47 protein-coding genes and 2 riboswitches (1 of these 49 cut by a window edge) are annotated in these 57,671 nt (G+C 44.4%); of the genes, 22 read left to right on the forward strand and 25 right to left on the reverse strand.

Going from position 1 to position 57,671, the window contains the following annotated elements:
• From IEE84_RS08360 to IEE84_RS08385, 6 genes are all read right to left on the reverse strand, one after another.
• Nucleotides 1-299 carry the 5' end (the start) of an AMP-binding protein gene (locus IEE84_RS08360; protein WP_191113844.1) on the reverse strand. The gene continues 1,417 nt to the left of window position 1, outside the view, so only the first 299 of its 1,716 coding nucleotides appear in the window; its start codon is at nucleotides 297-299; its stop codon lies beyond the left edge, outside the window.
• A gap of 308 nt (nucleotides 300-607) precedes the next feature.
• The gene (locus tag IEE84_RS08365) at nucleotides 608-1,738 is read right to left on the reverse strand and encodes a DNA topoisomerase IB (RefSeq protein ID WP_191113845.1); all 1,131 of its coding nucleotides are present in this window, start codon (nucleotides 1,736-1,738) and stop codon (nucleotides 608-610) included.
• 211 nt (nucleotides 1,739-1,949) lie between these two features.
• Entirely contained in the window at nucleotides 1,950-2,234 is a 285-nt protein-coding gene (gene ppnP, locus IEE84_RS08370) for a pyrimidine/purine nucleoside phosphorylase (RefSeq protein ID WP_191113846.1), read from the reverse strand.
• A 77-nt stretch (nucleotides 2,235-2,311) separates the two neighbouring features.
• A protein-coding gene (gene prfB, locus IEE84_RS08375; RefSeq protein WP_102078362.1) for a peptide chain release factor 2 occupies nucleotides 2,312-3,407 on the reverse strand; the annotation gives its coding sequence in 2 pieces (ribosomal slippage) (nucleotides 2,312-3,334 and nucleotides 3,336-3,407; 1,095 coding nt in all).
• A 124-nt stretch (nucleotides 3,408-3,531) separates the two neighbouring features.
• Nucleotides 3,532-4,233, reverse strand: coding sequence for an HAD family hydrolase (locus IEE84_RS08380; RefSeq protein ID WP_191113847.1), 702 nt, complete (start codon nucleotides 4,231-4,233; stop codon nucleotides 3,532-3,534).
• A gap of 83 nt (nucleotides 4,234-4,316) precedes the next feature.
• Complete coding sequence (locus IEE84_RS08385; protein WP_160021317.1) at nucleotides 4,317-4,853, reverse strand: gamma carbonic anhydrase family protein; 537 nt, start codon at nucleotides 4,851-4,853, stop codon at nucleotides 4,317-4,319.
• Nucleotides 4,854-5,355: 502 nt separating this feature from the next.
• Between IEE84_RS08385 and carA the strand changes: the two genes are divergently transcribed.
• The 4 genes from carA to IEE84_RS08405 all read left to right on the forward strand — a co-directional run bounded on the left by carA (nucleotide 5,356) and on the right by IEE84_RS08405 (nucleotide 12,186).
• Entirely contained in the window at nucleotides 5,356-6,597 is a 1,242-nt protein-coding gene (gene carA, locus IEE84_RS08390) for a glutamine-hydrolyzing carbamoyl-phosphate synthase small subunit (protein ID WP_191113848.1), read from the forward strand.
• 153 nt (nucleotides 6,598-6,750) lie between these two features.
• Complete coding sequence (carB, locus tag IEE84_RS08395) at nucleotides 6,751-10,014, forward strand: carbamoyl-phosphate synthase large subunit (RefSeq protein WP_102091162.1); 3,264 nt, start codon at nucleotides 6,751-6,753, stop codon at nucleotides 10,012-10,014.
• 330 nt (nucleotides 10,015-10,344) lie between these two features.
• Complete coding sequence (gene greA / locus IEE84_RS08400) at nucleotides 10,345-10,821, forward strand: transcription elongation factor GreA (RefSeq protein ID WP_057760725.1); 477 nt, start codon at nucleotides 10,345-10,347, stop codon at nucleotides 10,819-10,821.
• 471 nt (nucleotides 10,822-11,292) lie between these two features.
• Entirely contained in the window at nucleotides 11,293-12,186 is an 894-nt protein-coding gene (locus IEE84_RS08405; protein WP_224737715.1) for a hypothetical protein, read from the forward strand.
• A 185-nt stretch (nucleotides 12,187-12,371) separates the two neighbouring features.
• On the opposite strand, the gene IEE84_RS08410 is transcribed toward IEE84_RS08405, so the two are convergent.
• Entirely contained in the window at nucleotides 12,372-12,923 is a 552-nt protein-coding gene (locus IEE84_RS08410) for a hypothetical protein (protein ID WP_191113849.1), read from the reverse strand.
• A gap of 245 nt (nucleotides 12,924-13,168) precedes the next feature.
• Between IEE84_RS08410 and IEE84_RS08415 the strand changes: the two genes are divergently transcribed.
• The 3 genes from IEE84_RS08415 to IEE84_RS08425 all read left to right on the forward strand — a co-directional run bounded on the left by IEE84_RS08415 (nucleotide 13,169) and on the right by IEE84_RS08425 (nucleotide 16,867).
• The gene (locus IEE84_RS08415; RefSeq protein WP_191113850.1) at nucleotides 13,169-14,437 is read left to right on the forward strand and encodes a putative DNA modification/repair radical SAM protein; all 1,269 of its coding nucleotides are present in this window, start codon (nucleotides 13,169-13,171) and stop codon (nucleotides 14,435-14,437) included.
• A gap of 75 nt (nucleotides 14,438-14,512) precedes the next feature.
• Nucleotides 14,513-15,385: a TIGR03915 family putative DNA repair protein gene (locus tag IEE84_RS08420; RefSeq protein ID WP_191113851.1), complete on the forward strand. Its 873-nt coding sequence runs from the start codon at nucleotides 14,513-14,515 to the stop codon at nucleotides 15,383-15,385.
• A 150-nt stretch (nucleotides 15,386-15,535) separates the two neighbouring features.
• Complete coding sequence (locus IEE84_RS08425) at nucleotides 15,536-16,867, forward strand: glycosyltransferase family 4 protein (RefSeq protein WP_191113852.1); 1,332 nt, start codon at nucleotides 15,536-15,538, stop codon at nucleotides 16,865-16,867.
• Between the two features lie 122 nt (nucleotides 16,868-16,989).
• Here the strand turns inward: IEE84_RS08425 and IEE84_RS08430 are convergent, their stop codons facing one another.
• Complete coding sequence (locus tag IEE84_RS08430; RefSeq protein ID WP_191113853.1) at nucleotides 16,990-17,724, reverse strand: cupin domain-containing protein; 735 nt, start codon at nucleotides 17,722-17,724, stop codon at nucleotides 16,990-16,992.
• A complete protein-coding gene (locus IEE84_RS08435; protein ID WP_191113854.1) occupies nucleotides 17,699-18,439 on the reverse strand; it encodes a gamma-glutamyl-gamma-aminobutyrate hydrolase family protein in 741 nt (246 codons plus the stop codon). Before IEE84_RS08435 ends, IEE84_RS08430 begins: the two co-directional genes overlap by 26 nt.
• A gap of 465 nt (nucleotides 18,440-18,904) precedes the next feature.
• Between IEE84_RS08435 and IEE84_RS08440 the strand changes: the two genes are divergently transcribed.
• The 6 genes from IEE84_RS08440 to IEE84_RS08465 all read left to right on the forward strand — a co-directional run bounded on the left by IEE84_RS08440 (nucleotide 18,905) and on the right by IEE84_RS08465 (nucleotide 26,978).
• Nucleotides 18,905-20,248 carry a glutamine synthetase family protein gene (locus tag IEE84_RS08440; RefSeq protein ID WP_191113855.1) on the forward strand — a complete coding sequence of 448 codons (1,344 nt, stop codon included), beginning with the start codon at nucleotides 18,905-18,907 and terminating at the stop codon, nucleotides 20,246-20,248.
• A gap of 1 nt (nucleotide 20,249) precedes the next feature.
• Complete coding sequence (locus IEE84_RS08445) at nucleotides 20,250-21,626, forward strand: NAD(P)/FAD-dependent oxidoreductase (RefSeq protein WP_191113856.1); 1,377 nt, start codon at nucleotides 20,250-20,252, stop codon at nucleotides 21,624-21,626.
• Nucleotides 21,627-21,824: 198 nt separating this feature from the next.
• The gene (locus IEE84_RS08450; RefSeq protein WP_101205679.1) at nucleotides 21,825-23,318 is read left to right on the forward strand and encodes a Na+/H+ antiporter NhaC family protein; all 1,494 of its coding nucleotides are present in this window, start codon (nucleotides 21,825-21,827) and stop codon (nucleotides 23,316-23,318) included.
• Between the two features lie 135 nt (nucleotides 23,319-23,453).
• Nucleotides 23,454-24,323 carry an N-carbamoylputrescine amidase gene (gene aguB / locus IEE84_RS08455; protein WP_191113857.1) on the forward strand — a complete coding sequence of 290 codons (870 nt, stop codon included), beginning with the start codon at nucleotides 23,454-23,456 and terminating at the stop codon, nucleotides 24,321-24,323.
• A gap of 68 nt (nucleotides 24,324-24,391) precedes the next feature.
• The gene (gene aguA, locus IEE84_RS08460; protein ID WP_191113858.1) at nucleotides 24,392-25,507 is read left to right on the forward strand and encodes an agmatine deiminase; all 1,116 of its coding nucleotides are present in this window, start codon (nucleotides 24,392-24,394) and stop codon (nucleotides 25,505-25,507) included.
• Nucleotides 25,508-25,604: 97 nt separating this feature from the next.
• Complete coding sequence (locus IEE84_RS08465; RefSeq protein WP_191113859.1) at nucleotides 25,605-26,978, forward strand: NAD-dependent succinate-semialdehyde dehydrogenase; 1,374 nt, start codon at nucleotides 25,605-25,607, stop codon at nucleotides 26,976-26,978.
• Between the two features lie 73 nt (nucleotides 26,979-27,051).
• On the opposite strand, the gene IEE84_RS08470 is transcribed toward IEE84_RS08465, so the two are convergent.
• From IEE84_RS08470 to IEE84_RS08485, 4 genes are all read right to left on the reverse strand, one after another.
• Nucleotides 27,052-28,494, reverse strand: a complete 1,443-nt coding sequence (locus IEE84_RS08470; RefSeq protein WP_191113860.1) for an APC family permease — start codon at nucleotides 28,492-28,494, stop codon at nucleotides 27,052-27,054.
• Between the two features lie 60 nt (nucleotides 28,495-28,554).
• On the reverse strand, nucleotides 28,555-28,731 hold the full coding sequence (locus IEE84_RS08475; protein ID WP_179799233.1) for a hypothetical protein: 177 nt from the start codon (nucleotides 28,729-28,731) through the stop codon (nucleotides 28,555-28,557).
• Between the two features lie 87 nt (nucleotides 28,732-28,818).
• Nucleotides 28,819-30,081 carry a 4-aminobutyrate--2-oxoglutarate transaminase gene (gabT, locus tag IEE84_RS08480; protein WP_191113861.1) on the reverse strand — a complete coding sequence of 421 codons (1,263 nt, stop codon included), beginning with the start codon at nucleotides 30,079-30,081 and terminating at the stop codon, nucleotides 28,819-28,821.
• Nucleotides 30,082-30,282: 201 nt separating this feature from the next.
• A complete protein-coding gene (locus IEE84_RS08485) occupies nucleotides 30,283-31,746 on the reverse strand; it encodes an NAD-dependent succinate-semialdehyde dehydrogenase (protein ID WP_191113862.1) in 1,464 nt (487 codons plus the stop codon).
• A gap of 220 nt (nucleotides 31,747-31,966) precedes the next feature.
• Here IEE84_RS08485 and IEE84_RS08490 point away from each other — a divergent pair, with 220 nt between their 5' ends.
• Nucleotides 31,967-32,728 carry an IclR family transcriptional regulator gene (locus IEE84_RS08490; RefSeq protein ID WP_191113863.1) on the forward strand — a complete coding sequence of 254 codons (762 nt, stop codon included), beginning with the start codon at nucleotides 31,967-31,969 and terminating at the stop codon, nucleotides 32,726-32,728.
• Between the two features lie 64 nt (nucleotides 32,729-32,792).
• Here IEE84_RS08490 and IEE84_RS08495 read toward each other — a convergent pair whose 3' ends face one another.
• From IEE84_RS08495 to IEE84_RS08505, 3 genes are all read right to left on the reverse strand, one after another.
• Nucleotides 32,793-33,863, reverse strand: coding sequence for a histone deacetylase family protein (locus IEE84_RS08495; protein WP_191113864.1), 1,071 nt, complete (start codon nucleotides 33,861-33,863; stop codon nucleotides 32,793-32,795).
• A 117-nt stretch (nucleotides 33,864-33,980) separates the two neighbouring features.
• Nucleotides 33,981-35,189, reverse strand: a complete 1,209-nt coding sequence (locus IEE84_RS08500) for a CaiB/BaiF CoA transferase family protein (protein ID WP_191115433.1) — start codon at nucleotides 35,187-35,189, stop codon at nucleotides 33,981-33,983.
• A gap of 197 nt (nucleotides 35,190-35,386) precedes the next feature.
• The gene (locus IEE84_RS08505) at nucleotides 35,387-36,571 is read right to left on the reverse strand and encodes an acyl-CoA dehydrogenase (RefSeq protein ID WP_191113865.1); all 1,185 of its coding nucleotides are present in this window, start codon (nucleotides 36,569-36,571) and stop codon (nucleotides 35,387-35,389) included.
• A gap of 176 nt (nucleotides 36,572-36,747) precedes the next feature.
• Here IEE84_RS08505 and IEE84_RS08510 point away from each other — a divergent pair, with 176 nt between their 5' ends.
• The 3 genes from IEE84_RS08510 to IEE84_RS08520 all read left to right on the forward strand — a co-directional run bounded on the left by IEE84_RS08510 (nucleotide 36,748) and on the right by IEE84_RS08520 (nucleotide 40,470).
• Nucleotides 36,748-37,575 carry an IclR family transcriptional regulator gene (locus IEE84_RS08510; RefSeq protein ID WP_191113866.1) on the forward strand — a complete coding sequence of 276 codons (828 nt, stop codon included), beginning with the start codon at nucleotides 36,748-36,750 and terminating at the stop codon, nucleotides 37,573-37,575.
• Between the two features lie 163 nt (nucleotides 37,576-37,738).
• Nucleotides 37,739-39,553 carry an FMN-binding glutamate synthase family protein gene (locus IEE84_RS08515; protein WP_191113867.1) on the forward strand — a complete coding sequence of 605 codons (1,815 nt, stop codon included), beginning with the start codon at nucleotides 37,739-37,741 and terminating at the stop codon, nucleotides 39,551-39,553.
• A gap of 104 nt (nucleotides 39,554-39,657) precedes the next feature.
• The gene (locus IEE84_RS08520; protein WP_191113868.1) at nucleotides 39,658-40,470 is read left to right on the forward strand and encodes a phosphodiester glycosidase family protein; all 813 of its coding nucleotides are present in this window, start codon (nucleotides 39,658-39,660) and stop codon (nucleotides 40,468-40,470) included.
• A gap of 233 nt (nucleotides 40,471-40,703) precedes the next feature.
• Here the strand turns inward: IEE84_RS08520 and IEE84_RS08525 are convergent, their stop codons facing one another.
• From IEE84_RS08525 to IEE84_RS08545, 5 genes are all read right to left on the reverse strand, one after another.
• The gene (locus IEE84_RS08525) at nucleotides 40,704-41,921 is read right to left on the reverse strand and encodes a globin domain-containing protein (protein WP_191113869.1); all 1,218 of its coding nucleotides are present in this window, start codon (nucleotides 41,919-41,921) and stop codon (nucleotides 40,704-40,706) included.
• Nucleotides 41,922-42,224: 303 nt separating this feature from the next.
• A complete protein-coding gene (locus IEE84_RS08530; protein WP_191113870.1) occupies nucleotides 42,225-43,448 on the reverse strand; it encodes a vWA domain-containing protein in 1,224 nt (407 codons plus the stop codon).
• 153 nt (nucleotides 43,449-43,601) lie between these two features.
• Complete coding sequence (locus IEE84_RS08535; protein WP_101205695.1) at nucleotides 43,602-44,465, reverse strand: AAA family ATPase; 864 nt, start codon at nucleotides 44,463-44,465, stop codon at nucleotides 43,602-43,604.
• A gap of 299 nt (nucleotides 44,466-44,764) precedes the next feature.
• Complete coding sequence (locus tag IEE84_RS08540; protein ID WP_191113871.1) at nucleotides 44,765-45,361, reverse strand: hypothetical protein; 597 nt, start codon at nucleotides 45,359-45,361, stop codon at nucleotides 44,765-44,767.
• A gap of 261 nt (nucleotides 45,362-45,622) precedes the next feature.
• Entirely contained in the window at nucleotides 45,623-45,943 is a 321-nt protein-coding gene (locus tag IEE84_RS08545; protein WP_057760762.1) for a YcgL domain-containing protein, read from the reverse strand.
• Nucleotides 45,944-46,192: 249 nt separating this feature from the next.
• Nucleotides 46,193-46,332: riboswitch (glycine riboswitch) on the forward strand.
• Between the two features lie 69 nt (nucleotides 46,333-46,401).
• Nucleotides 46,402-46,550, forward strand: a riboswitch (glycine riboswitch).
• A 168-nt stretch (nucleotides 46,551-46,718) separates the two neighbouring features.
• Here IEE84_RS08545 and gcvT point away from each other — a divergent pair.
• The 5 genes from gcvT to IEE84_RS08570 all read left to right on the forward strand — a co-directional run bounded on the left by gcvT (nucleotide 46,719) and on the right by IEE84_RS08570 (nucleotide 53,471).
• Nucleotides 46,719-47,900, forward strand: coding sequence for a glycine cleavage system aminomethyltransferase GcvT (gene gcvT / locus IEE84_RS08550; protein ID WP_191113872.1), 1,182 nt, complete (start codon nucleotides 46,719-46,721; stop codon nucleotides 47,898-47,900).
• 117 nt (nucleotides 47,901-48,017) lie between these two features.
• Nucleotides 48,018-48,398: a glycine cleavage system protein GcvH gene (gcvH, locus tag IEE84_RS08555; RefSeq protein WP_057760766.1), complete on the forward strand. Its 381-nt coding sequence runs from the start codon at nucleotides 48,018-48,020 to the stop codon at nucleotides 48,396-48,398.
• Nucleotides 48,399-48,750: 352 nt separating this feature from the next.
• Nucleotides 48,751-49,509, forward strand: a complete 759-nt coding sequence (locus tag IEE84_RS08560) for a nitroreductase family protein (protein WP_191113873.1) — start codon at nucleotides 48,751-48,753, stop codon at nucleotides 49,507-49,509.
• Nucleotides 49,510-49,676: 167 nt separating this feature from the next.
• Entirely contained in the window at nucleotides 49,677-52,574 is a 2,898-nt protein-coding gene (gcvP, locus tag IEE84_RS08565) for an aminomethyl-transferring glycine dehydrogenase (protein ID WP_191113874.1), read from the forward strand.
• 207 nt (nucleotides 52,575-52,781) lie between these two features.
• Entirely contained in the window at nucleotides 52,782-53,471 is a 690-nt protein-coding gene (locus IEE84_RS08570) for an alpha/beta fold hydrolase (RefSeq protein WP_191113875.1), read from the forward strand.
• Between the two features lie 95 nt (nucleotides 53,472-53,566).
• Here the strand turns inward: IEE84_RS08570 and IEE84_RS08575 are convergent, their stop codons facing one another.
• The 4 genes from IEE84_RS08575 to IEE84_RS08590 form a co-directional block, all read right to left on the reverse strand.
• Nucleotides 53,567-54,937: a ribonuclease D gene (locus IEE84_RS08575; RefSeq protein ID WP_224737716.1), complete on the reverse strand. Its 1,371-nt coding sequence runs from the start codon at nucleotides 54,935-54,937 to the stop codon at nucleotides 53,567-53,569.
• Between the two features lie 135 nt (nucleotides 54,938-55,072).
• Nucleotides 55,073-55,666: a recombination mediator RecR gene (gene recR, locus IEE84_RS08580; protein WP_057760773.1), complete on the reverse strand. Its 594-nt coding sequence runs from the start codon at nucleotides 55,664-55,666 to the stop codon at nucleotides 55,073-55,075.
• A 117-nt stretch (nucleotides 55,667-55,783) separates the two neighbouring features.
• On the reverse strand, nucleotides 55,784-56,113 hold the full coding sequence (locus IEE84_RS08585) for a YbaB/EbfC family nucleoid-associated protein (protein WP_045445429.1): 330 nt from the start codon (nucleotides 56,111-56,113) through the stop codon (nucleotides 55,784-55,786).
• 111 nt (nucleotides 56,114-56,224) lie between these two features.
• Nucleotides 56,225-57,499, reverse strand: coding sequence for an O-succinylhomoserine sulfhydrylase (locus IEE84_RS08590; RefSeq protein ID WP_191113876.1), 1,275 nt, complete (start codon nucleotides 57,497-57,499; stop codon nucleotides 56,225-56,227).
• Nucleotides 57,500-57,671 lie beyond the last annotated feature (172 nt).

Here is a 57,671-nt window from a genome sequence, read left to right on the forward strand (position 1 = left end):
CCATACGACTGTAGCAGGTTAGCGATTTGAGCACTCGCTTTATCAAGCTCACCAAAACTCATGCGCGTTATATTGCCTGCCGTGTCTTCGTGTACTAGCGCAGCATTGTCAGCGCGGCCATCGCGTACATGGCGACCACAGCAAGCCATATAAGCATTTAGTCGATCACCTACCTGCTCGCCAAATATTTCTGACAGCAGTGTATCCATATTAAAATTATTATAATAATCGGTATAGTTTTTTGGCGTGATGGTAGTATCTGTATCTATATTCGTCGGAGTTTGAGAGGCGGTGTTCATAAGCTAATCCTTTAGCAATATCAAGTAACTGGTAAAATGGCATTTATGATTGAAGAACGGCCACATCCTATAGACCGTTTCATAGGTTCGTATTTATCATGCTCTATTAGTAACGCATTTTTACGTTTATTTCAATACATAACGTATCATTTTTATTTTATAGAAATAAAGATAATCTATAACTAATTATCATTAATTCGCTATAAGTCCGCGAAGACGCCTACAATCAATAGCCAAAGTACTGCCACATATTTTCAATTTCCTATTAAAGAATTAACACCTTAATATTATTATCTAAAACCTCACACTTAAACATCAGCTCTTAAAAACCCTAATAACGCTTTCTCTTCACAGCTTTGGTATTTTTTGGTTCGTCCACGGCGTGCTTGTTTGTAAGTCTCAAAGAACTGCCCTGTCAAAAAACGTTCAATGACAATGGGATGAATATAAGAGGCACGGCATACGGTTGGTGTGTTGCCTAGCTCTGCTGCCACGCTTTTTACCATATCAGTAACTAATTGCTGTCGCTCAGTGCTTTCTGGCGCACTGGTTAATATGTTAGCGCCTGCAGTCGTTTGTAGCTCATCATATAGGTAGCTTGCCGCGAGTACACTGGCCATCCATGTCCGAAAGTCCTTTGCGCTGTACAGCTTGCTTTCACAGTTCATGCCGCACGTATGCATTCGTAAGTAATCATTGATATCGCTACTGTCAACGACTTGCTTATGCCCATTATCATCTAAGTATTTGAATATCTGATAACCTGGCAGCTCAGAACAGGCTTGCACGATGTCAATCAATCGCTCGTCTTGTAGCTCAATGTGATGTTCTTTTGCGCTTTTTCCGACGAAATCAAACGCCAGTCCATTATCCGTTTCGCTAACATGTTTACTGCGTAGCGTACTCAGACCATAGCTTTTATTTTGCTTGGCGTAGCGGCTGTTACCGATACGAATCAAAGTGGTCTCTAGCAATTTAACAACGGCAGCGAGTACGTTGGTGCGCGATAAGGACTCTGCTTCCAAATCTACCTCCACCTGTGCGCGTAAATTAGGCAGCGCCTCTGCAAACCCTATCATCGCATCAAATTTTGCTTGGTCACGGATATTGTTCCATGACGGATGATACAGGTACTGTTTGCGAGATTTTTCGTCTCGCCCTGTTGATTGCAGATGGCCTCGTTCGTCTTGGCATATCCACACCTCTGACCACATAGGCGGTATCACCAATGCATCAAAACGCTGACGCAATGCTTTGTCTTTGACCGTGTTGCCCGTTGCATCACGATAAGTAAAGCCGCGACCCCAACGTCTACGCTCGTAGCCCGGTTCATCGTCACTCACATAACGCAAATTAGCACGGCGTGCGAGATGCTCGTAATCATGACGCACGTCTTTGGTCATTGTCTGCCGGCTTGTCTGTAATTTTACCTTTGTCATAAACCTGTATACCTTTGAGAATTCATGGTTTTAGCATAATTAATGACGGTAGTTTTTGCTGTTTATTTGGCACAGACAAAGTGTAATGCTGTGTAAAACATGGTTTTCAGGATAGTAGCTTAGAATTCATTTGAAATATGACACACAAAAAAACGCCAAGCATAAAATACTTGGCGTTTTTCGTTTTGATACTGCTATAACTTAGAAGTCATTATTTACCGTATACACATAGATAAGCGGTTTCGACGTCTACTTTTACTTGGAACTTTTGGTTGGCTTCAACCGTAAATTGCTCGCCAGCATTAAACATTTTCCACACTTCACTCTCTGGTAGCTTGACGGTCAATGCGCCGCTCACCACACTCATGGTTTCAAATTCACTGGTGCCAAACTCATACTCACCAATTTCCATGACGCCGACAGTCGCAGGCTTAGTAGCCGTTTGAAAGGCAATAGAAGTCACTTTATCATCAAAATAATTATTAACGCTTGGCATAATTTTCCTTAATTAAATATTGGTTACTATTTTAATTAGTTACTATTTTAAAACGGCTGCTTATTTAAAACGGCCTTTTACAATCCTGCTTTTAAACTCGCTTCGATGAACTGATCGAGGTCACCATCTAGCACGGCACCGGTGTTAAAGGTTTCAACACCTGTACGCAAATCCTTGATACGAGAGTCATCGAGCACGTACGAACGAATTTGACTGCCCCAGCCGACATCAGACTTACCGTCTTCGACTGCTTGCTGTGACTCCATACGTTTTTGCATTTCTAGCTCATAAAGCTTAGCACGTAGCATCTTCATCGCGGTGGCTTTGTTACCATGTTGACTACGCTCGTTCTGACAGGTCACTACCACGCCCGAAGGCTCATGGGTAATACGTACCGCAGAATCTGTTGTGTTTACGTGCTGACCACCCGCCCCAGATGAGCGATAGGTATCGATACGCAAGTCCGCTGGATTGATATCAATCTCGACGTTGTCGTCAATCTCAGGCGAGACAAACACCGCAGCAAACGACGTATGACGACCATTATTACTATCAAATGGTGACTTACGTACCAAACGGTGAACGCCAATTTCGGTACGTAACCAACCAAACGCATAATCGCCTTTGATCTCGATGGTTGCCGACTTGATACCAGCCACGCTACCTGAGGACACTTCAATCACATCTACTTTGAAGCCATGAGCTTCTGCCCAGCGTGTATACATGCGCAGCAGCATTTCAGCCCAATCTTGCGCTTCAGTACCGCCACTGCCTGACTGAATATCCAAGTAGCAGTTGTTTGGATCCATCTCACCGCTAAACATTCGGCGGAATTCTAAATCAGCAACACGTTTCTCGGCGCTATCTAGCTCGCTCTGCACATCAGCTAGCAAGGACTCATCTTCTGCTTCGACTGCCAACTCTAGCATAGCAGACGCGTCCTCTAGTGTGGTTTCAAGAGAAACCACCACATCGATGACACCGTCAAGGTGACTTTTTTCTTTATTAATTTTGGTCGCGCGCTCTGGATCGTTCCATAGCTCAGGGTTTTCTAACTCTAAATTGACTTCTTCTAAGCGTTCTTGCTTACCATCGAAGTCAAAGATACCTCCGCAAGTCCTGCCCACGCTCTGATAAATCTTTAATCTGCTCTTGATACGGATTGATTTCCATAAATATTCCTGTTTTTCTAATAAAATAAATAACGCATGTGGCGCTATTTTAAATGAGATTGATACTAAATGGTTCGCTAATTATCGCTGATGCCAATGTTGCTACTATTACTAGCTTAAATAATCTAGATCGACCAATCTTCTACTGCCCAGCGATGGGCCAAAGCATGCGCATGTAACGCATCATCAGGTGATACGCAAACGGCCACATCAGCCCATTCGAGTAACGGAATATCATTTTTGGAATCTGAATACGCATACGTTTTTTCAAACGTGATACCAGAGGCTTGCTGTTTATTTAGCCATTTATCCAAATGGTATATTTTGCCCGCTTGGAAATTTGGTCTGTCAGTTAGCTTACCTGTATAGCGATTATCTTTGATCTCTAATGGCGTTGCCAATACATTGGCTTCTTCTACACCAAAACGCTTGGCAATGGCGGATACTACAAAATCATTGGTCGCAGAAATAATCACTACATCGTGCCCTTGCTCAATGTGCTGACACAATGCTTCCATTGCTTTTGGGCGAATATGTGGCTCGATTTCGCTTTTGATATAGTCTTCTCTTAGCTCATCCAGTCTATCAAGCGGCAGACTGCTTAAAAACTGCGCGACAAACTCATTGTACTCTGTCGCGTCTAGCGTACCTTCAATATAGTCATTATAAAATTTCTGATTGGCCGTACGGTACTGCGCCTCATCGACAAGGTCATGCTTGACGATATACTCGCCCCAAAGATAATCGCTATCGACATCCAGTAAAGTATGATCTAAATCAAATAACGCCAGTTGTTTTTGTTGTGTTTGTGCTTGATTTGCCTGCATGGTGAGACCTTATCGTTGGTTGCGAAAAAATATGGAGTGTTGAATAAAAGAGTATAAAACGTAGGAGACAAGTCTATCTAACTTTAGTCAGGCATCGCTATTTCTGTTAAGCCTGTTTTAAACTTTTGACAACGCTCAGCATAATGTAGCGCTGACATTTTTAGCATCGCTGCTTGCTCATCTGTCAGCGTCTTGACTACTTTTGCAGGCGCGCCCATCACTAGCGAGTTATCAGGAATAACCTGACCTTCAGTAATCAAGGCTTTCGCCCCTATCAGACAGTTTTTACCGATTTTGACATTATTGAGTACCACTGCGCCAATGCCAATCAAGCTATTATCACCGACTTCACAGCCATGTAGCATAGCCAGATGACCGATAGTCACGTAATTACCAATAGTCACTTTGATACCTGCATCGGTGTGAATCACACTGTTTTCTTGCACATTACTATAGTCACCGATATGGATACGATCGTTGTCACCGCGTATCACTGCACCGAACCACACATTGGCTTGATGGCCTAAATACACATCGCCCATCACTTGCGCTGAGTCTGCTACCCAACCGTTAAATGGTGCGGCAAACTCAGGGGTTTTGTCTAAATACTGATAAATCATAACGACTCCTTGTCATCTTCATTATTGTCATAACAAACGATCATAAAAATTGGGTCTAGGGCTGCGCTGTCCATTGTGGCAAAGCCAACTGCGAAAATCCAGCGCTATTAATATACGCTGGATGTCGAATTCGATAAAAGAGAAAGGAGTTAATATCCGCTTAGGCTATTTTATAAAGTCAATATCTTTATGAAGTCCTCATTATTAGCTATGAAATGACTATTAATCCAGTAAATCGGCTAGCTATAACCGTCTATTTTGTATATAATACGCAAAATCTGTGCCTAAGCGAGCGGACATGATGCAAGTTACCTATTCACTATCTAGTGGGTTTTGTAGTTTTCATCAATAATGTCTTCTCGCTTTTTTGTGGAAAATTTTTGTGTATCGCCCTTTTTTTACTTTTATATGACAATAGTCAAATGCCGTAAATAAAAGGATACGGAGCAATTTTAGACCAACAAAACACGATGGCACTCACCAATAACAGCGGAGGCAATCCTTGAATTCATCGGCAGAAATACAAGCAATTTTGGCACTAGCAGACGGTACAATCTTTCGCGGTGTCAGTATCGGCAGCCTAGGTCATCGTATTGGTGAAGTGGTATTTAACACAGCCATGACAGGGTATCAAGAAATCCTAACCGATCCAAGTTATGCCCGCCAGCTGGTGACTTTGACTTACCCTCATATCGGTAATACAGGCACCAATAGCGAGGACACAGAATCCGGCAATGGCCACAAAGTATGGGCAGACGGTCTTATCATCCGTGATGCCACCATGGCAACTTCTAACTTCCGCAACTCAGAGTCACTCAGCGACTATTTACAGCGTAATGAGACAGTTGCTATCGCTGAGATTGATACGCGTCAGCTAACACGTCTATTACGTGATAAAGGTGCACAGAACGGCTGTATCATGACTGCCTCAAACGGCGAGACTATCAGCAGCGACGATGAGCAAAAAGCGATTGAGTTAGCAAAAGGCTTTGCAGGTCTAAAGGGCATGGACTTGGCAAAAGAATGCTGCACTAAAGAGAATTTCGAATGGACAGCAGGTACGTGGGATTTGTCAGACACCTTACTCAACCGTGATATCCCTGGCAGTCATGATAGCGGTACTGGCGGCTTCTTTAAGCAACTCGGCACTCACATCGATTCTAAATACAACGTCGTCGCTTATGACTTCGGTAGCAAAACCAACATCTTACGCATGCTCGTCGACCGCGGTTGTCACGTAACGGTTGTACCAGCACAGACCCCTATCGTTGATGTGCTAGCAATGAACCCAGATGGCATCTTCTTATCAAACGGCCCTGGTGATCCTGCAGCTTGTGATTACGCTATCGATGCGGTACGTCACATCATTGAGCAAACTGACGTGCCAACGTTTGGCATCTGCTTAGGCCATCAGCTGATTGGTCTGGCTAGCGGTGCAAATACCATCAAAATGAAAACAGGCCATCATGGTGCCAACCATCCAGTACAAGATCTAGCGACCGGTACGGTGATGATTACCAGTCAGAACCATGGCTTTGCGGTTGATGAAGACACGCTACCTGACAACGTTAAATCTACCCATCGCTCACTGTTTGATGGTACTAACCAAGGTATCGAGTTGACCAATAAGCCTGTATTTAGCTTCCAAGGTCACCCAGAAGCCAGCCCTGGTCCACATGACTGCGCGCCATTATTTGATAAGTTTGCGGATATGATGGAACAGTCTAAAACTGCCCAAGCGTAAACGGTTGATTATAACTACATAATAAGTAAACGCTTGAATCGTCCATAGCGGTTCAAGCGGCACTAAATAAAGCACTGCAAGTATAAAACGCCATAAGCGTTATCAAAAACAAAGATTACTCAAATTATCACCCAAACGAAGGTAGCTCTAACTATGCCAAAACGTACCGACATAAAAAGCATTCTTATCATTGGCGCAGGCCCTATCGTCATCGGCCAAGCATGTGAGTTTGACTATTCAGGCGCACAGGCGTGTAAAGCACTAAAAGAAGAAGGCTACCGCGTCATCTTGGTCAACTCAAACCCTGCGACCATCATGACTGACCCTGTCATGGCTGACGCAACCTATATCGAGCCGATTACTTGGCAAACCGTTGAGCAAATCATTGCCAAAGAACGTCCAGATGCAATCTTGCCAACGATGGGCGGACAGACAGCACTAAACTGTGCGCTAGAGCTAGACAAGCACGGCGTATTGACCAAGTATAACTGTGAATTGATTGGCGCGACCAAAGACTCAATCGAGATGGCAGAAGACCGCAACTTGTTTGATAAAGCCATGAAGCGTATTGGCCTTGAGTGCCCTCGCGCTGAAACGGCTGAAACCATGGAAGAGGCCTTTGCGACTCAAGAAAAAATGGGCTATCCATGTATCATTCGTCCATCATTCACGATGGGTGGTTCAGGCGGCGGTATCGCTTATAACCGCGATGAGTTCATTGAAATCTGTGAGCGCGGTTTTGACTTGTCTCCAAACCATCAACTGCTTATCGATGAGTCATTGATCGGTTGGAAAGAGTACGAGATGGAAGTGGTTCGTGACAAAAACGACAACTGCATCATCATCTGTGCCATCGAAAACTTTGATCCAATGGGTGTGCATACAGGCGACTCAATCACCGTCGCACCAGCACAGACCTTGACCGACAAAGAATACCAAATCATGCGTAATGCGTCATTAGCAGTACTACGTGAGATTGGTGTTGAAACAGGCGGTTCAAACGTACAGTTCGGTATTAACCCTGATACCGGTCGCATGGTCGTCATTGAGATGAACCCACGCGTATCACGCTCGTCTGCCCTCGCCTCAAAAGCCACTGGCTTCCCGATTGCCAAAATCGCAGCGAAACTGGCCATTGGTTACACGCTAGACGAATTGCAAAACGATATCACTGGTGGCAAAACGCCAGCCAGCTTTGAGCCTGCGCTTGATTATGTCGTGACCAAGATACCTCGTTTTAACTTCGAAAAATTCCCACAAGCGGACAATATCTTATCGACTCAGATGAAGTCAGTCGGTGAAGTGATGGCGATTGGTCGTAACTTCCAAGAGTCTATGCAAAAAGCATTGCGCGGCATGGAAACAGGTGCGGATGGTTTTGATGAGCAAATTGACTTATCAAAAGTAAGCGCCGAAAAAGCACGTAGCGAAATCATCAACCGCCTAACCATTCCAACACCTGAGCGTATCTACTACGTTGCTGATGCATTCCGCGTCGGTATGAGTGTCGATGAAGTGTTTAACTTTACCAAGATTGACCCATGGTTCTTGGTACAGATCGAAGACATCGTTAAAACAGAAGCTACCGTAAAATCACTTGGTTTTGGCGGATTGAACGAGAAAAATCTACGTAGCTTTAAACGTAAAGGTTTATCAGATTTGCGTTTGGCTAAATTGCTTGGTATCTCACAAAAGCAGCTACGCAAAAAGCGTTGGGATCTAAACGTCTATCCAGTCTATAAGCGTGTCGATACCTGTGCAGCAGAGTTTGCTACTAGCACGGCTTATATGTACTCGACGTACGATAGCGAATGTGAAGCCAACCCGACAGACAAAAAGAAAATCATGGTTATCGGTGGCGGTCCTAACCGTATCGGCCAAGGTATTGAGTTTGATTACTGCTGTGTACATGCAGCGCTTGCCATGCGTGAAGATGGTTACGAGACCATCATGGTCAACTGTAACCCTGAAACGGTTTCAACCGATTATGACACTTCTGACCGTCTATACTTTGAGCCAATCACATTAGAAGACGTGCTAGAGATTGTTCGTATTGAAAACCCTGATGGCGTGATTGTACAGTTCGGTGGTCAAACACCATTGAAACTTGCTCGTGCACTAGAGTCAGCAGGCGTTAAAATCATAGGTACTAGCCCAGATGCAATCGACCGTGCCGAAGACCGTGAGCGCTTCCAGCACATGATTCAGCAGCTAAACCTAGTACAGCCATCAAACGCACTAGCAACCAGCTTAGAAGACGGCTTGGTTAAAGCAAAAGATGTAGGCTATCCATTGGTTGTACGTCCATCTTATGTATTAGGTGGTCGCGCGATGGAAATCGTCTACAACGAAGACGAGCTAAGACACTATCTACGTACTGCGGTACAAGCATCGAACGAAGCGCCTGTCCTACTAGATCGCTTCTTAGATGATGCTATCGAAGTTGACGTAGACTGTGTCTGTGATGGTACTGATGTCGTCATCGGCGGTATCATGCAGCATATCGAACAGGCTGGCGTTCACTCAGGCGACTCAGCATGCTCACTACCACCATATTCACTGTCTAAAGAGCTATGTGATGTGATGCGCGCACAAACGGTCGCTATGGCAAAAGAGCTAGGCGTTATCGGTCTAATGAACGTACAGTTCGCAGTAAAAGGCGAAACCGTATATATCCTAGAAGTGAACCCACGTGCTGCACGTACAGTACCTTTTGTCTCTAAGTGTATCGGTACTTCTTTAGCACAGGTTGCAGCGCGCTGTATGGCTGGTACTTCACTTAAAGATCAAGGCTTTACCACTGAGATTGTCCCAGCATTCTATGCGGTCAAAGAAGCGGTATTCCCATTCGCTAAGTTCCCAGGTGTTGACCCAATCTTGAGTCCTGAGATGAAATCAACGGGCGAAGTTATGGGCGTAGGCAAAACCTTTGGCGAAGCATTCTACAAGGCCATTATCGGTAGTAATGAGCGTCTGCCAGGCTTGCCAACTGAAGGCGAGACCAAAACGGTCTTTATCTCAGTTCGTGACAGTGACAAAGCGCAAATCGCTCCGATTGCTCGTCAGCTTGCCGACTTTGGCTTTAAGATTGTCTCGACCACTGGTACGCAAAAAGTACTGAGCGACGCTGGTATCGAAAGTCAGCAAATCAACAAGGTCACTGAAGGTCGCCCGCATATCGTTGATGCCTTGAAAAACGGCAAAATCGACCTTATCATCAATACAACTGAAGGTAAGCAAGCTCAAGAGGATTCGTTCTCTATTCGCCGTAGTGCGCTACAGGGTAAAGTATTCTACGTCACCACGTTAGGTGCCGCTGATGCCGTCTGCAAATCTTACGCGATTGACTTACCGTTTGATGTCTATAAGTTACAAGATTTACATGAGCAAGCAAAGTCTATTGACGTGGCTGAATAATTTCAGTAGATTAAGCATAACCGTTAGGCTTGCCTAAAAGCTCACTCAAGTATCGTTGTTTGCTTTAAATATAGCCAACCATGCTTGAGGAACGATACCTTTACCGTGATAGACCTAAAAAGCATAGTGGCTAAATTGCGACTATGCTTTTTATTACGTAAGCTTAAGTGCGCCTATGCTTGAATTGAGGTGAGATACACTCATAAATGATAGCCAACTTATTCATTACATCGTCTTAATTATCACTCTTTTATATTTTATATCCATTGCAACAACACTGACACCATCTCATTATGAGGTGGTGTGGTGTTATTGGTTTAAGGAAAAAACATGCAACGTTACCCAATGACTCCGCAAGGACACGCGGCTCTAGAAGCCGAATTAAAACAGCTAAAAAGTGTCGACCGTCCACGTATCACAGCATCGATTGCTGAAGCACGCGAACACGGCGATTTGAAAGAAAATGCTGAATACCATGCTGCCCGCGAGCAGCAAGGTTTTTGTGAAGCACGTATCCGTGATATCGAAGCCAAACTTGGTGGCGCTCAAGTCATCGATCCTTCGACACTGCCAAAAGAAGGCCGTATCGTGTTTGGTGTCAGCGTCGTGATTGAAAACATGGACACCGAAGAAGAGAAACAGTACAAAATCGTTGGCGATGATGAGGCTGACTTTAAAGCTGGCAAAATCTCAGTCAACTCTCCAATCGCTCGTGGTTTGATTGGTAAATTCGAAGGCGACGAAGTGCGCATTGAAACGCCAAAAGGTGTAGTCGAATATGAAGTCATGAAAGTTATATACGACTAATAGCTACACTGCGTTCTAATCTATAAATTTGATGTTCTCAATTGAAGACAGTTTGAGAAATGTCTTTTAGATAGCAGCTTCGATGACAATAATTGCGCCTAGCTACTTAGTTATGCGACTCCATAGATGAAAACTGTACTACACATAAATAGCATTTATACCATTTCGGTTACACAATGCTGCTTTTATCCGTGATTTGTTTTGGCGCATAATTATTTGAGTTTGAGTGCACAACAGCTTCAATATTAAGTTTATTCAATAAGAAATAGTTAAGATTGAATAACTTTGATATAAGTCAACACTGCTGCGCTCTTACTAAAAATAATGATGGTCTGATCGCATACATAGGCTAATATCAGCACTACTACCCTCGTTATTTGGCATATTTTTTGGTGTCATTTAGCGGGGGTTTTGTTTATCTAGGCATTATCTATTGTTGTATTACTTACTATTATTTTTGAGGAGTCTTTTATGATTATGAACGATGGTTTTCAAGCATCAACTGCTAAAACAACCATGGCAAAAAATGCAGTTATACCTGCAATGCTAGCAGGTATCATGTTGGCCGCATCATCGGCCAATGCTGCCCCTGAGATTGCTATTAGCTCATCTGCGAGCGGTAGCACCACAGTGGTCGAGCAATACTCTGATGGCAAAACTGCTACTATTACTGCGACGCCAAACGGTATCACCATGCAGGATGGCATGCCGTACGCGGTAACTCAGGTGACCACTGTGCCACGCTACGTCGTGCGTCAGTCTCCTGTTGTCCAAGGTACGACGACCGTTACTAGCGTACCAGTGACTAACTCTATTACCAATAAAGTCACTAAAGTAGATGTGATTACCACGCCTGCCAGCAGCGTGACGCAAGTACTACCTGTCGCAACCAACGTCACCCCGCCAGTGATGATGCAGCAGCCAGTGACCAATCAAGTAACGACAACGACAACAACTTTGGATACGTTGCAACTGACCCCTACCTTTAGTACACCTGGCGTGGTCAACGCCAATACCAAAGTTATGAAAATTCTAAAAAATGCTGATGGACGTGAAGTTGCCGTTCCTGCCAATCATATTGCCCCAGGCGATGTGATCGAGTATCACACCACATATACCAACACCACGGCACAGCCAGTCAATGACATCAACGCCATGATCTCATTACCAAATGGCGTCCAGTTAGTCTCGTTGAATAGTCCTCTGCCGACGCTTGCTACCACTGGCGGTGACAGCTATCAAACTATTCAGCAAGTTGGCAATACGGTGGTTGTCCAAGAAAACTACTCCGGTCTGAAATGGAACTTGGTGAACTTTGATGCCAATGCGGCCAAGACTGTCGTCATACGTGCCAAGGTTCAATAAAAATAATTCTGAGTTTGAGACTTAAAAACTATTGAATTTGATAAAAGGTCTTATGGACTAAGTATTTAGTCCATAAGACCTTTTTTGTGTCGGTGGCTTGGTTTTGGGTGTGGTAAAGCACCGCTTTAAGCTTAGGATATAAATGCTTGATGCAGTGTCATAAATAGCTGAGCTTTTAGAGAAGATCATTTTTCTTTATACAGAATAGGCCGATTAATTAGATTATTAAGTTTTGTCATAAAAAAGATAAAACCAAAACCAAAGATTGACGTAGTGAGCACTCCTATCATGTTTTGATCGAACATTAGGTTTTTGGTATCTTCGTAAGTTATTTGCAGATCCTCCTCTGATCCTCTAATGTCTAAGCTGACTAATTGCGGTAAATTATTCGATACGCCTAAAAAATTGGGCTGATAGTACCAACCAACTCTTGCGTACTTGCCAAGCCTAGGTTCAAGGTATGTAGGACCCATACATGACCCAGTATTAATAAAGCCAAATACATTATAGCTACAGCCGTAAAGCGTTATTTGTTTAGGATTTTTGATAGATTGCAAGGCTATACTAAATCCCGTATCAGTGATAATGCCTTCACTATATTGTAGCTCCGACTCCTGCGGAAAATCTCTACCCTGCCATTCCAAAAAATTGAGTGCAATGAAAAAAGATATAAACGAGACATTTAGAAACGTATCGAACTTTTGAGATGCTGATTTTTCTTTAAATTTTTTGAGCATAAAATCCCTCTAAAAGAGCCTTTCTTGGAATGTTTGGAAAAATATATATTCGCACTTAAAAGATAGATATATTAAGCCACAAAGTTTAGCCTTTAAATAAACCTCAAACTACTGTTTACTATATTAGACACAGATCATACGACACTATTTGTCGTGTTGTTTTTATAATTCTCCTATAAATACAATGACTTAGCGATAATTTTGGTAAAATAGTCTTTCATCAATTAATTGGTAAAACGCGACTTATGGCAAACATCAATTATGAAAGATTACAGGGAAAACTCAATATTTTGGCTGATGCTGCCAAGTATGATGTTTCCTGCTCATCCTCCGCTGGTACGCGTAAAAACCAAGGCGGTGGTCTAGGCGATGCCTCAGCAACGGGTATCTGTCACAGCTATACCGAAGATGGTCGCTGCGTCAGCTTATTAAAGATTCTTTTGACCAATCACTGCATTTACGACTGTGCTTATTGCACCTCACGCAAGAGTAATGACACGCCGCGCGCTGCGTTCAGTGTGGAAGAAGTTGTCGACTTAACCATGCAGTTTTATCGCCGTAACTATATCGAAGGGCTATTTCTCAGCTCGGGCATTTTTAAAAGTGGCGACTATACAATGGAGCGACTGGTCGAAGTCGCTAAGCTCTTGCGTACGCGTGAACGCTTTAATGGTTACATCCATCTAAAGACCATCCCAGGTGCGTCAAAAGAACTGCTGCTAGAAGCAGGATTATATGCTGATCGTTTGAGCGTCAATATCGAGATTCCGACCAAATCAGGGTTGGCTTTGCTTGCGCCAGAGAAATCACATGATCAATTAAAAGCACCAATGGAGACGGTAAAAGAAGAAATCATCACCATTCGTGAAAGCCGTAAAACTCACAAGAAAGCGCCTAAGTTCACGCCAGCAGGTCAGACCAGTCAAATGATCGTTGGTGCGAGTAACGAGACTGACCTACAGGTAATTCAACTATCGAGTCACTTCTACAAAACGTACGACCTCAAACGGGTCTATTACTCAGGTTATGTACCTATGCTCTCTGACAATCGCTTGCCTGCGATTGGAACGCCTGTGCCAATGGTGCGGGAGAATCGTCTCTATCAGGCAGATTGGTTAATGCGCTTTTATGGTTTTGGTGCGCATGAGATTGTGGAGCCAGAGTCGCCATTTTTAGATTTAGACTGCGATCCAAAACTGGCTTGGGCAATACGCCATCGCGAGCATTTCCCAGTCAATATCCAGACAGCGACTTATGAAATGATAGTGCGTATCCCAGGTATCGGTACAAAGACTGCTAAAAAAATCGTTAAAGCACGTAAGTTCAATCAATTGACGCTATACCATCTAAAAAAGATGGGCGCTGCAGTCAATCGTGCTAAATACTTCATCGCGACCACTGGCAAAAACGAACACCTTGCTCATTTAACGCGCGACAATTTTCGTCAGTATGTATTGGCTCAAACGCAGACCAAGTTTAACGATCAGCGTAGCGGGCAGTTGGCTTTATTTTAGAATGGCTCTAGATAGCATGTGTTAAAAAACCTGCTATCTCGCTACTGTATTCATGATAGAAATGTAGGATAAAACATGTCAGCACTTATGCAAAATTACTCTTACGCTGTCGGTCAATCGACGCCTAGCATTGTACTGTATGAGCCTAGCTTTGAAGGTTGGCTGAGTGCGGTGTTTTATGTCTATGCCAATCGTCTACAAAACGATGTGGCGCTAAAGCTAACAGCTCAAGATTGCTATGTGCCATCACTCATCGCTCAGGCGACTAGCGTGGCAACTGATGAGGACAAAGCCGAGCGCGTGTTGGTCAAATTAAATACCCTATTGGGACGCTCAGGCATGCGAAATATTTTGTGGGGTTTTTTATCAGAGAAAGACGATATCGGTACGACATTGTTCCGCGTGGTCAAATACGCCATCGACTATCCCAATCGTCAAATCATGCAAGACCTAGGTAATTTAGATGTTCTCGAACTAGTGCAGACGGTAAAATCGGTTGGCCGTGAGAAACATCGTATGGAAGCGTTTGTACGTTTTGAGCATACAACTGATGATATTTACTTTGCACGTGTAGAGCCTGATTTTAATGTACTGCCACTAATCGGAGAGCACTTTCGTCAGCGCTATCAAGATCAACACTGGGCAATCTATGATCTAACTCGGGGCTACGGCATCTATTATGATAAAAGTAATAGCACGCCATCACGTCCAGCAAAGCTGCAAACCATCACCGATCTCGATGATACGGTATTACGCAATCCTGCTAGCATTCATAGTCCTGATGAGCAGCGCTATCAAAAATTTTGGCAAGGTTACTTTACTAACGTCAATATCGAAGAGCGCAAAAACCCTAAGCTGCATAAACAATATCTCCCTCAGCGCTACTGGAAATACTTGAGTGAAAAACAAGTACTGCCCAATGCTGAGCACTTACAAAAACGACGCTAACGGCTTTTGGTGTTTATTAATCCACGTCTTACGCTTATATAGTCTAAAAGCCGCCTATCTGACCTTATCTTTTTATCTTGATGGTTGAGTTTTAATCGCTTTTAACTGACAATAGCAAATTGATATTACTAACCGGTGACCAACGCTATTATGAAAGTTATGCGCTTACTGTCGTCTCTAAAGCATGATGAATCCGAGCGCGGCATTTTTCATCTTGGGCGGGCATTGGTCAAAAATGAGCATACCTCTATCATTGTCTCGAGTGCCGATGAAGATAATGACTTGGTTAGACGTCTCAAGCGCGATGGCAATATTTACCATCAGCTACATGTGAATAAAAAGTCTTGGCTATCGCTATTGCAAGTCTCTGCACTGCGGCATTTGATAGAAAAGTACGAACCCGATGTCATTCATGTACATTCGCGTACCCCTGCATGGATATTGCATTTGGCATTGCGCCGCGCACGCGTCAGGCGTTTTCCCAAACTGGTCTCGACCATGTATGGGTTTTATCCTATTAATAAGTACTCTCAGGCTCTACTCAATGTTGATACGATAATCACCGTATCTGATAGTGTCACGCAATACTTAAAAAAAGGACTGCGCATCGAAGACGTAGATCCTAAAGTCATCACACGTATCTATCGTGGTATCGATACTCGGCGCTACCCTTATCGTCATAACCCTTCGGTTTATTGGTTACGTCATACCTTTGCCGAGTACCCTGAGCTTGAGCACAAAAAATGGCTCGTATTCCCAACCGTCATCGGTAACGAGTATGGGCAAGAATGGCTGATAGATATCTTGGGTAACCTGCAAGAGCAGTTCCCAAATATTCACGTCATTATTATGGATGAAGACTATAAAGACGGCGATGTCGCTCATGAAGATTTTCGCCAACGCACAAACAGCTTGGGACTGGCGGAGCGCATTACCTATGTGGGTAGCAAGCGTAATGACATGCGGGAATGGCTATCGGCGGCCAATATTGTGATGGCACTTGCCAATGAGCCCGAGTCAATCGGTATCAATGCCCTACAAGCCATACACCTAGGTACGCCAGTCATTGGCTGGGATCAAGCCGCCTTTAGCGAGATTTTACAACCGCTCTACCCGCAAGGATTGGTTAAAAAATACAATGCCAATGCGCTTTGTAAAGCCGTTAGAAACCAGCTAGAAAGTGTCACACGTCCTGAAATGACCAACAAATTTACCATGCGTGAGATGATTGAAAAGACGCTTGAAGTCTATCAAAGCTTACATGATGCAGCGCTTGCCGAAGAACAAGCCGAAGCAGATGCTATCGCAGTTCGACGCATCAAACGCAGTCTAAAAAAAGCATCTAAACCTGCCCTAAATGTCGCTGTAAAAAATATCGAACCTGTTGCTAAAAATCCAAAAATAAAGCTAACCAAAGAAAAATCGAAGACAGCAGATAATGTCCATACGGTAGAAACAGCAGAAGACAATCAACAGCTATAAGCTAAGCATTTCATTCGATAGGTAATTTTATAACCAAAAAAAGGCTACTTCTAAAATGGAAGTAGCCTTTTTTGTTCAATCGTTACTGGGCAATATCAAATCTAACGAAATTTAGCTTAGGTTTAATAAGTCGTCGGTGTATGGGCACTTACGATACGGGTGATGCTATCGGTAGGATTAATAAAAGTATGCGGTTGAATGGTATCAATCACATAGCTATCACCTTGATTTAACAAATAGGTGCTGTCTTCGATACGGATAATAATCTTACCCTCGATGACCGTACCAATCTCCTCCCCTTCATGAGCGATTTTTTCTTCTGTTGAGCTATTTGGCTGATAGGTCTCGATCAAGAACCCCAAGTTTCTTGTCCTGCTGCAGTTATATACCTGCTTTAGTGACACTTTGCTATTGGGTTCATTGAGCTCTAATAGATCTTTTGGCGTGACGATTACTCTAGCCTTTGGCTCTTTCCACTCGTCACTAAAAAACGTGGTCAGATCAGAACCCAATACTGTCAAAATTGCCTTTAACGTATTGACCGCTGGACTGACCTTATTGCGCTCAATTGAGCTGATAGACGTGTTTGTCAACCCTGACAGTTTTGCCAATTTACGTTGCGAGTAACCTTTTGCTAGACGCAGCTGGTTAATCTTTTTGCCAATATCTTCCTTCAACGATTCATCTGCTTCAGAATCATTCAGTTCATTATCATCGATATCATCTATTTCAATATCAACATCAGCTACATCTTTGTCATCGACACTATCAACATCGTTCTCAATGTTATCACTATCAGTGACAGCAGTTTCTGCCTTACTTTTAGTTGTGCTACTCGGTTTGTGGTTCTCTGGCATGGTGAATAAATTCCGTGAATAGAAATTTGGACAAGCTATCTTGCGCATAATTTAACTCAGGATGCCATTGTACACCAATCATAAATGGATGTTGTAACAAGCTGATAGCCTCTACCAGACCATCAGGCGCTAACGCTTCTACAAATAAACGCTCGCCTACTTTATTGATGGCTTGTTTGTGCAATGAGTTGACGTGCCACTTTTCACCAAATGCTGCCAGCCTTCCTTGAGGTTGAATGATGACATCATGTATGGGCTGATACTGCACCTCAAGCGGCTGGGTATTGTCTTCTAAATGCTGCTCATAAAACCCATCGATATCACGCCAGTCAGGATATAGCGTGCCACCAAAATGAACATTCATCTCTTGCAAGCCTCGGCAAACTGCAAATAGCGGAATGTTTTTTTCGTCTGCATAAGCCAATAACTTGAAGCTCAGCTCATCACGGCCTAGGTCTTGTTTGGCTTCAGTATGTGTCGCGCCATAACGAGTTGGGGCTACATTGCTATAACTACCAGTCAATAAAATGCCATCTGCTATTTCGAGCAGCGCATCGAAGTTTTCGCTGTCAGCAGCTGTGTTTGGCAGCAGTATAGGATTGCCACCATAAAAGTTTACTGCATCGATGTATTTTTGATATACCGCCTGTGCTGACTGTCCGTCAACCATCTTATGACAAGACACAATAGCAATAATAGGTCTGGAATTTTTCATATCATTTTCCCTCGTTATAACAACTAGACCTAGGCTGTCTATGTTGTCTAATCCCTTATTTAGCTAAAATTTAACACAACGCCTCATAAAATGTAAACTATAAACTTCATTAATATCGGTATTTGTATTAAAAACCCGCATTTGAGTTATTTTAAGATAATTTTAAATAAAAATTGACAATTATAGTTTTCATCCATATATTAAAAGTCAGCAGCAATGATAACCAACATAGTTTAACTTTTAGCCTGAATAAAAACGCCTAAGAGCACAATCTATAAGTCACTCATATCATTGATAAAAATTTAGCTTTAATAAAAACAATCCAGATTCAACCAGTCATTCATCAAATGCTTATTTATTAAGTGTTCGTTATAAATGCCACTAGCATAGAGTTTAGACACCATAGTCAAAACGTAGTAGCAGTAACAAACCCAGCAATTCTACAAATTCATAGGAAGAACAGACATGATGACAACCAATGGAATGGTCAAATCTGCAAACAGCACAGAGTACGTCTATGTTGCCGCAGGAGATATCAATGGCTTACTTCGTGGTAAGCGCATCCCTTTTGATCAAATGGAAAAAGCAGAAAACGGTGCAATCCGATTACCTCTGTCAATCTTAGGTGTCGATATATGGGGCGCTGATGTCATCGAGTCTTCGCAGTGCAATGGTGATATCGATGCCATTGCCCGTCCAACTGGTCGTGCTGCTTATCCGCTTCTCAATACCAGTGCCCCTTCATCGCTACTACCTATTTGGCTATATACCGAAGACAATGAGCCTTACTACGGTGATGCCCGCCACGTTTTGGACTACATCAGCAAAAAGTTCAAAGCACTGGGACTGACGCCAGTGATGGCAACCGAGCTAGAGTTTTATTTAGTTGACTATACCGAGGGAGAGACACCCAAGCCTCCTATCCGCCCCAAGAGTGGCCTAAGACTAAATAAGACATCCATCTTAAGTATCAATGACCTATTGCAATTCGATGAATTTTTAGACGAAGTCTACGAGCAGTGTGAAAAGCTCGATATCCCTGTTGATGCGGCACTAGCGGAAAATGGTTGTGGTCAGTTTGAGATCAATTTATTACACGTCGATGATCCATTAAAAGCTGCTGACGACGCGATTTTGTTTAAACAAGTGGTCAAAGCTGTGGCAGCTCGTCGTAAGCTTACCGCCACCTTTATGGCAAAACCTTTTGGCCTACAGTCTGGCAATGGCTTTCATGTGCATTGCAGCTTATTAGACAAAGATGGTAACAACGTATTCGATGATGGATCAGATGAAGGCTCAGATATGTTGCGTCATGCAGTGGCTGGCCTACTAAAGACCATGTCAGATTGCACCTTATTGTTTGCACCGCATGTCAACTCTTACCGCCGCTTTACCCCCGGTACATTGGCCCCAAACAACGTGTCATGGGGTTATGAGAACCGCACCGCAGCTGTACGTATCCCCGGCGGTGACACAAAAGCACGCCGTATCGAGCACCGTGTATCTGGCGCAGATGCCAACCCTTATCTAGTTTGTAGCGCAGTATTGGCGGGTATGCTGTATGGTATCGAAAACAAGCTTGAAGCACCTGAGCCGATTAATAGTATTACTTATGATGCAGCAGAACTAAAAACCTTACCGTTGGACTGGCTCTCAGCCATTCGTCAATTTGAGAGCAGCGATCTGGTTGACTCACTATTTCCAAGCGAGATGATTGAGCTATTGATTGCGGTCAAAAAGCAAGAGGCCAAACGTTTTGCTCAGCAAGTGACCAACCTTGAATACCTCACCTATTTACAGGATGTTTGATATGTCAAATAGCACCCCAAATAGTAATCAAAGTAGCAATACGACAGCGAACCAAAACCCACCTTCTAACAATATGCGCAATATCCCGCATTACTCGGATAAAGGTCAATACCCTGACAGCTATTATGCAGCCAGTCGTAACCCTAAGCCTGACAGACCAACGCTTAAAAGCGATATACAAGTAGAAATCTGCGTGGTCGGTGGTGGTTATAGCGGCCTATCGACTGCCCTGCACCTTATAGAAACAGATCATGAAGTCGTGGTGCTTGAAGGCGCACAGATTGGTTGGGGTGCATCAGGTCGTAACGGTGGTCAAATCGTCAATGGTCTAAATGCTAGCCTGCAGAAAATCAAAAAATCTTATGGTCAGCAAAGCGCAGACTTCGTCGGTCAATTAGTGACTCGCGGTGGCAAAATTATTCGTCGTTTTGTCAGTGACTACGATATCAGCTGCGATTTGAAAGAAAAAAACATCTTTGCAGCATTGAATAACGGACAGCTAAAAGACCTGCAAGAGACGCATGCACTGTGGGAAAGCCACGGTATGCACGACCGAGAGATTCTAGACAAAAATGGCATTCAAGAGCATATCAAGTCAGATGCTTATGTGGGCGGCGTCATCGACCATTCGGGTGGACATTTCCATCCATTAAATCTTGCATTGGGTGAAGCGGCAGCTATCGAAAAAAATGGCGGCACGATTTATGAAAACACCTTAGTCGTAGATATTGAGTACGCTGACGACTCTATCAAAGTCATTACTGAGTTTGGCACGGTGACTTGTAAGCAAGCCGTTCTATGCGGTAACGCTTATCTCAATAAAGTCATTCCTAAGCTGACTGATCGTGTGATGCCTGTATCGACGCAGATTATCGCGACCGAGCCATTGGGTGATTTGGCCGATCAACTGCTCCCTACTGATGTCTGTGTCGAAGATGTGCGCTACATTCTTGACTACTATCGTCTCTCAGCAGACAAACGCATGTTGTTTGGCGGCGGTACAGTTTACGGCGGTCAAGATCCTGCTGATATCACCGCCAAAATCAGACCCAATATGAATAAGATTTTCCCAGAACTGCGAGATGTAAAAATCGATTACGCGTGGAGTGGTAACTTCGCCCTGTCTTTCTCTCGTGTACCGCAAATGGGCAAACTACATGAGCGCGTATATTTCGCCCACGGCTATAGTGGACACGGTGTAACAGGCTCTCATCTGTTCGGGCAAATCTTGGCTGATGCCATCAATGGCAAAACCAAAGAATTTGACACCTTTGCACAGATTCCTTGGATTCCGTTCCCAGGTGGCAGGGCTCTACGAGTCCCTTACTCTGTCATGGGCTCATGGTGGTATGCACTAAAAGACACCACCGGCATGTAAATACATGACCAACCGTGCATAAAAGCGGTCGATATAGACGACGTTTTTATCATAAAAACTACTGTTGCCTTGACCTATCACAGTAATGGATTGCTGTGATAGGAAGCTCGATAGAAAGTTGATTCGCTACTGGCTGTCGAGCATCAACCACCGAATAGAGTTTGTTTTAAAAAATGAGGTTCTACAGGGAGCGCAAGTATGAACATGAAACTCAATGATGCTGTCGAAGGGCATTATCATAACAAGCGAGTCTTTCTCACCGTAATAGTAGCCGTTGTTATCTATCTGGCCTTTGCTTGGCTATCCATGAGCCGTGGACCAGATGAATCTTGGGGTGCTTTATCTTTATTACCCACATTATTAGTATTAGTCACCGCCATCGTCTCTAGGCGACCATTTGAGTCTATGATCGCAGGCTGCGTCGCTGGCCTTGTGATGCTCAACCCCTTTGATCTGGTTTCCCCCTTTGCAGACAATATGTCGATGGTTTTGGGCAACGAGACCATTATCTGGATTGTCCTCGTCTGTGGTCTGATGGGCGGGTTAATTCAGCTCCTTGAAATCAGTGGCTGCCTAGATGGTTTTAGTGAATGGCTACAAAAAATCATCAAGTCGCGTCGTCAGTCATTGTTGGCCACATTTGCTTTGGGCGTTGTGGTCTTTATCGATGATTATTTAAACTGTCTTGCTGTATCTACCTCTGTTAAAAAACTCACTGACGTCTATAACGTCTCTCGTGAAAAGCTCGCCTATATCGTCGATTCGACCGCCGCTCCTATGTGTATCATCGTACCTATCTCTACGTGGGCCGTTTACTTTGCAGGTCTGCTAGAAGAAAACGGCGTAGCAGCAGACGGTGAAGGTATCGGGCTTTATATCAGCGCAATCCCTTACATGGCCTATGCTTGGTTTGCCTTACTGATTGTATTCTTGGTTGCTTATGGCATATTGGGCGATTGGGGACCGATGAAAAAAGCAGAGAAGCGCGCCAAGGCTGGTAACCCTGTTCCTGAAGCATTTGTCGAAGAGCAACTGATCTCAAACGTCAAAGCCAAGCGCAAGCTGTCATTCAAAGCCAATATTGCTAACTTTGCTTTTCCGATGATTCTATTGATTGTCTCAACCGTTTACTTTGAAATCGATTTGTTACGCGGGGCCCTATTGACCTGTTTTGTGACGGTCGTTGTCTACTGGATGCAAGGTATCTTGAGCTTTGAGACACAAGTTGAAGCTATCTTTAAAGGCTTTAAAGTCATGCTCTACCCACTCTCGACCGTTATTGGTGGCTTTTTCCTAAAAGCAATCAACGATGAGCTTGGTATGACCATGTATGTGATTGAAGCTATCACGCCTTATATGACCATTATTATCTTCCCTGCGGTTATCTTTGCGGTCATGGCCTTCTTGACCTTTGCCACTTCATCAAGCTGGGGTCTGTACGTGTTGGCGATGCCTATCGTGTTCCCAATATCGCTCGCCCTTGGCGTGAGCACACCACTTATGATTGGCGCATTATTATCAGCTTCATCATTCGGTAGTCATGCGTGTTTCTTTAGTGATTCATCATTACTTGCCGCGCAAGGTGCTGGCTGCTCACCCATGCAGCATGCCTTTACCCAGTTCCCGTATGCGATGTTAGGTGCAGGACTGTCCGTCGTGACCTTCTTAGGATTGGGCTATATGATGGCTTAAGCCGATAAAACTTGACCAATATGGACTTAACTATTGTCGCTATACACTAACGAATGATGAGAAATTGTTCGTTAGCAAATACGAATCATCATCTATATATAGTATTACTTATCTATCAATAAAAGGATTGAGATCATGCGAAACGTTACTGTGGCGACTACGCAAATGACATGCGGCTGGGACATCCAGCAAAACATTGCGACCGCGACTGACTTGGTCAAAAAAGCGGCCAACGATGGTGCCAATATTATCTTACTTCAAGAATTGTTTGAGACGCCCTACTTCTGCCAAGTTCATGACTTTGATTATTTTAAGCTTGCAACTTCAGTCGAAGACAATGCAGCTATCAATCACTTCAAAAAACTGGCGAAAGAGCTAGAAGTGGTACTGCCGATTAGTTTTTATGAAAAATCAGGCAATACTTTCTTTAATAGCATCACTGTGATCGATGCCGATGGCGAGATACTGGGCACTTATCGCAAAACGCACATACCAGATGGTATTCCTTATGCCGAGAAGTTTTATTTTACCCCTGGTGATACGGGGTTTAAGGTTTGGCAAACCAAATACGCTAAGATTGGTGTCGGTATCTGCTGGGATCAATGGTTCCCTGAATGCGCCCGTAGCATGGCATTGATGGGTGCCGAATTGCTGTTTTACCCCACTGCCATTGGTGATGAGCCGACACTCGGTATCGACTCAAAAGGTCATTGGCAGCGCTGTATGCAAGGCCATTCTGCTGCCAACCTGATGCCAGTTATTGCAGCCAATCGCATTGGTACTGAAACCATCAGCCAAAATGGCAATGACAGCACGATGCAGTTTTATGGTAGCTCATTCATTACCGACGGCCGCGGCGACATTATAAAAGAAGCGTCAGTAGATACTAGCGAAGTGATTAGTACCACCTTTGACTTAGATCAACTGGCTATCGATCGTCAACAATGGGGTGTGTTCCGTGACCGTCGTCCATCGATGTATGGCACATTGCTCACTCACGGTTAATTTGATTTTCGTCTCTTTAGTTTACTCTCACTATTTTTATAGTCGCTCGTGTACGATAAGGTGATTTTATGTCTATATTATTGACAGACTCAACCCCGCAGCAAGATGGCTTTTATATGCCAGCAGAGTTTGAGCCAATACAAAAGGTATGGATGGTCTGGCCATACCGTGCTGATAACTGGCGACAACAAGCAATCCCTGCCAAGAAAGCTTATGCTGATGTTGCACTGGCAATTAACAAGTTTTGTGAAGTTGGCGTACTGGTCAATCCTGACGATTATCAACAGTACCGCGATAGCTTACCTGATGATATCGACGTTATCTCTATGCCTAGCAACGATGCGTGGGCGCGTGATACTGTGCCGACATTTTTAATCAATGACGCAGGCGAGCTACGCGCTTGTGATTGGACATTCAATGCGTGGGGCGGAGACTATGATGGCCTTTACTCGCCATGGGATGACGATGATAAAATTGCAGAACGCTTGTGTGAGCAGCTAGATATTCCGCGTTATCGAACGGATGACTTTGTCATGGAAGGCGGCGCGTTTCATGTCGATGGTGAAGGCACGGTTCTGACCACGCGTATGTGCCTGCTAAGCCCAGGACGCAATCCACATCTGAATGAGCAGCAAATTGAGGACAAGCTAAAAGCCTATCTCAATGTCCAAAAAGTGCTCTGGATTGATGATGGTATCGACCCTGATGAGACTACAGGTCACATCGATGATATCGCTTGCTTTGCACGACCTGGTGAAGTGGTTTGCTTATTCACTGATGACCCTGAGAATCCGTTTTATGAAGCAACGCAAAAAGCCTATAAGCAGCTCTCAAATATGACTGATGCAAAAGGCAGACGACTAACAGTCCATAAGCTATGCTGCACTCAGCAGCCAGTGACCTTGCCTGATGATTATGACATTGTACAGTCTGATGACGCCAAACCTCGCCTAACGGGTGATGTTTGTATCGCCTCATATGCCAACTTTTTGATTTGTAATGATGCGGTCATCGTACCGCAATATGATGATATAAATGATGCACTCGCCATCGAGCAGCTTGAAAAAGTCTTTCCTCAGCATCAGGTAGTGGGAGTACGAACAAGAGAGATTGTTTTTGGTGGCGGTAATATTCACTGTATTACGCAGCAACAACCAAAACCATCAATCAAAGGCAATAACTAAAAGCATTAATCAAAAGCTTTAATTAAAAGTACCCGCATAAAAATATAGACCCAAATGGATTTTGAACCCAATAATATTTTAAAATAAAGGACACAATATGAGCGATTATCAAGTTAATAACCCAGCCACTGGCGAAATAGAAGCCACTTACCCTACCGCCACTGAACAAGATATCCAACAAGTCATTGAGCAAGCCGACACTGCTTATCAAGACTGGCGTAAAGTACCATTAAATGAGCGCAGTGCACTACTGCATAAAATCGCTGATATCTATCTTGAGCGTCAAGACGAGCTATCACGTATCGTTGCCAACGAAATGGGCAAACCTGTTGCGCAAGCAAAAGGCGAAATTGGTCTGGTTGCCGATATCTATCGCTACTATGCAGACAACGCTGAGCAGCTACTAGCGCCAAACACTATTGATGTAGACTCAGGGTCAGCATCGGTAGAAAAACACCCTGTAGGTGCGCTACTAGGTATCATGCCGTGGAACTATCCACATTACCAAGTAGCCCGTTTTGTCGCGCCAAACTTTATGGCGGGTAATACAATTATTCTAAAACACGCACCGCAGTGTCCAAACACCGCAGAAGTTATCGTCGATATCTTTAAAGATGCAGGCGTACCTGAGGGTGTTTACAATAATATTTTTGCAACCAATGAGCAATCAGCGACCATCATCAATGACACACGCGTACAAGGTGTCTCGCTAACAGGTTCTGAACGCGCTGGACAAGCTGTGGCAAAAGAAGCTGGCGGCGCACTCAAAAAAGTCGTTTTAGAATTGGGCGGTTCAGATGCCTTTATCGTCGCAGCCGATGCCGATATCGAGCAAGCAATACAAGGCGCTATCTCTGGTCGTTTTGGTAATACTGGACAAGCCTGTAATGCTGCCAAACGTTTGATCGTCATTGAATCTGTCTATGATAAATTCGTTGAAGGTTTTACCAATGCGGTCAGCAACATGACTTTGGCCGACCCACTTAAAGAAGATACATTCATTGGCCCAATGTCATCAAAAGCCGCTGCGGTCAACTTGCAAGCGCAGTTAGACAGCGCTATCCAAGCAGGGGCGACAGTATTGGTAGAAGGCGGCATGGACAAAGACAAGCCTGGTGCTTGGTTTAAGCCTGCGGTACTGACAGATGTGACTGAATCCATGGATGTGTATCGTGAGGAGCTGTTTGGTCCTGTAGCAGTCGTCTATAAAGCAAATGATATCGACCATGCTATCAAGATTGCCAACGACGTGCCTTTCGGTCTGGGTGCGTCTATCCAAACGCAAGATGCGGCACTGGCTGCTGAAATTGCTGACAAACTAGAAGTAGGTATGGTCACTATCAATGCGCCTTCTGGCTCTGAGGCCAATACGCCATTTGGCGGTGTTAAACGTTCAGGCTTTGGCCGTGAGCTTGGCACTCTTGGCATCACTGAATTCCTAAACTATAAGCTGATTCGTGATAAGTCTTAATAGATTGAAACCTTAGTTAAATAAAAAAAGCCGAACGTTTGACGTTAGGCTTTTTTATTAACGATAAGTAATCCTACTTTTTATATGGATTTTCTTTTAACCATTGCTGGTTAGCCGTTTTTAGCTCGCGCAGCTCGTGATCCATAATATCTTTACTCTTACCAGGATTCTTCATCGTAGCATAACCGTACAATACCCCACCAAGTACAATCCAGCCAAGGAAAATCCACCACTCAATAGCGACAAGTGCTGATGGCATACCTGGTAGATATAGCGCCAACATACCAAGACTTAGGATAATAGTGATAATACCAACCAATTTACCTGCTGGTACTCTAAACGGACGTACCATATCAGGCTCACGGTAACGCAGCACTAGGAACGACAGGGCCACACAAGTATAAGCAATAACAATACCGAACCCGCCAGCATCCACAATCCATACCAGCATTTTGCGACCAAATAATGGGGCAAGTGTCGCAAGACCACCGATCAATAAAATCGCATTAACGGGTGTGTTGTATTTCGGATGCAGTTTGCATAGAAACTGTGGCAACATGTGCGTTTTGCCCATAGCATATAGCAGACGACTACCACCGATAAGAAACGCATTCCAGCTCGACAAAATACCCAGCACACCGCCAATAACCAGTAACGTACCAGCCCATTTACCATTCCAAGCATTGGTCATCGCATCAGCCGTTGCCAATGTTGAGTCTTTCGCCTGTAATAGCGGTAAAGTCTTGCCTACACTCCAAGCGACTGCTACATACCACAGCACCGCGATAATAATAGAGACAATCAAAAACTTACCGATGTTCGGACGAGATAGATTGATTTCTTCTGCAGCTTGGGGAATGACATCGAAGCCAACGAATAAGAACGGTACCATTACCATCACCGTCATGATGCCACCCATACCGCCAATAAAGTTAGGCGCTTGTACGGTATTAGAGGTTTCAGGACTGAACAGTAACGCCCCTACGAACAGTAATATACCTACTAGAAAGATACCAACGACTGCTGTTTTTTGAAACCACGCGCTGACTTCCATACCGCGTATGTTCAGCCAAGTAACAATCACTGAGCCAAGCATCCCGACGCCTACCCAAGTGGCGTAAACATCCCAGCCAGCAACATTCCAAAGATACCCTTGGCTATAATTGGGAATAATATATTCGACGACGGTGGGCAGCGCCACGGCCTCAAACGCGACGACTGAGAAGTAACCGAACAAAATACTCCATGAACAAATAAATGAGACATTAACCCCTAGTGCTCGGTGGGTATAAGTATGCTCACCACCAGTAATTGGCATAGAGGCCGCAAGTTCAGCATACGTCACACCAATCAATACAACTACCAGACCGCCTATCAAAAAGGCGCTAATTGCGCCCCATATACCTGCCGAGATGATCCAACTACCTGCCAGTACAACCCAGCCCCAACCAACCATTGCACCGAATGCCAGTGCAATAATATCGAACACCCCTAGCGACTTTTTTAATTCAGACATAACCTACTCCTTGTCTGTGTTTCATCCGTGTGAGCCTGTTACAGCTACACTATTTTTGTTTCATGGGATCATACCCATCATGTTTGTTGTGTCTGTCGCGTCGCCGCAAAGTTTAACTTTGCTATCGGTATAGTATTCAAACAGCAAAAACAAAAACGGCGTCTTGACTTGCAAGGCGCCGTTAAAAAACTCACTCAAAGCGAGTGTTATAAGGGCAACCTTGCCGTTATCTTTCATACAATCTTTTAACCAATATAGGTACTTGAACTAGCTGTACTTGGTTAAAAGCGCTCCATCGCTAAAGTAAATAACACTCAGTATTGCTTATGCCGTTAGAATACCTTTGATGATATCAAGGCCTTCTTGTAGCACTTCATCTTCAACTGTCAATGGCACCATCACACGAATGGCATTGCCATACATACCACAAGACGCTAATAGCAAGCCTTGCTCAAATGATTTTGCTTTTAGATTGGCTGCTGCGGCGGCATCAGGCTTGCCTTCGCTATCAATCAATTCAAACGCTAGCATCGCGCCTTTATAACGAATATGACCGATACTGTTAAGGTTCAAGCCTTTTAAAAATGAAGCAATGGTATCGCCAATCTCGATACTACGCTCAAGTAAGTTTTCTTCTTCAATAACTTCCATAACTGCAAGCGCCGCCACACAAGCCAATGGGTTACCAGAATAAGTACCGCCCAAGCCGCCTACTTGCGGCGCATCCATAATGTCAGCACGGCCAATGACCGCAGAGATAGGATAACCACCCGCCAAACTCTTCGCAGCAGTCATTAGATCAGGCTCAACACCTAGTTGTTCAGTGGCGAACAAAGTACCGGTTCTCGCAAAACCACACTGTACTTCGTCAAAAATAAGCACGATGCCATGCTCATCACAAATCTCACGCAATGCTTTAGCAAATGAAGGCGTTACTTGATGGAAACCACCCTCGCCTTGGACTGGCTCGATAATCATTGCAGCCACTTCACTAGGATCGATATCTGCTTGGAAGATCATGTCAAGGCTGTGCAGCGCTTGCGCTTCTGTTACGTTCAACTCTTCTGCAGGGAACAACGCATGGAACACAGGTCCTGGCATCGGGCCAAAGTTCTTTTTGTATGGCAACACTTTGCCTGTCAGGCTCATACACATCATGGTACGACCATGCCAGCCACCAACAAAAGAAATCACGCCTGGACGACGGGTTTTAGCACGAGCAATCTTGATGCAGTTTTCAACCGCTTCTGCGCCAGTGGTCAAAAAGAATGCTTTGGTATCGCCGCTGATGGGTGCTTTTTCGCACAGCTTTTCAGCCAAATCCACGTAACATTCGTAGTTAATCATTTGCGCCGCAGTGTGCGTAAATTTGTCTAACTGCTCATGGACACGTTGGGTAATTTTTGGATGGCTATGACCCGTGTTCAATACTGAGATACCACCGACAAAGTCGATATAACGCTTGCCTTCGATGTCCCAGATTTCTGAGTTCTTTGCTCTTTCTGCAAAGATAGGAAAGGCAACCCCAAGTCCTGTTGGTAAGACAGCTTTGCGGCGCTCAAGTAATGATTGATTGGTAGTCGTCATGGGAATGTCCTTTTCTGTGTTCGTAACATAAGTGCCATCTAGAGATTGGCGGTTCATTTGATGTCTATTTTTGTACTCAGTAGATATCAAATGGTGTTTATTTGAGCTAAAACACCACAGATATCCAAAAATTTTCGCTAGTTGATGCGTTGCTAATTGTTACTTTGCTAACCATTAAGCCAACTCATTAGGTTATAGCTATTAGGTGATATCAGAGCACCAGTACTTGGTCGTAATATAGTCTTCGATACCATATTTTGAGCCTTCACGGCCAAAACCAGACTGCTTCACGCCGCCAAACGGGGCAACTTCTGTAGAAATTAGACCAGTATTATGACCGATGATGCCGTACTCTAGCCCTTCAGTAACACGCCATGAGCGTGCATAGTCGCTACTATAGAAGTAAGCGGCCAAGCCATAGATAGTATCGTTAGCAGCACGGATAACTTCTGCTTCGTCTTTGAAAGTAAAGATGGTTGCAATTGGTCCAAATATTTCTTCAGAAGCGATATCCATATCACTACTAATATCGGTGATAACCGTTGGGTTATAAGTCAGTTCTGAAGCATCATTGATACTACCGCCAGTGACCAGTTTCGCCCCTTTATCCAGAGCATCTTTTAAAAGAGCTTGGACTTTATCTAATGCTTTTTTGTTGACTAGAGGGCCAATATCTACGCCTTCTTCCAAACCGTTACCAACTTTTAGCTCAGCGACTTTCTTGACAAAGATATCTAAAAACTCGTCTTTAATGCTGTCTTGAACGTATACGCGGTTGGCGCAGACACAAGTCTGACCAGCGTTACGATATTTAGAAGCGATTAAGCCGGTAGCGGCTTTTTCTAGATCGGCGTCATCAAAGACGATGAATGGTGCGTTGCCACCCAACTCTAACGATAGTTTTTTAACAGTCGGTGCACATTGTGCCATCAACATACGACCTACTTCTGTAGATCCAGTGAATGACAGCTTATGAATTCGTGCATCACCCGTTAGGATGTCGCCGATGACAGAAGACTTACCAGTGACGACTTGAATAACGCCTGCAGGAATACCTGCTTGCTCTGCCAAAGCGCCAAGTGCCAATGCTGAGAACGGTGTCTCGGTGGCAGGTTTGACGATAATCGTACAGCCTGCCGCTAGTGCAGGAGCAACTTTGCGCGTGATCATCGCAGCTGGGAAGTTCCAAGGCGTGATAGCGGCGCAAACACCAACTGGCTGCTTGAGAACAACGTGACGTAGCTGCGTGCTATTAGCAGGAATTACATCACCATAGACGCGCTTGCCTTCTTCAGCAAACCAGCGGATAAAGCTGTTAGCATAGCCTACTTCACCACGTGATTCCGTCAGCGGCTTACCTTGCTCAGCGGTCATGATAATAGCCAAATCTTCTTTATTGGCATCGATCAGATCAGCCCACTTTTGCAATAACTCTGCACGCTCTTTGGCTGTTTTCGCTGCCCAGTCTGCTTGGACATCATGAGCGTAAGCAACGGCTTCGTTGACATCTTCTGTGGTAAGGCTTGGTACAGTACCAATGAGCTCGCCATTAAAAGGATTGTTGACATCAAGTACAGCTTCATCACTAGCAGCATGCCAGCCGTCTTTGATGAAGCAAGATTGTTTGAGTAAATCTGGATTTGATAACTGCAGCGCGTGTGACATGTTGACGCTCCTTGTCATATAGGATGTATTTATAAGAATGGATACATTGGTAAGTCGTAAATAATTATTGATAATTCATTATTTGTTCAATATACTGAACACGTATTCTATATACGAGACGTCATTATAAGAACGATATGACGCGATTTGCAACCCTTAATCTCATTATTTTAAAAATTATCTTGTACTTCTTTCTTTTATTTCACTTTATAGGTTATTTATGAGCTCGACTGCCGTGCCTGCGCTAGACAAAACGTTTCAGATTTTGGACTTGATTACTGATAGCTCACAGCCTTTAACAGCGGCTCATATCGCAAAAGAGCTTGGGCTACCGCGTAGCTCTACTCACAACATTTTGCAGAGTCTATTGACCAAACATGTCATTTATAAAGACCCTGAAAGCCGCTTTTATTTGGGTTCATACTTAATGTACTGGGCAGGAAAATACGAGCAGCAGCAAGGCGTGGTGCAGTTGTTTAAAGATTTGATTGTGCAGTATCCGGTACTTCTTCAGCACACGGTTACCTTGTCAAAGCTTGATTTGGGCGAAGTGGTATTTTTGGCTTGTCATGAGTCCCCTGCGCCCCTTGGATTTACCTTTCGTGCAGGCGTTCGTGTACCTGCGGTATTTTCGGCGACAGGCAAAGCCATGCTATCCACGTTATCTATGGACAGTATTAGATCATTGTATAAAGATGCGTTTCCGACGCCGATGACCCAGCATGGGGTGAGTAATTTTACCGATTTGGCAACTGAGCTTGCGGCGATACAAGAAAGCCGAGTGTCTCTCGATGATGGACAATTGCGCGATGGGATGTACTGTTTAGGGACTTATATTCGTAATGCGTCAGGCAATGCGGTTGCTGGTATGGCCGTGAGTTTTTTGCAAGGAGAGTATGAGTCTAAACGGGCTGAGGTCAGTGCGGTATTGATTGAATTGGCCGAGCAAATCGAGCAGCATTTAGGCTTTACTGCAAATTGATAAATGATAGGTCGCAAAGTGTAGTGGCAAACTCTGCGACCTATTTTATTACTTTTAATTTGGTTTAAATACTACTGCCGTTATTGCTGTTCTCGTCCATCAGTCCTAATAGGAATGCTTGTAGATTATCATTGAGCTTTTGAATGTAATAACCACCTTCCAATAAGACGATCAATGGCTTGTTTAGCGCTTTCATTTTTTGTGCCAATATTTTAAACCCTTCTGTACTAACAGCACATCTTGCTTCTGGATCGTTTTCGTAGACATCAAAGCCCAGTACGTGAACTATCACATCAGGATCAAATAACGCCACCGCCTCAATAGATTTATCAATATATTCAAAGAAACCTGCTTCATCAGTACCATGTGGCATCGGGAAATTGATATTGTAGCCCTCACCTTCGCCTATGCCTTTTTCAAACGCATGCCCTGTCACTGCTGGATAAAAATTAACGGGGTCACCATGTACCGAGGTATAGAGCACGTCTTTACGGTCGTAGAATATTTCTTGGATACCTTGTCCGTGATGCATGTCAGTGTCGATAATGGCGATTTTTGCGTATTTCTGCCGTAGATGTTCGGCGATGATGGCAGCATTATTCAGATAGCAAAACCCACCCGCAGCGCTCTTACGCGCGTGATGACCAGGCGGCCGTGAAAAGCAAAGCTGTATACGACTGTCGGCACACTCGATGTCTGATGCATCATCGTTTAGCAGGGCTTCAGCTGCGTTGAGTGCAGTTTGCGCAGACCAATAGATAGAGGTCCAAGAATGCTCACTGATGGGCGCACTGTCATCCGCTTGATACTTCGCCGCTTTTGCCATGATGCCTATACCGGGGTTATCATACGGCACATAAATTCCCGTCTGTACCTGCGCACCCAAATCTTCCTCAACCGCCATCCACTCGTCATAGCCATTTTTGAGAAACTCAACATAACCAAAGTCATGAACCGCCAATATTGGTGCGATGCCAACATCGGTAGCAGTAGTGACCTCTAGACCCAAAGCCACTGGCGCTTTTAAAAACTCGACCATACGCTCTGGCACTTCTAACGGTTCATGCATTTTCCCATAGGAAAAATAAAGTAACGGTCTATGCAGACTTAGGTTTTCATGGCTGTATATTTTCATGCGTCACATTCCTTGTTTGACACTGCTTATCTTTATATTATTTTGTTTAAGAAATTCCATTTCCTAGCTTTTCTGTTTAGTCTCTATCGCTGTAAATATACGGCTGCCGACGCTACTCTAAACAATTCCATCGGCTTTTAGCTTAGCGATCATCTCACTATCATAGCCCAAACCAGCAAGCGTACTATCGGTATGTTCGCTTAACTTCGGTGGTGGCGTACGATAAGTGACAGGTGATGCGGACAATTTGATAGGGTTACCAAGTGCACGTACTGGACTGCCTTGCTCCGCGAAATTAACAACCATATTCCTCGCTTGCGCTTGCGGCATGGCCAAGGCTTCAGCCACATTATGAATGGCGCCGCATGGAATACCTGCTTGATCTAAAACCTCTAGCCAATAAGTGCGTGGTTGCTTGGCAAAATGCTTAGTCAGCTCACCGCACAGCAATTCGCGATTGGCAACGCGTTGTGGGTTGGTTGTAAAGCGCTCATCGGTATGCCAATCAACTGCGAGCACGTCACACAGTTTGGCGAACTGACTGTCATTACCACAGGCTAAGATAAAGTGCTGCTCACCCTGACCTGCAAATACTTGGTAAGGTACGATATTGGGGTGCTGATTGCCCAGTCTTGGCGGTATCTTATCGGAGGCCAAATGATTCATGCCGACATTGGCCAGCATAGCCAGTGCACTGTCGAGCAACGCCACATCGACATGTTGACCAACACCCGTATTTTGACGCGCCAATAGTGCCGCCTGAATACCAATCGTTAGCTGCAAACCTGCAAACAAATCGACGACTGCCACACCCACTTTATGCGGTTCGCCATCGCTTGGACCCGTGATACTCATCAGACCTGACAGACCTTGGATAATATAATCGTAACCAGGGCGTTTGGCATCGGGACCTGTCTGCCCAAACCCTGTCAATGACGCATAAATCAGACGCGGATTGTCTTGTTTTAAGCTGTCATAATCCAAGCCGTATTTTTTCAGACCACCGACTTTAAAGTTCTCAACCAAAATATCACTGTCAGCAATTAGCTGCTTAATGATGTCTTGTCCTTTAGCCGTAGTGATATCTACCGTCAGTGATTTTTTATTGCGGTTAATCGTAGCGTAATAAGCGGAGGTATCATCGCTGAATGTTGGCGGTGCCCAATGACGCGTTTCATCACCGATATGCGGACGCTCAACCTTGATGACTTCGGCACCAAGATCAGCTAACACTTGCGTACAAGAAGGGCCAGCCAGCACTCTCGATAAATCGAGCACTTTGATGCCATGCAATGCGCCCTTTGGCATATTAGCCATATCAATCATATCTGTCATGAGATTCCCTTACTCTGTCGCATATTTTTTAATCATAAAATTGTTCTTCATGATTTAGCGTTTAAATAGCTAAATCATGAAGAACAACTGAAAAACGTACGCTACTGTTAATGCTCTTTTGATAAAAAGCCAAGCAGTAACGTACGTCATAAAATACAGTTTTACCAAAAATTATTAGCTAAAAACGCTTAGAAGAACGCTTGAATGCCTGTCTGTGCACGGCCTAGGATAAGCGCATGAATATCATGTGTACCCTCGTAAGTATTGACGGCTTCCAAGTTCATCACGTGACGGATAATATGGAACTCATCAGAGATACCGTTACCGCCATGCATGTCACGAGCGATGCGAGCGATATCAAGCGCCTTGCCGCAGTTATTACGCTTAATAAGTGAGATCATTTCAGGCGCTGCATTGTCTTCATCCATCAAACGACCGACACGTAGCGCCGCTTGTAGACCTAAGGTGATTTCTGTCTGCATATTAGCCAGCTTTAGCTGTACCAACTGCGTTGCCGCTAGCGGACGACCAAACTGCTTACGATCGAGCGTGTACTGACGAGCAGCTTTCCAGCAGAACTCAGCCGCACCCATCGAACCCCATGCGATACCATAACGGGCTTTGTTCAAGCAGCCAAAGGGCCCTTTTAGACCACGGATATCTGGAAAAGCATTAGCTTCAGGGACGAATACTTTGTCCATGACGATCTCACCCGTGACTGATGCACGTAGTGAAAACTTGCCTTCGATTTTCGGTGCAGATAATCCTTTCATGCCTTTGTCTAAAACAAAACCGCGAATCTCGCCAGCATCATCTTTTGCCCAAACCACAAACACGTCAGCGATAGGACTGTTGGTGATCCACATTTTGTTACCGGTCAACTCGTAACCGCCATCCACAGCGCGCGCACGAGTAGACATCGATGAAGGATCAGATCCTGAATCTGGCTCAGTCAGACCAAAGCAGCCGACATACTCACCCGAAGCAAGCTTTGGCAAATAACGCTCTCTTTGCTCTTCTGTACCATACGCCCAAATAGGATGCATAACCAAGCTTGACTGCACGCTCATCGCTGAACGGTAGCCCGAGTCAACGGCTTCCACTTCCTTGGCGATCAGACCATAGGCGACACTTGATAGACCAGCACAGCCATAGCCTTCAATCGTGACACCAAGCAGACCCATTTCACCCATTTGACGCATGATATTACGATCGAAATTCTCATTGCGATTGGCCTCAATAATGCCAGGCATCAACTCTTTTTGAAAAAACTGACGGGCGCTGTCGGTGACCATGCGCTCTTCTTCAGTGAGCTGGTCACGTAGTAAAAAAGGATCTTCCCAATCAAAGCGTGGGCTAGTAGATGTTGCCATGTGGATCTCCTTGGTATCAGTCATCCTGACTGACGAATAGTGATTGATACATCAGTTGGTCTAACAAGTCATTGACTTCGTTATTCCGCTGTGCGAAACTTAGTTTCATAATTTAAAACCATTTAAGCAAACTTTCGCTGCCCTGTAAACCTTTATCAAAAAAAGATGAGTATAAAATGACAAAACCCTTATCAACAGCTACTCCACTACTCGAACGAATGCGTGCAACAATGAATCAAAACAAGGAAGAGAACGACCGACAGTTTGTAACTGCGTTGGGGAGAGGACTGATTATACTGGCAGCTTTTGAGCACCATGAGCGGCTCACCCATCAGCAGCTATGTCAGATGACTGAACTGCCAAAAGCAACCATTACTCGCCTGATTCATACTTTAACCACGCTTGGTTTTTTACGTGTCACTGAGCACGGACAGTATCAATTGGGCAGTAGCGCTGTGCGTCTCAGTGCGACCGCATGGAGCCGCCATGATATGGTGGCAGCAGCTGAACCATTATTACGTCAGTTCGCTAGTGAAAACGAAGTTTCAGTGAATTTGGCAACCGAAGTCGAAGGAGAAATGCGTTATCACGCCTGCTGCCGTAGTCCTGCTCGTCTATCGGTCAACTTACAGGTTGGCTCCGCTGTATCTGTCGCACGCACTGCTATCGGGCGTGCTTTTTATGCGGCAAGTACGCAAGCGAGACAAGCGGTCATCATTAGTAATCTCCAAGAGAATTTATCCATTGAAGAATATAACGATGCACAAACTGCTCTAGCCAACGCGGCAGAGCATTATGAAAAATACGGCTATACCGTGTCTGATGGAGACTTCTCTACTGACATATTGGCAGTCGCGGTTGGGGTATATGATGTCGCAACAGGACAATATGCTTATTCGCTTAATGCCAGTGTACCAAGTGCCAACTGGGAAGCGGATGAGTATGCTGCGATGATAGTGCCTAAGTTGCAGGCATTGGCGGAGCGGATTGGGAGTGCTACATAAAGCACTTTGAAACAAATAAAATCAAGGTTTAGGCTGGATCAACGAAGACACCATCTATAACCCTGTTACCCATTGATACCGACGTAACGACGTCATGCGTGTATGATGTACGCGACAAATGTAAGCATCTTATCTATATCAATCATTACTATTGAGCCTCGTTATGCCTGAATCTCGTACCAATCTAAACCCTGAACCAAAAACCAGCTCGCCATATTTGATCGGATTATTACTTCGCTATAGCACGTTTGGCGCGGCGATTTTAATTCTATTGGCGGGTTTATTATTGGTAAGTTGGTGGCTGATTGTGATCGGTGGTTTGGCTGTGGCGCTTGGTATTTATGATTTGGTTCAGTCCAAGCACGCGATACTGAGCAACTACCCTGTCGCTGGACATATTCGCTATGTATTGGAGGACTTTCGCCCTGAGATTCGCCAGTACTTGCTTGAGGACGATAAAGAACAAGTGCCGTTTTCACGCCAGCAGCGTGCGCTAGTCTATCAACGTGCTAAGAACGTCAGTGACACCAACGCCTTTGGTACGCTAGATAATTTATATACTCATGGTAAAGAGTGGTTTTTGCAATCTACCATCAGTGCACCACTAGAAAACAAAGATTTTCGTATTATGGTAGGCGGTGAGCGTTGTCAGCAGCCACACGATATGTCGGTGTTTAATATCTCTGCGATGAGCTTTGGCAGCCTGTCAGCGAACGCTATCATGGCACTCAATCAAGGCGCAAAATTAGGCGGTTTTACTCATGACACGGGCGAAGGCGCGATCAGCCCTTATCATCGCAAGTTTGGTGGTGATTTGATTTGGGAGTTGGGTACAGGCTACTTTGGTTGCCGTGATAATGATGGTAACTTTGATCCACAGTCTTTCGCTGAAAAAGCTGTCGATCCCCAAGTTAAAATGATTGAAATCAAGCTTTCACAAGGTGCCAAGCCTGGTAAAGGTGGCGTCCTTCCCTCTAGCAAAATCACCCAAGAGATTGCAGATACTCGTCAAGTGCCGACGGGTCAAGATTGTATCTCGCCCTCCTCGCACACTGCATTTAGCACCCCGCGCGAGCTTGTCGCCTTTTGGCAGCAGCTACGCGACCTATCGGGCGGCAAGCCAGTTGGCTTTAAGCTATGTATTGGTCAGCCATGGCAGTTTATGGCGATTGTCAAAGCGATGGTAGAGACGGATAACTATCCTGATTTTATCGTTATCGATGGTGCAGAAGGCGGCACAGGTGCAGCGCCAGTCGAGTTTATGGACAATGTCGGCATGCCGATGGTCGAAGGGTTTTTGTTGGTACATAATACCTTGGTCGGTGCAGGCATCCGTGACAAAATTAAGCTTGGCGTCAGTGGCAAGATCGTATCAGGCTTCGATATTGCGCGCATGATTGCGCTAGGTGCCGATTGGTGTAACTCGGCACGTGGCTTTATGTTTGCGGTTGGCTGCATTCAGTCGCGCTCTTGTCATACCAACACTTGCCCGACAGGTGTGGCAACCCAAGATCCGTATCGTCAAAAGGCGCTCGATGTTCCTAGTAAGGCTGAGCGTGTTGCAAGTTTCCACAAAAACACGCTAAAATCGCTTGCCAGTATCGTAGGCGCGGTCGGTTTACAGCATCCTAGCCAATTACAGCCGTATCATATCGCACGCCGTCTAGATGATGGGCAGATTAAGCTGTTATCCAAGTTTTTCTATTTTGCTGATAAAGGCGCATTGCTCGATCATAGTGCCCGTGCCGATGTATTTAACCAGATGTGGGTCATGGCAAACCCTGATAGCTTCTTAGCCAATAATGACGCACTCATTGCTTATAACAAAGACTCGCGTGATAAGGGCAAAGAAACTGGTGCGCCAACAGAACACAGCACTGGATATAATTCTGAGCATTTGACTAACCTTACCGATGGTGGGCGATTAATTGGTAATGTGAATAACACAATCCGCGACTTCCCGCCTACTAGCGACTGAATCAGCGCCTAAATCGTTTTCTTAAAAAGTAGTAATGAAGGTGTAATTAAGCAGTAGATAGCAACCAAACTTAAATAATTAGTACATTAAAAGACGCGTGATTGATGCCAAGTTCTATTTTTACCTTATCCCTACCAACGATAGTGCTTGCGCTAGGCCTTAGTGCCTGCCAGCAGACAAATCCTGACGCAGCTAGCAGCGACACCGATAGCTGGTCATGTCAGACTGAAGACACACCTTTTACTTATAGCGTTTGCCGAGTGGATGCTACCGCGTTAGCGAGCGAGCGTTATTCATTACAACTGTTTTGGCAATCCTCTGATAACAATAAGCCTCTGCTAACCTTTGATACGTTATTGGCCACATTACCGAACCATGAGAGTCTCAACTTTGCGATGAATGCAGGCATGTATAATGAAAACTATGCGCCGATTGGATATACCGTCATCGAAGGCAAAGAACTCAAATCGCTAAATACAAAAGAAGGTGGCGGTAATTTTCATCTATTACCTAATGGGGTTATGTGGTGGGACAAAGCTGGCAACGTGCAAATCACCGAAAGTAATGCGTTAAATGAGCAGATAAGCAGTGGTGATATGCAGCCTTGGTATGCGACGCAATCTGGCCCTATGCTGGTCATCAATGACGAGATACATCCACAGTTCAATCCTGATAGCAGCTCAATCAAACTGCGTAATGGTGCAGGTGTTTGCCGTGATGGCAGTATACAGCTCGTTAATAGCGATGAGCCTGTGACATTCTATCAGTTTGCAGAGCTATTTAAGGATGAGCTGGGTTGTTCAAATGCGCTGTTTTTAGACGGTGGTATTGCCTCAGCTTTGTATGCGCCCAGTATCGATAAGCAAGACAAAAAAGAGATGGGAGTGATGATTGGATTGGTTGAAAATAAAGAGTAATATGTCTTTATATTTTTAGGTTAATCTCTTTCTTCTCATAGTATTTTGCATAAAAAAGCACTTAGCATGATGATTTCACGCTAAGTGCTTTTTTATAAACGTTTATTTTGCATATTATAGTCAAAGAACTCTAAAATGGGTACAAGGCAGCCGACTGCAGATTGTACAAATAGTACATCTAAGGAGGATAACGCCGTAGCGGTTTAGTAGTTTACCGACTATATGTTAAAAACTTAACCACCCAAGCTCATCTTAGGACCAAACGGTTCGTAGTGGACACTATCGACACCATGATCTAATGCTACTAACCCGTCAATCATGCTCTCCATAAACGGCATCGAGCCGCACACATAGATATCGGCAGGCTTAGGCAAAGTAGCAAGCCATGTCTCATCTAATATCTGCCCAGACTCAAAGTAAAAGATATGTTTTTCTACACTCTCAGCTTGTTCGAGTAGTTTATTAACTTGATCAGAAAAAGCATGATGGGCGGTATTTTGACATGCATAAACCCAAATAATAGGACGTTTAGGATTGGCTAATACTTGCGCCGCTAGCATAGACAGTACAGGCGTCACCCCGACTCCTGCACTCATCAACACCAATGGAATATCATTTTGCTGTACCAAATCTTGATTGAGCGCAAAGTCACCAGCTGGTGCCGATAATAAAACCGTATCACCGACTTCTAGTTGATCATGCATATAGTTAGAGACCAGCCCATGATGCGCATTACGGTTGTCACGTCGAACCGCAAACTGAATGCCTGTATCGGTACTAGCAGAGTACAAAGAATAATGGCGCAAGGCTATATGGTCGCTGTCTTTTGGGTCTGTTTTTACTGTGATATATTGACCAGCAGTTAAGGTTAACTTGCTTAAATCAATATCTTGAGCGTTTGCTAAATCATCACCTGTTTTGTTCTCACTATTATCGACTGGTACTACGGTAAAGGCTGCGATATCTATAGCAGCCGCTACCTTTTCGGTCACTTTAAAAGGTGCAAACCCCTGCCACATTGCTTCTTCATACATACCATGTTCAATCTGGATAAATACCGAAGCGATCTCATCATAGGCTTCTGTCCAAGCGTCAATAATGTCATCGGTAGCCGCTTCACCCAATACTTCTTTTATCGCCCCAATTAAATGCTTGCCGACGATAGGATAATGCTCAGGCAATATCTGTAAGGCTCTATGCTTGTGGCTAATCTGGGTCACTTGTGGCAATAGCGTAGCCAGTTTGTCTAAGTGCTTGGCAGCGGCTAATACTGTCGTCGCTAGCGCCGTCTGCTGTCTTCCCAATTTTTGATTGGTCTCATTAAAAATATCTAACAGCTCAGGATGCTCATTAAACATATTTTTATAAAACACAGTGGTAATCGCAACGCCATGCTCTTCGAGTACAGGAACAGTTGCGGTGACAATTTCTAACGTTTTTGGTGAGGCCATGTTGTTTCTCTTAGTCATTAATTACATTGATAAATTAAGATGTTAAAAATAATCCGTCTAAACTGGCAATAATAAGCAGACCTTTTTGCAGTGGTCATCAAAATTTTTAGTAGATCAATTCGGAATATCTATAACATTCATTTAAAATGAATGTTAACACACTTTACTAGACATACCAATATAGGATGACTATAGAACCTATTTGCATCGACAAAAAAACAGCCGCTATGTTGTCATAACGGCTGTTTTTATAAGGATTTAAGCTGTGTTAACAGGTTTTAGGAGTTAGGTTAAATATTAAAATTACCGCGCCATATATTGAGTCATTTCTTCAACACCATGTAGCGTCATCGGGTACATTTTATTTTCGAATAGCTTTTTAATTTCAACGATGGTCTGTGTATATTGCCAATACGACGGGTTTTCAGGATTGAGCCAAGTTACTTTATCAAAATGCTCAAGTACACGCTTCAGCCATACAATGCCCGCTTCATTATTCATATACTCTACGCTGCCGCCTACTGTCATCAGCTCATAAGGCGACATCGATGCATCACCGACGAAAATGACGCGATACTCACGGCCATATTTATTGAGTAGCTCAAACGTTGGCATCGGTGCGCTATGGCGACGATTGTTGTCCTTCCACACATAGTCATACAAACAGTTATGAAAATAAAAGAACTCTAAGGTTTTGAATTCATTTTTTGCCGCAGAAAATAGTTTTTCGAGCGCTTCGACATGGATATCCATACTGCCGCCCACATCAAACAGCATCAACACTTTGACACGGTTACGGCGCTCTGCCTGCATATGTATATCGAGCACACCCTTTTTTGCCGTGCGCTTAATCGTCTCATGAATATCAAGCTCGTCAGCACTGCCTGTCCGCGCAAACTGACGCAGATTGCGTAGTGCCATTTGAATTTGGCGAGTACTGAGCTGATTATCGTCATCGAGATTGCGATATTTGCGTTGCTCCCAGACTTTTGCTGCGCTACGTTTGCGAGACTCACCACCGACACGTACGCCTTCTGGATGATCGCCATAGGCACCAAATGGCGAAGTGCCGCCCGTTCCTACCCATTTACTGCCACCTTGATGACGTTCTTTTTGCTCTTTTAACCGTTCTTCTAACACCTTCATCAGCTCTTCAAGCGAGCCGTACTTTTTTAGTAGGCGTCTTTGCTCTTCCGTTAGATTCTTTGGATCGAGCTTTAGATCTAGCCACTCTTTGGGCACGTCCGTCAGCTTGGCTAATAGCTCATCCATATCGAGACTATCAACACCTTCAAAATAATCCGCCATGGCCCGATCGAACTTATCAAAATGGCGCTCATCTTTGACCATGCACAGTCGAATCAGCCGATACATATCTTCGCGGCTAGCAAAAGTAGTCAGTGCTGGATCTTCAGGATGCGATTGCATCATCAGCCCTTTATCTAACGCGGCATTGAGATCGAGCAGCTCGCGCGTACTGACTGGCACGCCATAAGTACGCAAAGTATAGAATAGTTTGATAAACATAAGAGTCGTATCACTTATTGGCTGATATTATTATCTGGTGATATTGCTGATATCGTTAATTGGTACAGTTACAGATTGAGCGTTTGCATTGACCTTCATAGTAGACATCCGATGTCGGACACAAGATATTAAAGTCAACGCAAGCTGCAAACATTAACGACGCATCATATTGGCAAAACGCTGTAATAAACTCACATCTGCCTCGTTTTTGAGCAACGCACCGTATAGAGGCGGAATAGATTTCTCGCCGCGCAGATTTTCTTCTAATTCGTCCTGAGCCATATCATCAGCAAGTAACAAGGTTAACCAGTCGACCAACTCAGACGTTGATGGCGGCTTTTTAAGACCTTGAATACCACGCAGCTTATAGAAGATATCCAACGCATCATTGACCAGTTTTTCCTGAATATCCGGAAAATGCACTTCGATGATTTGGCGCATGGTTTCTTCTTCTGGGAAGTCAATATAGTGGAAGAAGCAACGACGCAAAAATGCATCTGGCAGCTCTTTTTCATTGTTTGAGGTAATAATAACTACTGGACGCTGCGCTGCCGTGATGGTCTCGCCCGTCTCATAAACATAAAAAGACATCTTATCAAGCTCATGTAGCAAATCATTTGGGAACTCGATATCGGCTTTATCAATCTCATCAATCAGCAGTACGCTACGCTCTGTACTGGTAAAAGCGTCCCACAGCTTGCCTGGCTTAATATAGTTGGCAATGTCATAGACCTTATCATCACCCAACTGTGAATCCCGCAGGCGTGATACTGCATCGTATTCGTACAGTCCTTGCTCAGCCTTAGTCGTCGATTTGACGTGCCAAGTAATCAATGGCATGCCCAAACTTTCAGCGACTTCTTCGGCAAGCAACGTCTTACCTGTGCCAGGCTCACCTTTGATCAGCAACGGCTTTTGTAAGGTCATAGCGGCATTTACGGCCAGTTGCAAATCATCGGTAGCAATATAACTACTGGTACCAGTAAAGTTTTTCTTAGTATTGTCAGCTGTGGTCATAATCAGATCTCGATTGTTGTTATAGATAAATTGTTATAAATGGATAGTTCTAAAACATAAATGACTAATAAATGATAAGTTAGTGAAGGATAAATTAGATTAGCACAGCCTGATGCATTGCCAAAATACTCATGCGTTCGCATTTATTAACAATTGTTATGTGCAATGTATAGTGAGCAATTATTTATATGCCTAATAAACAATCTGGCACAAAAAAAGACACGCAATGGTGTCTTTTTATTCAGGTATCAAATAACTTTTAAGACAATAATTTTGTCTCAACGCCTGGCCTATTTTTATTACTTGTCAGATGTATCGTTAGCCATTTTTTTAGCCGATGTACTGTCTTTTTTTAAGCTCACGTTAGTCTCAGGCTGTTCAGTTACGGTAGCGCCTTCTGGCAAATAACTGCCTGTGGTCATTTGCAATGTGGCCTGCGTATCTTCTGCGCTGCGACTGCGGGCTTTGTCCAAGCTAGATGCAAATGCGCTGCGTATCAGCTGCCATACAAAACCAACAAACAGCCCTGCGACCAGTATCACCAATATCGGCAACATATTGGCAACCGCGCCTGCGTAATCTTTCATCATCACAGCATAGACGACGCTAATACTGGCTGGTGCAAGCTCGCTCGGATCGCCAAGTGCAGTACCTGGTGCTAATAATACTGCAAACAGAACCATCCAGCTCATACCGCCCAATGGCTTTGGTAGTACACGAGCAACGAGTATCCATAGCACTAGTACCAAAACAGCACCGCCCAGATAAGCATACATCGGCAAATCAGCGGGCGGGACATCCTTTACCATTTGGCCCCACCAAATGGCAATCTCACCGAGAATGTCACTGATAGACTCTAGCGGTAAGCTATGTAAGATATTTTTTAACCAGTCCATGCGTGTTTATTTACCTGCGTTTATCGCCGGTGACACAATCTGTGTCTAGCGGTATATGTGCGTTCTGTAGAACCAGAATGAGGCCAACTACATAATGAACTTATGCATTATGTAGGCTTATATGTACATTGCGTAGGGTGTCAGTTTATCACGACTTTCTACTCAAATGCATGTGAGCAAGTGTGTCGTAGGTTTTTATCGACGCTATTTTCAAGGTAGCGTACTGATATGTCCTACCACACTTACTTGCTGACAAATCCATTAATTATAGATGCTGTCCTGCGATTCACGAGCGCGCAGTTCTGCTTGGCGGCGCATCACGTCTTGCGGCGGCAACTGCACAAAGTAGCCTTGAGACTGTAGTTTTGCCAGTACTTCTTCTTTATCAACACGAGCGAGCTTATCTTTAGTCGACAAGTCCAGATGCATGACGAACTTACTACGGCCTAAACCTGCACGGAAATCTTTTGGTAATACACCAAGCCAGTCTTTGATTTCATCAGTATCATCAGGATAATCAGGACGCGCAATGTAGATATACATGTCGTCATGTTTGGGAAATTTATAAATATCGCAATGCATAAAAACCACCTATCAGAAACTATGGGCGTAGGTTAGCATATTTCAGGCAAATACCAGTAGTCGCTTTGCGTTTTGCTATGGTAATTTTTGTCAAAAGATACAGATAAAACGCTGATATGAGCGATAAAAATATCATTGTAAAACATAACCTATTTGACAGACTGCCCTATCAAAACATCATTTTTGCCAAATTTATTTATTTTAATGGCTTTGATGACTTGTAAAAGCGCTTTGAACCTTTCATAATAAAAGCGTTTTTCAGGAGAGAGTTTATCAGCATAGATTTTGTATTGAACCCCATTGGTTATACAACTATCGCAATTGCTAGATAACCACCGAAGGCGCATCCACCCTGCCAATCGCTCAGGTAAAAGGACTGAAAAACGCATGTCACTGTTGTTTGATAGTATTTAGTAGTATGACGCTCATAGCGCACTACTTTTTTATCAAACATAAGGCATAACAAATCTGGAGAGTGGTAAGAACGGACGACGTCTTACCCACCGAAGGGGAGAAAATACGCTATCATCGATGATAGGGCTCATATAACTGCCCAAAAATGATGGTTCGTGTTGAAAATCTCAGGTCACAGGACAGATAGGGCTTTAGCTCAAACCGACGTATAGCGTCTGTTTGGCTTACGTCTTCATCTTTACTTTCTGTGTCACCCTTTGATGTGATATTTGCACCTTGCAATATTGCTTCTCGCTACTTTTACGTTGCGCATCACTCCCTACTCTACCGAGTACGACTGATGTACACATAAGGATTTGTTATGACTGATACCCATTCTCAAGACTCTAGCAGCAACCAAGCTCCTCAGCGCACCCCTTTTTACCAGTCTCATATTGATAGCGAGGGCAAACTGGTCGATTTTTCTGGTTGGGAATTGCCCATTCATTACGGTTCACAAATCGAAGAGCACGAAGCGGTACGTACAGATGCAGGTATGTTTGATGTCTCACATATGGTTGTGACTGACATCAAAGGCACTGATACTAAAGCATGGCTACAAAAGCTGCTCGCAAACGATGTCAATAAACTCACTACCGCTGGTAAAGCGCTTTACTCTGGCATGCTCAATGAGCAAGGCGGTGTCATCGATGATTTGATCGTCTACCTGATGAATGCAGAAGAAACGGAATACCGTATCGTCTCTAACGCAGCCACTCGTGACAAGGATTTAGCACAGTTTGATAAAGTCGCCGAAGGCTTCAATATTGAGATTACCGAGCGTCCTGAGCTTGCTATGCTTGCCGTCCAAGGTCCAAATGCTATTGCAAAACTGGCTCAAGCCAAACCAAGTTGGGCAGATACCTTAGCAGCACTAAAACCTTTCGTTGGTGCTGATTTGACTGATATCGAAGGCACTGATTGGTTTGTGGCTCGTACTGGCTATACTGGTGAAGATGGCGTCGAAGTCATTATGCATGCCGATGATGCCCCTGCTTTCTTTGAGCAGCTAAAAGCAAATGGCATCAAACCTGCCGGTCTTGGCGCACGTGATACCTTGCGTATGGAAGCAGGCATGAACCTTTATGGTCATGACATGGACGAGACCATCAGCCCTTACGAGTGCAACATGGGCTGGACGCTAGCGCTCAAAGATGACCGAACTTTTGTCGGTCGTGAAGCATTGGTCAGCAAACGTAAGCAGTCAAAAGAAAACAACACCGCTATGAAGCAAGTGGGCTTGCTATTGACCACGCGTGGCGTATTGCGTGAAGGCATGACAGTGACTATCAATCAAGGCACTGATAACGAGCAAACTGGCATTATCACCAGTGGTACATTCTCCCCTAGCCTAAAAAATTCAATCGCGATTGCCCGTGTGCCTGCCAGCTTATCAGAAGATGACAGCGTACAAGTCGATCTACGCGGCAAAGGTAAGTTCGTCGATGTACGCGTACTAAAGCTACCTTTTGTCCGCAACGGCAAGCAACAGTTTGACTCTTAGGTCTTATAAATTCTATCATTAGAGCGCGTTGTCATTTTACACGCAATTATACAAATGACGACACGCCCAGCCTCCATTATTTTTGTTAATTAACCTCTATCACTTAGGAGAGAGACCATGAGCAACATCCCAGCAGAGCTAAAATATATTGCGAGTCACGAGTGGCTACGCCTAGAAGACGACGGTACAATCACTGTTGGTATCACTGACCATGCTCAAGATCTATTGGGTGATGTGGTATTCGTTGAACTACCAGATGTGGGCGATATCATCGCTGTTGATGACGAAATCTCAGTTGTTGAATCAGTAAAAGCGGCTTCTGACGTTTATGCGCCTATTTCAGGTGAAGTCATCGCTATCAACGAAGCACTAGAAGATGATCCTGAAATCATCAACTCTGACCCATACGGCGAAGGTTGGTTCTTCAGAATGAAGCCTGACAACATCGCTGACTACGAAGCACTAATGACTGCTGACGAGTACGAAAGCGACTTATAAGCTAAGCACGTAAGCTAAGCATGCTCTCGCAGGAAATTAGCATTTGTAAGACGTTAGCTTATACAAAGCACTAGCCCCGACTAAAAATCATAGATACTGGCAGCAGCTGGTATCTATACTCTCTATTTAAACGATTTAAAAACCTTTCTCATGAAAAGTATTGGCTCATTGACCATGCTTATTATTTGAAAGTAGCTTTATATGTAGATCTCCAACAATCATTATCGTCCGATGTTATTGCTACCAAGCGTTATCTCATTGACTCGTATTGATCACCTATTCGAATCCCAATGAATACGTGCTATCAATAACGACGCAAACTGATAACCCAATTCTCAGCATGGATCCTAATATGAATGCCAACACCGATAATAAAGACCCCATTGCCACACCAAACCATACGCCGCAGCTACAAGCATTTCGCGATATCGTAGAGTCACGCCGTTCCGTGCGCCGTTTTACTGACACACCTATCCCTGACGACGTATTGGCAGACTGTCTGCGTTTGGCCATGCTAGCACCAAACTCTAGCAACCTACAGCCGTGGGAATTTTATGTTATCGATGATGCTGACAATCGCAAACGCGCCATCAAAAACTGCATGAATCAAAACGCCGCAAAAACATCAGCCCGTTTGATTGCCATCGTTGCTCGTACTGACGTTTGGCACGATCACGCTAAGCAAGTATTGCGCGAATACCCTGATCAGCCAGTGCCAAAGAAAGTGAAAGACTACTACAACAAAGTCGTCACGATGGACTTTTTGCGCGGCCCAGCCAACGTGGTTTCGGCTGCGAAATGGGGCGCGACGCAAGTGGTCAGACGCGTAAAAGGCCCAATCAAGTCGCCTTACTATACGTTTGAAGACACCAAAAACTGGGCAACCAATAACACCGCACTTGCCGCCGAAAACCTCATGCTAGCACTACGTGCTCATGGGTTTGATAGCTGTGCTATGGGCGGCTTTGATGAGCCTGCTATGAAGCGATTACTAGGCCTAGGCGACGATCAACATATCATTATGATGATTGGCGCAGGTGAACGTGCTGACAATGGCGTTTACAACACTCAGTTCCGTTTTGATCAAAAACAGTTTGTGCATTACGTATAACGTACCGCTCACACTATGATTTTATAGTCAGTTCAATATGATTTAGATACAAGGAAGCCGAGTGAAAGTACTACAAGTAGTAGACTAAACGAGACTGACCCCGTATCTAATTCATAGAGGATGGGCTATAGCTATTTTCTTTATTACTCCCTTAACCAAGGATTGTCATGACTATCTCTCAAAACCCATCGTTTGATACCTTTCAAGGATTGTTCAACGAAGCTGAATTTGTCTATCGCCACTTAGGTTCGAACGAGACCAAGCAAGCTGACCTACTCAGCGCTGTTGGTTATAAAGATATGCAAAGCTTTATCAATGACACTGTGCCTGAGCCAGTACGTTTGCACAAAGAATTGGATTTGCCAGTGGCGATGAGTGAGCATGCTGCACTTGCCAAACTACGCACGATGGCAGACGACATCACTGTTAATAAAAGCTATATCGGTCAAGGCTACTCTCCGGTTCGTATGCCAGCTGTCATTCAGCGCAACGTTCTCGAAAATCCAGGTTGGTATACCGCTTATACGCCTTACCAAGCGGAAATCGCTCAAGGTCGTCTAGAAGCATTGCTGAACTTCCAACAAGTATGTATCGATTTGACTGGTCTTGAGTTAGCTGGTGCATCATTGCTTGATGAAGCAACAGCAGCCGCAGAAGCGATGGCGATGTCAAAGCGTGTGAGCAAAAGTAAATCAACACAGTATTTCGTCGATGAGCGCGTCTATCCACAAACACTAGATGTTATTAATACTCGTGCGAAATACTTTGGTTGGGAAGTCGTCGTTGGTGATTTTGAAACCGCTAAATCTGGCGACTATTTCGGTGCTCTATTCCAGTACGTTGGTGCTGAAGGTGACGTTAAAGACTTAACAGACGTTATCAGTGCAGTAAAAGAAAATAAGACATATGTCAGTGTCGTAAGTGACATCATGAGCTTGGTGTTATTGAAATCACCAGCCGATATGGGTGCTGACGTAGCGCTAGGTAGTACTCAGCGTTTCGGTATCCCAATGGGCTTTGGTGGTCCACATGCCGCTTATTTTGCGTTCTCTGATAAAGCTAAGCGTTCAGCGCCTGGTCGTATCATTGGCGTATCAAAAGACGCTCAAGGCAATACTGCATTACGTATGGCTCTACAAACGCGTGAGCAGCATATCCGCCGCGAAAAAGCCAACTCAAACATCTGTACCTCACAAGTATTACTAGCCAACCTCGCTGGTATGTACGCGGTCTATCATGGTCCAGGCGGCGTGAAACGTATTGCCACTCGTATTCATGCGTTTGCCACTGCGTTTGCTGATGCTATCACAGAATCTAACGACAGCAGCTTGAGCGTGGTACATGATCAATTCTTCGATACAGTCGTGGTTGATTGTGGTTCAGAGAAGCTTGCTACTCAAATCTTTAAAAATGCAGACAACGTTGGCTATAACTTATGGCGTCTAAGCGACACCAAATTGAGCGTTGCCTTTAGTGAAACCAGCGATCAGCAAGACTTCAACACGTTAACTCAGTTGTTCGTCAATAAGTCACACGATCTACCTGAAACAGCTCGCGTCTCTCTAGATAGCGCACACCTGCGTACGGATGATATCTTGACTCATCCAGTATTCAACTCGCATCATACCGAGCATGAAATGCTACGCTACCTAAAGTCGCTTGAAGACAAAGATTTGGCGATGAACCGCAGCATGATTTCACTGGGTAGCTGTACCATGAAGCTAAACGCCACCAGTGAGATGCTACCGATTACGTGGCCTGAGTTTGCCAATGTGCATCCTTTTGCACCGCGTGACCAAGTCACTGGCTATATCGCGATGATCGATAGCTTGCAAGATCAATTAAAAGCCATTACTGGTTTTGATGATGTCTCTATGCAGCCAAACTCTGGTGCCTCTGGTGAATATGCTGGTCTGTTAGCGATTCGCCGTTATCATGAGTCATTGGGCGAAACCAATCGCGATGTGTGCCTCATTCCAATGTCGGCGCACGGTACCAACCCTGCTACTGCTATGATGATGGGTATGCAAGTAGTCGTGGTCAAAACTGATGAAAACGGCAACGTTGATATCGATGATCTAACTGCCAAATGTGAAGAATATAGCGACCGCCTAGGTGCTTTAATGATTACTTATCCATCGACGCACGGTGTATTCGAAGAAGGCATCCGTCATATCTGTGATTTGACTCACAAACATGGCGGTCAGGTCTATATGGACGGCGCGAACATGAATGCTCAGGTAGGCATGATGCAGCCTGCAGACGTTGGTGCTGATGTACTACACATGAACCTGCATAAGACCTTCTGCATCCCGCATGGCGGCGGCGGTCCAGGCATGGGCCCTATCGGTATGAAGGCGCATTTGGCAACGTTTATGGCCAACCATACCTTGAGCCCTGTACACAATGCACAAAAAGACTGCTCAGCAGTATCAGCAGCACCTTACGGTTCAGCGAGCATCTTACCTATCTCATGGATGTATATTGCTATGATGGGCCGCGATGGTCTGCTAAAAGCAACGGAGTTGGCATTACTGAACGCCAACTATGTGGCAGCTGAACTAAAAGGACATTACCCTGTCTTGTATGCTGGCAAAAACGGCCGTGTGGCTCACGAATGTATCATCGATATTCGTCCGTTAAAAGAAGAGACTGGCATCACAGAAAGCGATATCGCTAAGCGCTTGATGGACTATGGTTTCCACTCACCAACGATGAGCTTCCCAGTCGCTGGCACGCTTATGATTGAGCCAACAGAGTCTGAGTCAAAAGAAGAGTTGGATCGCTTTATCAGTGCGCTGAAGTCTATCAAAGCTGAAGCCATGAAGGCCAAAGCTGGTGAAGATAACTGGACGCTAGAAGACAACCCATTAGTCAATGCACCGCATACGGCAGCTATGATTACTAGCGAAGAGTGGACGCATCCATACAGCCGTGAGACTGCTGCGTTCCCACTACCGTACATCCGTGCAAACAAGTTCTGGCCAAGTGTCGCTCGTGTCGATGATGCTTATGGTGATAAGAACCTAATGTGCTCTTGCCCAAGTATCGAAAACTATATGTAATTATCACTTTCGATAGTTATTCTCTGTAGTAAAAAACCTCCAAGTCAGCTACTGACTTGGAGGTTTTTATTTTGCTGACTTTTTATCTATTAGGTTAGCAGGTAATATTATCAATAAAATAAACGATAAGAACTCAATGTAATAAAAGCTTATATTGATGATAAGCTATTTATCTTAAATTTCTGAAGCAATCATTTGGACACTGCTATGCAACATAAAGCGCCTAAACAAAAAACTCGCGTTATTCTAATTCATGGGCTACACCAAACCCCATGGATCATGCGACCATTAGCCAAGCGCTTACAGGCAGCAGGATTTAATACCCATCAGTATGGCTACCGTAGTATGCGTGATGGTATCAAAACCAATAGCGCTCGCCTAAATAGCTGGCTAGAAACAAACCATCACCCAGATCATCCTATAGATTTGGTCGGGCATAGTTTAGGCGGCTTAATCATTCGTGATTTTGTCGCTCAGTATCCAAAATGGAAAATTGGACGTTGTGTGACGCTAGGGACACCGCATATAGGCAGTGTTTGTGCAGATTATATCTGGCGACTGACTCCTGTTGTCGTAGGTCGCTCGTATGTCGACGCACTCGACGGTACAGTCGCACCATTGCCCAAATACGTGACGTTAGGCGTCATCGCTGGCAACCGACCTTATGGTCTAGGTCAGCTATTTTTGCAATATCACAATCGCAAACTGCGTAAATCCGACAAGCCACTTCTTAACGAGCAACTTGCACATGACGGGACAGTATATATAGAAGAGACGAAAATAGCGTCTGCAGCTGATCATATCGTCATGCCAGTCTCACATACTGGCATGCTAGTGAACCCAGAGGTCGCCGAGCAGACTCGATACTTTTTAGAGCATGGACGATTTAAACGCTAAGAGATGTATGAATAAGAGCTGTATGAATACTTGAGGGTCAGTTCGCAGTCTTATCGAACGCTTCCTTATTAAACAGCGCATTATCGAACGCTGCTTTATTGAACACGAATACCCATGCCCTGCTGCAGTTCGGTTTTATGCTTTTTGATGACTGGAATTAAGGTTTTAACAACCCAATCGTTACGCCAACCTTTTAGCCCTTGTGGCAGTTCGCTCACATCTTTATCAAGAGCAACCACTTCATATAATTGTCCTAGCCATTTTTTACGCATCAATACACTGGCAGGTATACCGATTTCGCGCGCATGCTCATCAATCGCTTGCTGCACTGCTTTTGATAATACTTTATTTTTTGAGCGATATGGTGGCACTAGACAGTCTGGATGCTCTGTAGGCGGTAGACTCTTGGCATCTCTAATTACTTTCAGCAGCTCTTCACCATATAGTCGCAGCATACTACGGTGCATGGTCGTTTTATGTGCCAGTTCACGCATACTGTTTGGTTTTTCAGTGACTATCTCTCGTACTGCTTGTTTTTTTATCACAAAAGTACGGGGTTGATTGGTCGCACGAGCCAGCTCTTCTCGCCATGTAGCCACTCCTTTGAGTATCGCCATTTGCTGCGAATTATAGCGATAATCTGCCATCGTGAGATACATCGCTTCATCTTCGACGTGCTGCGAGTCATACAAATCACTGGCATAGAGCTGACAGTCAGCCCAAACGTAATCATATAACCCTTGAGCCTTAAGCGCATGCTCGATACTGAGATACAGCGCTGGCAGATAACGCACATCATCAATGGCATATTGCTCTTGCTCATCTGTCAACGGGCGCTGGAGCCAGTCAGACTGGCTGTGTTCTTTATCGATATGCATATCTAGCTGATCAGCCAATGCTTGCTGATACCCCATTTGCAATTGACCCGTTAGATAAGACAACGCAATTTGCGTATCGAAGATATTGGTCAACGGTGGGCAGCCAGACAACAGATAAAAAATGCCCAAATCTTCGCCGCAAGCGTGCCAGATAGCCACATCTACTTTGCGTAGCGCTTCCCACAGCTCAGCCAGTTGTAACTGCGGTGCATCCAGTAGATAAACATGATCGCCAGTATTCAACTGCACGAGTGCCAAGCGCGGGTAATAAGTGTCACGCTTGATAAACTCAGTATCTAAGGCCACTCGTCCACAAGTCGCTAAGGCATCAGTAACCTCATCTAAATCGCCTTGCTTACGTACCCATGTAATAGCAACGTCATCAGCAATATCCAATAGTGAATCAATATCTAGCACCTCAGTACCTAGCACCTCAATATCAGGTACTTCAACATCTGGATTATCAGCAGCTGACTCAGATACTGTAGTTACTGACATTGGCTCAGTATTAGCGGCTTCTTGTAATGAGCCATCATTGATATCAGAAGCATTTGATTGAGCTGAGGCGTTTGAAACGTTATTGGACACGGGCAGATACCTGCATTAATAGGAGAAAATAAAACGCTAAACCGCGCCTTAATAAAATTAAAAGATAAACAATAATAAAGTAATTATAGCAATTCCAAGAAATGAATTGGGTAAGACTTTGAAGCAATCAAAACATTATAAAAAAGAACGATTTTGCATGGCTTGACCAAGCGTCATACTATCCAGATACTCAAGCTCGCCGCCCATCGGCACACCTTGTGCTAAACGCGTCACTTTATTAACATGACGACTGACAGCCTCACTAATAAAGTGCGCCGTAGTCTGACCTTCGACAGTCGTGCCTGTTGCCAGTATCAGCTCTTCGACAGGCTCTTGTTTGACACGCCATACCAGTTGATCAATATTTAAGTCGTCAGCGCTGACACCATCAATAGGCGATAGATGCCCGCCCAACACAAAATAACGACCACGGTAACCAGCTGTCTGTTCAATCGCCATCACATCTGCTGCCGTTTCGACCACGCATAGCAGACTGTCATCACGTCTAACATCTTGGCAAAGCGGACATACGGCCTCATCACTGAAGCTATGACAACGTTGACATTCAACAATATCACGCATAGCTTCATCTAATGCTTGGGCGAGTGCCATGCCTTGTGGGCGTTTTTTACTGAGCAGATGTAGCGCCATTCGTTGGGCACTTTTTTGACCGACGCCTGGCAATATACGCAGCTGTTTGACCAGCTGATCAAATTTGGCTGTAAGCAAAGTAGCTTCCTTTAGTTGACTTTATCTAACTGAATTTATAAATCGTAGCTATAAAAATGGGGTCGTATCGTATCGATAACAACCCCATTTTTGTCTTTAGTATGAAGTATTTAATGCTTAAAACATGCCTTGCATACCTGGTGGCAGACCCATACCTGAAGTCGCGCCAGCCATCGTTTCTTCATACAGTGCATCTGCTTGACGAACCGCATCATTGATAGCAGCAGCGATGAGATCTTCGATCATATCTGGCTCATCTTCTAACAGGCTTGGATCAATAGTCAAACGCTTAACCACATGACGACCAGTCATCGTTACTTTAACTAAGCCACTGCCCGCTTCTGCTTGTACTTCTTTGTTAGCAAGTTCTTTTTTAGCGTTTTCAACGTTTGCTTCTACTTTCTTTTGCATCGTTTGTGCTTGTTGCATCAATGCTTGAATGTTCATAGTTGCCTCTTTTGTTATTTATGGTTTGTATTTTATGCTAGTGCGTATAGTAATGAATAATTAATAACGTAAAGTTAATGCAATGCGTTAGTGCAGATTATACCGTTATCTTTACAAACTGTCTAAACCACGTGCCAAGTCTTTGATAATATCTTCCACATCTTCCAGACCTACCGATAGACGAATCAGACCGTCTTTGACACCAGCTTCGGCACGAGCTTCAGCAGTTAGACGGAAATGCGTGGTGGTTGCAGGATGAGTAATCGTGGTTTTGGCATCGCCCAAGTTATTGGTGATAGAGACCATTTGTGTTGAATCAATCACATGCCACGCCGCTTCTTTGGTATCACGGCTATCAGATGCCTTGACTTCAAAACCCATGATAGCACCGTAGCCATCTTTCATATGATGCTGACGTGTAGCAAGCTCGTGCGCAGGATGGTCACTCAAGCCTGAAAAGTGTACGGTACTGACATTAGGATGATTGACCAAAAATTCTGCCACTTGATTGGCATTTTGGCAATGCGCTTGCATACGCAATTTGAGCGTTTCAAGCCCCTTGGTAAATACCCAAGCATTGAACGGACTCATGCTAATACCACCTGAGCGCACCACGGTAAATGCTTCTTGCATCAGTTTATCACTACCGACCAACGCCCCGCCTAATACGCGACCCTGACCATCCAAATATTTGGTCGCAGAGTGAATGACCACATCTGCACCCAAGTCTAGCGGGCGCTGCAATGCTGGCGTTGCAAAGCAGTTGTCAACGACGAGTAATATATCATTGGCTTTACATAGCTGACTCAGATAACCGATATCACAAATCTGCGCCAATGGATTGCTTGGGCTTTCGCAATAGATTACTTTGGTGTTTGGTTGAACCGCATTGGCCCATGCCTCATTGTCGAAGCAATCAACGTAGCTGACTTCAACACCAAACTTGGCCATATAATTATTAAACAGACCGATAGATGAGCCAAATAACTGGTTAGCTGCTAGCAGATGGTCGCCCGCTTTTAAGTATGCCAAGCACATGGTCAAGATAGCGCCCATACCAGAGGCCGTCGCAACCGCACGTTCACCATTCTCTAGTGCGGCTAAACGACGCTCAAAAGTACGTATGCTTGGATTGGTATGGCGAGAGTAGACATTGCCTGTTTTTGTACCGTCAAAATGAGCAGCAGCATCAGCGGCTGAGCGATAAACGTAAGAGCTGGTGGTAAAAATAGGCTCTGAATGCTCGCCTTCGTCTGTACGATGTTGACCTGCCCGCACTGCGATGGTCTGCATGCCATAATCAAGCCCTAAATCTAAGGCATCGTTGCGCCAGTTTGGATCTAACTTGTTCGAACTGCTCTCATCATGGTTTTGCGACTGACTCATAAACGTTCCGTTACTTTGGTTAATATGTTATTGGTTGGTCTTTTAATTAAAATAAAATGACTGCTTATTCTTCTGATTATCGACCGAATTCATCAGCGTTATCATATCATGTCGACTTATTCCGCACAGCTGGTTTCAAATGGCCACTAAATATTATTTTCGAATACCAAAG

The sequence above is a fragment of the Psychrobacter sp. 28M-43 genome, assembly GCF_014770435.1.
In the GTDB taxonomy this organism is placed as follows: Bacteria; Pseudomonadota; Gammaproteobacteria; order Pseudomonadales; family Moraxellaceae; genus Psychrobacter.

Excerpts from the sequence above, each read along its gene's own strand:
- IEE84_RS08365 (WP_191113845.1), bottom strand. The coding sequence starts at position 1,738 with ATGACAAAGGTAAAATTACAGACAAGCCGGCAGACAATGACCAAAGAC.
- ppnP (WP_191113846.1), bottom strand. The coding sequence starts at position 2,234 with ATGCCAAGCGTTAATAATTATTTTGATGATAAAGTGACTTCTATTGCC.
- IEE84_RS08380 (WP_191113847.1), bottom strand. The coding sequence starts at position 4,233 with ATGCAGGCAAATCAAGCACAAACACAACAAAAACAACTGGCGTTATTT.
- IEE84_RS08385 (WP_160021317.1), bottom strand. The coding sequence starts at position 4,853 with ATGATTTATCAGTATTTAGACAAAACCCCTGAGTTTGCCGCACCATTT.
- carB (WP_102091162.1), top strand. The coding sequence starts at position 6,751 with ATGCCAAAACGTACCGACATAAAAAGCATTCTTATCATTGGCGCAGGC.
- greA (WP_057760725.1), top strand. The coding sequence starts at position 10,345 with ATGCAACGTTACCCAATGACTCCGCAAGGACACGCGGCTCTAGAAGCC.
- IEE84_RS08405 (WP_224737715.1), top strand. The coding sequence starts at position 11,293 with ATGATTATGAACGATGGTTTTCAAGCATCAACTGCTAAAACAACCATG.
- IEE84_RS08410 (WP_191113849.1), bottom strand. The coding sequence starts at position 12,923 with ATGCTCAAAAAATTTAAAGAAAAATCAGCATCTCAAAAGTTCGATACG.
- IEE84_RS08415 (WP_191113850.1), top strand. The coding sequence starts at position 13,169 with ATGGCAAACATCAATTATGAAAGATTACAGGGAAAACTCAATATTTTG.
- IEE84_RS08420 (WP_191113851.1), top strand. The coding sequence starts at position 14,513 with ATGTCAGCACTTATGCAAAATTACTCTTACGCTGTCGGTCAATCGACG.
- IEE84_RS08425 (WP_191113852.1), top strand. The coding sequence starts at position 15,536 with ATGAAAGTTATGCGCTTACTGTCGTCTCTAAAGCATGATGAATCCGAG.
- IEE84_RS08430 (WP_191113853.1), bottom strand. The coding sequence starts at position 17,724 with ATGCCAGAGAACCACAAACCGAGTAGCACAACTAAAAGTAAGGCAGAA.
- IEE84_RS08435 (WP_191113854.1), bottom strand. The coding sequence starts at position 18,439 with ATGAAAAATTCCAGACCTATTATTGCTATTGTGTCTTGTCATAAGATG.
- IEE84_RS08440 (WP_191113855.1), top strand. The coding sequence starts at position 18,905 with ATGATGACAACCAATGGAATGGTCAAATCTGCAAACAGCACAGAGTAC.
- IEE84_RS08445 (WP_191113856.1), top strand. The coding sequence starts at position 20,250 with ATGTCAAATAGCACCCCAAATAGTAATCAAAGTAGCAATACGACAGCG.
- IEE84_RS08450 (WP_101205679.1), top strand. The coding sequence starts at position 21,825 with ATGAACATGAAACTCAATGATGCTGTCGAAGGGCATTATCATAACAAG.
- aguB (WP_191113857.1), top strand. The coding sequence starts at position 23,454 with ATGCGAAACGTTACTGTGGCGACTACGCAAATGACATGCGGCTGGGAC.
- aguA (WP_191113858.1), top strand. The coding sequence starts at position 24,392 with ATGTCTATATTATTGACAGACTCAACCCCGCAGCAAGATGGCTTTTAT.
- IEE84_RS08465 (WP_191113859.1), top strand. The coding sequence starts at position 25,605 with ATGAGCGATTATCAAGTTAATAACCCAGCCACTGGCGAAATAGAAGCC.
- IEE84_RS08470 (WP_191113860.1), bottom strand. The coding sequence starts at position 28,494 with ATGTCTGAATTAAAAAAGTCGCTAGGGGTGTTCGATATTATTGCACTG.
- IEE84_RS08475 (WP_179799233.1), bottom strand. The coding sequence starts at position 28,731 with ATGAAAGATAACGGCAAGGTTGCCCTTATAACACTCGCTTTGAGTGAG.
- gabT (WP_191113861.1), bottom strand. The coding sequence starts at position 30,081 with ATGACGACTACCAATCAATCATTACTTGAGCGCCGCAAAGCTGTCTTA.
- IEE84_RS08485 (WP_191113862.1), bottom strand. The coding sequence starts at position 31,746 with ATGTCACACGCGCTGCAGTTATCAAATCCAGATTTACTCAAACAATCT.
- IEE84_RS08490 (WP_191113863.1), top strand. The coding sequence starts at position 31,967 with ATGAGCTCGACTGCCGTGCCTGCGCTAGACAAAACGTTTCAGATTTTG.
- IEE84_RS08495 (WP_191113864.1), bottom strand. The coding sequence starts at position 33,863 with ATGAAAATATACAGCCATGAAAACCTAAGTCTGCATAGACCGTTACTT.
- IEE84_RS08500 (WP_191115433.1), bottom strand. The coding sequence starts at position 35,189 with ATGATTGATATGGCTAATATGCCAAAGGGCGCATTGCATGGCATCAAA.
- IEE84_RS08505 (WP_191113865.1), bottom strand. The coding sequence starts at position 36,571 with ATGGCAACATCTACTAGCCCACGCTTTGATTGGGAAGATCCTTTTTTA.
- IEE84_RS08510 (WP_191113866.1), top strand. The coding sequence starts at position 36,748 with ATGACAAAACCCTTATCAACAGCTACTCCACTACTCGAACGAATGCGT.
- IEE84_RS08515 (WP_191113867.1), top strand. The coding sequence starts at position 37,739 with ATGCCTGAATCTCGTACCAATCTAAACCCTGAACCAAAAACCAGCTCG.
- IEE84_RS08520 (WP_191113868.1), top strand. The coding sequence starts at position 39,658 with ATGCCAAGTTCTATTTTTACCTTATCCCTACCAACGATAGTGCTTGCG.
- IEE84_RS08525 (WP_191113869.1), bottom strand. The coding sequence starts at position 41,921 with ATGGCCTCACCAAAAACGTTAGAAATTGTCACCGCAACTGTTCCTGTA.
- IEE84_RS08530 (WP_191113870.1), bottom strand. The coding sequence starts at position 43,448 with ATGTTTATCAAACTATTCTATACTTTGCGTACTTATGGCGTGCCAGTC.
- IEE84_RS08535 (WP_101205695.1), bottom strand. The coding sequence starts at position 44,465 with ATGACCACAGCTGACAATACTAAGAAAAACTTTACTGGTACCAGTAGT.
- IEE84_RS08540 (WP_191113871.1), bottom strand. The coding sequence starts at position 45,361 with ATGGACTGGTTAAAAAATATCTTACATAGCTTACCGCTAGAGTCTATC.
- IEE84_RS08545 (WP_057760762.1), bottom strand. The coding sequence starts at position 45,943 with ATGCATTGCGATATTTATAAATTTCCCAAACATGACGACATGTATATC.
- gcvT (WP_191113872.1), top strand. The coding sequence starts at position 46,719 with ATGACTGATACCCATTCTCAAGACTCTAGCAGCAACCAAGCTCCTCAG.
- gcvH (WP_057760766.1), top strand. The coding sequence starts at position 48,018 with ATGAGCAACATCCCAGCAGAGCTAAAATATATTGCGAGTCACGAGTGG.
- IEE84_RS08560 (WP_191113873.1), top strand. The coding sequence starts at position 48,751 with ATGAATGCCAACACCGATAATAAAGACCCCATTGCCACACCAAACCAT.
- gcvP (WP_191113874.1), top strand. The coding sequence starts at position 49,677 with ATGACTATCTCTCAAAACCCATCGTTTGATACCTTTCAAGGATTGTTC.
- IEE84_RS08570 (WP_191113875.1), top strand. The coding sequence starts at position 52,782 with ATGCAACATAAAGCGCCTAAACAAAAAACTCGCGTTATTCTAATTCAT.
- IEE84_RS08585 (WP_045445429.1), bottom strand. The coding sequence starts at position 56,113 with ATGAACATTCAAGCATTGATGCAACAAGCACAAACGATGCAAAAGAAA.
- IEE84_RS08590 (WP_191113876.1), bottom strand. The coding sequence starts at position 57,499 with ATGAGTCAGTCGCAAAACCATGATGAGAGCAGTTCGAACAAGTTAGAT.